Here is a 57,671-nt window from a genome sequence, read left to right as displayed (position 1 = left end):
ATGAACTTGAAGACGGATGCCTTGCCGACAGCCATAGCGATGCCGACGATGAACAGCAGCACGGTGAACCACAGCGGCGACAGGCCGATATGGAAGGCCAGCGGACCCGTGACGGTTTCCACCACCATCTGGGTTTGCGGATACGACAGCAGGAAGAAGCACACCCAGCACACCCACATCACGGCCCAGGTAACTTTCGCCGCACCGTATTTGTCGGATATCCATCCGCCCACGGCGCGCAGCACGCCGCCCGGCAGCGAGAAGCAGGCGGCCAGCAGCGCAGCGTGCTTCAAATCAAAACCGTATTCGGCCACGTAGTACTTTGTCATCCACAGCGCCAGCGCCACGTAGCCGCCGAACACCACCGAGTAATACTGGCAGTAGCGCCACACGCGCGGGTCCTTCAGCACCTTCATCTGCGCCGAAAAACTTTCGCCCGACGGCGCCAGATGCGATTTGTCCGTGTACGAAAACAGCCAGAAGATGATGGCAGTGGCCAGCATGGCTACCGCATACACCTTGGGCAGCATCTGCCAGCCGAAGGCGGCGACGATGCCGGGCGCGACGAACTTGGTCAGCGCGGAACCGGAGTTGCCGGCGCCGAAGATGCCCATCGCCAGGCCGCGGCGCTCCTTTTCATACCAGCGCGCCACGTAGGGCGTGCCGACGGAAAACGAACCGCCCGCCAGGCCCACGAACATGCCCAGCACGAGGAAGTGCCAATAGGCGGTGGCGTAAGAGATCAGGTAGATCGGCACCACGCTGGCCAGCATCAGCCAGAAGAAGACGCGGCGTCCGCCGTATTTGTCCGTCCAGATGCCCAGGGGCACGCGCACGAGGGAACCCGTCAGCACGGGCATGGCGGCCAGCAGGCCGAATTGTGTTTCAGTCAAGCCCAGGCTGGTCTTGATGGGGATGCCCAATACGGCAAACATCATCCAGACTGCAAAGCAGATGGTAAATGCGAAGGTGCTGCTGACCAACACGGAAAACTGCTTGCGCCGCATGCCGGGTTCGACTGCCTTGTTACTACTGTTGTTCTTAGTGCCATCTAGGGTAGCCACGATGTTTCTCCATGAATGCACTGGCCGTCTGGCCAGCCGTCCCGACCAGCTTACGTGGCAGAGCGGAAAGGCACTATCGGTCACAGGGTGATTCTGGAAAGGCAATCTGGATAGCCGTATCGGCAAAAGTGACTAGACAGGGGGGCGCCGCACTAGGCTGAATGGAAGGCCGGGCTGGCCGGCACGATGCGGCCAGGCTCGTGCGGACCGCCGCCCTGCCCAGCCTGAAAAGCAGGCCCGCGGGCAGTCCAATTCCCGCCATGCCTTGATCTGCATCAAGAACATGAAATTGCCTGGCGAAACCGCCTTGCCGCATCACCGCTCTATCCTATTCGCCTCCCGCCGCCTGCATTCCCCAGTAGCGGCAAGAGCTTCACCAAGAGGAGTTACCATGAAGATATTCTTTTTCACTATCCTGTTGCTACTTTTACAGGCACTCCCGGCATCGCCACGTGCCAGCGGAAGGCTGCCCGCGCTGGCCGCCAGCCAGTCGCAAACTTCCGTTTCCGGCCTTTCCGCAGGCGCATTCATGGCTGTGCAATACCAGGTCGCCTATTCGGGATCGGTGATCGGCGCGGGCATCGTCGCCGGGGGGCCGTATTACTGTGCCACCGGCATGGCCACACGTACGGCGCTGTGCATGGGCTGGATGAGTCCTCTTGAACCGAGGCCGCAGCGAATGCTCCTCGCGGCCGAATATTTCGCCACCATGGGCCTGATCGACCCGCTCGACAACTTGAGGCACGAGCGGATCTACATATTCAGCGGCCTGAATGACAAAATCGTGGTACCGCCCCTGGTCGACGCTACGGCCGTTTTTTTCAGGGATGCCGGCGTTCCCGCCGAAAATATGCTGTACATCAAGAATGTTCCTGCTGGACATGCGATGATATCGCCATCGTACGGCGGCGACTGCGCCACGAATGGGGACCAGTACATCAACCACTGCGAGGTCGACGGCGCGGCATATGACCAGCCTGGCGCGATACTCAAGCACATCTATGGCGACTTGAATCCGCCGGTGCGCAAGCGCACGGACAAGGCGAAAAGCTTCAATCAGCGCGAATTTTCCGTGGGCTGGACCAGCCTGGATGCCGATGCCCATGTGTATATCCCCGCCATCTGCCTGCGCGAGCCCGGCTGCCGTATCCATGTGGCATTTCATGGTTGCGAGCAGACCCAGGCGGATGTCGCCGATGCCTTTTATGAGAAAACCGGCTATAACGATTGGGCCGACAGTAATAAAATCATCATCCTGTATCCGCAGCTGCGGCGTGTCGGCATCCTCAATCCCCTCGGATGCTGGGACTGGATCGGCTATACGGGGCAGAACTACGCGTTGCGCTCAGGGGCGCAGATGTCCGCCGTGCATGCGATGCTGACGCGGCTGATGTCCGCCCCGGACTGACCGCGGATGATTGCCGCCCGCTTCTTCGTCCGGGCAGCAAGGCGCAAACCCGCTGGCGCCTCATGCGATTTTGCCGGCGTGTTTGCCGGCGTGGCAAGAAAGACGCATGATGATGGCAGCGGCCTGCATGGCCGTGCATGTCCGCTGGGCGATATCGACAAGGGAAAATCCGACTGGAAAGGAGCATTCATTGATGTATTACGCAGGAAACAGCGCCGCACAGGGCGACGAGAGCACCGTGCTGGTCCGCACTGCAAGCCCCGAAGAGATCGACGCCATGCTCGCCTGCGATGCCTATGCGCAGTCGCACCCGGAGCGTGGCGATGCCGTACGCGACGCCGTCGCGAAGCGGCAATGCCTGCTCGCCATACGCGCTGGGCAGGTCGCCGGCTATGTGCTGCTGCGCCACGACTTCTTCGACTACGGCTTCGTCTCGTTGGTGGTGGTCGCCCCCGGGCAGCAGCGGCGCGGCGTGGGGCGGCGCCTGCTGGCGGCGGCCGAAAGCGCCTGCCAGACAGCCAAGCTGTTCACATCGACGAACGAGAGCAACCTGACCGCGCAACGGCTGTTCGCCAGCGCCGGTTTCGTGCGCAGCGGCCAGATCGACCATCTCGATGAAGGTGACCCTGAACTCGTGTACGTGAAATTCCTGCGCTAGCAGCGTCTCATCCCGACGACGTATGGCGCGGCGTGCCAAAGGCGGCTATGCTGGCGCCATCGTCAATCAACGCCGACAACATCACGCATGGATTACCTGAGCCTCAAGCATTTCCACATGGGTTGCGCCGCCGCCAGCGGCTTTCTTTTCCTCTTGCGCGGCGCGTGGATGCTGCGCGCCTCGCCCGCCTTGCAGCAGCGCTGGGTGAAAATCCTGCCGCACCTGGTCGACACGGCCCTGCTGGCCAGCGCCATTGCCCTGGCCGTGTGGAGCGGACAGTCGCCGGGCAGCCAGCCGTGGCTGGCCGCCAAGCTGTGCGCGCTGGTGGCCTACATCGTGCTGGGCACCATCGCCCTGAAACGTGGCAAGACGCCGGCCGTGCGCGGCGCCGCTTTCGCGGCAGCCGTGCTGGTATTCGCCTACATCATCGCCGTGGCCGTGACCAAACAGGCCTGGCCGCTCTGATACATCAGAAGAGGTAGCGCAGCGTGATGCTGGCATTGCGCGGCGCGCCCCAGTAACCCTGGTTGTACATGCCAAGCTGGCTGTAGTAATGCTTGTCGAACACGTTGTTGATGTTCGCCTGCAGCGACAGCTGGCGCGACAGCGCGTATTTCGCCATCAGGCTGGCCACGGCGTAACCGCCCTGCTCCACGCGTTCCGTACCCGTCGGCCCGGTGGCGTCGCGGTAGGCGCCGCTCTGCCAGTTCACGCCGCCGCCCACCGATAACGCGCGCCAGCCGCCACGCAGCTGATACGTGGAAAACACGCGCGCCAGGGTCTGCGGCACATAGCTGTTCAGACGCGCGCCCGTGCTGTCCTCTGCCGCCGCGTGCGACACGCTGGCCGAGACGTTCCAGCCTTGCGCCAGCTCGCCCGAGACGTCCAGTTCCACGCCCTTGCTGGTGGTGCCCGCTGCCGCGTAATACGCCTGCGTCAGCGAATTGCCGACGAAATGCCCCGTGTCTTCCTGCGCCAGGCCGTCTTGCGCGATGCGGAACACGGCCAGCGCCGCATTGAGCCTGCCGCCAAAATACTCGCCCTTCACGCCCGCTTCCACATTCTTGCCCTGTACGGGATCGAGGTAGCGGCCGAACCGGTCCTGATAGCCCTGCGGCTTGAAGATCTTGCTGTAGCTGGTGTACAGCGCATGCTGTGCATCGATATCCCACACCAGGCCCGCGTACGGCGTGACGGCGTGCTTGGCATAGGCGTAGCTGCCGCCCCAGTCGTCGACGTGGTCCGCCTTGTAGCGGCTGTAACGCGCGCCGACGATCAGTTTCAAGGGATCGGCCAGCGAGAAGCGCGCCGTGCCGTAGATGCCGCGCTGCTGCACCGTGTCGAGCAGCTGCCAGCGCGAGAAACTCGGGTCATTCCAGTCCGGTTCCGGCGCCACGCCCTGCCACTGGTAGAAATTGCCGTAATCGACGCTGCTGCCGGCAATCCCCGGATAGCTGGAGAACTGGTTGCTGCCCGAGACGCCGAACGCCAGGTCGTGCGTGCGGCCCAGCAGCTGCACGGGGCCCTGCACATAGGCGTCGACGCTGTCCTGGCGCCGCGTGCCCGCGTAAAAACCGGCGTAGCCCGTCACGCCTTGCCCCGTGGCCTTGTCCGGCCAGGTATTGGCGAAAAGCTCGGCGGCCGAATAATTGCCCCAGCCGTGATTCAGCATGGCCGTCAGGTTCCAGCCGCTGCCCAGCGCCTGCTCCAGGCGCACAAAGGCCGTCTGGCTGGTGCTGAACCAGCGGCTCCAGGTGGTCGCCGTGGTGGCGGAGCGGGAAAGCGTGGCGCGTTCGCCATCCGCATACCACAGCGGCAAGCCGCCATACATGCCGCCGCGCGGGCGGTTGTCCTGGTACTCATAGCCGGCGATCAGCACGCTGCCCGGCGCCAGGTCCGCTTCCACGGTGGCATACGCCATGGCCTTCTTGGCGTGATACAGGTTCACATACGATTCGCTGTCCTGGTAGCTGGCCACGACTCGTCCGCGCACCTTGCCGTCGGCACTCAATGGCGTGGACAGGTCGGCGCTGGCGCGCGCATTCTTCCAGGAACCCAGGCTCAGGGCCGCATTCCCGGCCAGCTGACTCGATGATGCGCGCTTGCGCACCAGGTTGATGGTGGCCGACGGCTCGCCGGCGCCCGTCAGCAGGCCCGTGGCGCCGCGCACGATCTCGACCCGGTCGTAAGCCGTCATGTCCAGGGTGCTGTCACCCACGCTGAATGCATTGTCGACCGTGGTGGGAATGCCGTCGTACTGATAGCTGGCGATGGAAAAGCCGCGCGCGAAAAACGAGGTGCGGTCGCTGTCATAGCGGTTGATGGCCACGCCGGCCGCGTTTTGCAGCACCTCTTCCACCGTTTGCAGGTTCTGGTCATCCATCTGCTGGCGCGTGACCACGCCGACGGCTTGCGGCGTCTCGCGCACGGACAGGCCCAGGCGCGTGGCCGAGCGCATGGTCTGCGTCGTATACGAACCGCTGCCTTCCGTCGCGCCGTTCGCATCAAAGCTGGCGCTGACCTTCATCTCGGGCATGGTCTGACCGCCATCGGCCGCCGCCACGTCGAGCACATAACCGCCGTTCGCCTGCGGCACGGCGCGCAAGCCCGAGCCGGCGATGATGGCCCCCAGCGCTTGCGGCACGCTGTAGCTGCCCGCCAGGCCGGCGCTGCGCTTGCCCGCCACGGCGGCGGCCTGGTAGGAAATCATGGTGCCCGTCTCCTGGCCGAAGCGCACCAGCACCTGTTCCAGGGTACCGGCGGGTATCGCCAGCTCGATGCGCGCCGCATTGGCTGCCTGCGCAAGGGGTGCGGCGGCCGAGGCGCCGCTGGCGGCGAGCAGCCACAGGGCCTGGCTGACAGCCAGCGCCGCCACGCTGCGGCGGCATGTGCTGGAAATGGAAGAAGCGTAAATAGGTGTTGTGCTGGGCATGCGGACTGTTTTCCTGAAAGTGAATGAAGGGTTCACTCGCTATGTCACGCGAAAATCGAAAACCCCTCACTTTTTCGGAAAATAATCATGGATGCTTCCGATGCGGCACCACGCTCACCCAGAAGCGCGTGCTCTGGCGCACGTCGACGGGCAAGGTGCGCGTCAGCATGTCGAGCACTTGCGTCGTGTCGGCCAGCGGATAGATGCCCGACACGTGCAGGTGGGCGATGGCAGGATCGCAGGCCAGACGCCCATGGCGGTAACGGGCCAGCTCGCCGATAAAATCGGCCAGCGGCATATCGTGCGCTACCAGCATGCCGGCCGTCCACGCATCCGCACCGGCAGGCAAGGTTTGCACGCCACCGACCTGCGCCGCCGTGAAGCTGGCTTGCTGGCCGGCCTGCAGCCTGCGCGCGGCGGCGGGCGCCTGTTCCGGCAGAATATCGACGGCGCCCGCGAACACGCCCAGGTGCGTGCGTCCCCCTTCCGCGCGCACGGCAAAACGCGTGCCCACGGGCTGCAAGCGGCCTTGCGCCGTGCGCACGAAAAAGGGACGGCCAGCCGCATCGCGCGCCGTGCTGACCATGATCTCGCCTTTTAACAAGGTCACCAGGCGCTGGCCCGCATCGTAGCGCACGTCGATGCTGGACGCCGTATTGAGCGCGATGCGCGTGCCGTCTGCCAGCACGAGGTGGCGCAGCTCGCCCGTGCCGGTGCGGTAATCGGCCAGCCAGAAGGCCGCCTGTTCGTCGCCGCCCGCCAGCCAGGCGCCGCCGCCCATGGCCAGCAGCGCCAGCAACTTGAGCGACTGCCGGCGCGCCGCGTTGGCCTGCGCATGCGCGGGCTTGCGCGCCAGGGTGCCGTGCGCCAGCGGCGCCGGCAAGGCTCGCATGCGCGCCATGCAGCCTTCCACATGCTGCCAGGCTTGCTCGTTTTCCGGATCGCTGCCGCGCCAGGCGCGCCAGGCCTGCTCCACTTCGGGCGTGGCGTCTCCGGCCTGCAGGCGCACCAGCCATTCGACAGCCTGCAAGCTGGCCGCCTCCGGCGTCAGGACGCCCATCACGGCGCCGACGGGGAAAAGAAGCACTGGTGCATGGCTTTGACCAGGTGGCGCTGCACGGTGGCCAGCGAGATGTTCAGTTCCAGCGCGATGGCCGCCTGCGGCATGCCATCGAGCTGCGACAGCAGAAAAGCGCGGCGCACGGCGGGCGCCAGGCCGTCGAGGCGGCGGTCGATATCGAACAGGGCTTCGAGCAGGATCGCTTGCGCCTCGGGATCGGGCGCGCATTGCGCGGGCAGGCTGGCCAGGGTTTCCAGGTAAGCAGCTTCCAGGTCGCGGCGGCGATACAGATTGCCCAGCACGCCCTTGGCCACCGTCGTCAAAAAGGCGCGCGGCTCGCGGGCGGCGATGGCCTCGTCGCGGTTCAGCAGGCGCATGAAGGTGTCGTGCGCCACGTCGGCCGCGTCAAATGCGTTGCCCAGCTTGTGCCGCAGCCAGCCTTGCAGCCACCGGTGGTGTTCGTGATACAGGCTGCCCACTTCCTGGTGGACGCCGGATTGGGCAGCCGACACGTCGCATACTCCCTGATTCACAAATAATAATGATTCGCATTCTATATCTATGCGGTGCTGCGGCGCAAGCGGCCTGCAAATGCCAGTTTGACGCGATTCTTGCCAAAATTTCCAGGCTGGCCGCGTCCGCCGGCGCAATGCACGGTGCAAGTTCTACCGGGCGCGCCCCGGTACGCGGCAATGATAGTATTGATAACATCATCCAGCCGGCCATCCGGGCCTGGCGCCCCTCCATTGAAAGGCAAACATGCTGTTATCTGAACTGCTGACCAAGCTGACCTGCGGTGACCTGGAAGGCGAGGAGCTCGACGCGGCCGTCACCGCCATCACCAACGCGCCGTCCGCGCCACGCGACGAATGGATCGACAGCGATGCGCATGCCTACGCGGTGGCGATCCTCTGGCACCTGGCTGGTTATACGGCGTCGGGCGACAAGCTCGATGAGCTGCACGAACAGATACAGGACATGTTCGACGAATTCCCCGACTTCCCGTACGCAATGCTCGAGGGAGGCGACGGTAGCGCGCTGCCCTATTTCGAGTGGCTGGACGCGGAACTGGCGCAGCGCGCCGTGGACGAAGGCGGCTATGACCTGATCCAGATCGACGGCAACGGCACCGACCAGATGGATGCGCTGGTCGTGTACCGGCGCGATACAGACGACATCATCCAGGCGGCGGCATTGATGGGAGTGACGATAGGCCGCCCGCTCACTTACTATCGCGGCATCGAAGCGATGGTGGGCAAGCGGCCGGGGTAAGGATCAACACCTATTGCATCGGCAAGGCGCTCACATCGACGATGGGCTCCTTGCCCGTGGCCGGGCGCGTGAAGTTCTGGCCGGTTTTCACGTCATCGGCAAAAAAACCGCCGTTACGCAGGTAGAACTTGCCGTTTTCCAGCCCGCCCGCATAATCCATGCGCTGCCCATTGGTGGCCGTGGCGTCGCCCGTGAAGCGCCCTGCCGTCACTTCGGACCAGGCGCCTGAAACGTTCCTCGCCCACTGGTTGCCGAACTGGACGCGGCGCTCCGTGTAGCCCAGGGTATCGATGAAGTTCTCGAGGAAGGAATGCACGCGCGTCAGATACGTGGAAATCGCCGGCCGCTTCCAGGTGGCGATGTAGCGCCACTTGCCCGTATCCGGCGCAAAGAACCAGGCCGAGTAATCGCTGCCGCCCTTGCCGTCCGGCCGCGCGCGCGTGATGAAGCGGTACGTCGTGCCGGCCGTCCAATTATATGAAAGGTAGGTTTGTCCGCCCGTGCCCTCGCCGCCGAACGCATTGTCGACCACGCCGGCGCCTTTGCTGACCAGGGTGGTCCTGGCGCCATTGTCGGCGTCCCACACGGAAAACAATATCCAGCGCTCGCTCGGTGATTTCACCTGGATGCCCATGTAGCCCTGACCAAAACCGTTGGCCATGAAATAGGAGCCGATGGCGTCCTGGCCCTTGGGTATCGTCATTTCGTTATAAAAGTACTCGGTATTGGCCGGCACCGTGTAAGCCATGTGCACGGACGGTCCGCGCCGCGACCAGTAGTAATTGGCCGGGTCGTTGGCATACGTGAGCGCCGCGTTCGCAGTCACCTTCAGCGCAGCCACGTCGCCAAACGTGGCTTTTGCGCGCGTCAATCCCTGCAAGTCCACCTTCACGTAGCCGGCCGCCGGCACATCGACCGTGCCGACGGCGTAGGTTTTGCGGGCCTTGCCGGCCAGCCTGACGTCGAACGGCGCGCCGTTGATCTTCACGCGGATGGTGCTGTTGCCGCCATCGGCCAGGCTGGCATCGAGCGCCACCTGAACGGGGCCCGCCCCGGCCACGCGGAAATACGTGCTGGCGACGGCAGCCGGATCACTCCAGCCGGCCAGGCCATGTTCACCGATGACGGCGCCCTTGTCTCCGCTGGTGATGAAGGCATTGCCGGCCAGTTCCACGGTGGCGGGCGTCGCGGACGCCACGGGCATGGCCAGGCAGGCGGCCAGCAAAGGCATGGCGGGCAGGACTGCATGGAGTAATGCACTTCTGTGTTTCATCAACGTCTCCCGGAATGGAAAAAAACCCGCTACGGCGGCAGGCACGGTAGCGGGCGAATGGGGCTTAGTACTTGCCGTCGAGGGCGAAGATCGGCTTGCGCGATTTCCACTGCCCGCCCGTGAAGTCGGGGAAGTCCAGGGTCTGGAAGTTGGCGGCGATCGATTGCTCGGACAGGGGCGTGATGGCGCTCCACGTCACGGCATCATAGATATCGATCGGCATCGGCGCATTGGCCTTCAGGGCTTCGACAAAGGCGTGGATGACGAAGAAGTCCATGCCGCCGTGACCCGCGCCTTCCGCTTGCGCCGCGTATTTGCGCCAGACCGGGTGCTCATACTTGTCCTGGTAGGCCTTGAAGTCGTCCCACTGGTGCGGCTTGCTGACGCCCTCGATATGGATGGCATTGTTCAAGTCCATCCACAGGCCGTCCGTGCCTTGCACGCGGAAGCCCAGCGAATACGGGCGCGGCAGGCTCGTATCGTGCTGCAGGATGATGGTTTCGCCGTTTTCGCACGCCAGGGTGGTGGTGACCACGTCGCCCAGCTTGAATTTCACCTTGGCGTTCGCATGCTGCGCGCCGCCCGGCTGCTTGACGATATAGTCGTGCAAGCCGCGCGCCTTGGTGGCGAAGGCGTTGATGCGCGTGAAACGGTTGCCGCGGTTGATGTTGGTGTACATGGCGCACGGGCCGATGCCGTGGCTCGGATACAGTTCGCCATTGCGCTCGACCGAGTGCTGCGTGCGCCAATGGGCTTCCGACCAGCCCTTTTCGCCGAATTCCACGCCGCCGCCATACGGCTTGGCCGGATTGCCGCTGTTGAATTTGACGGCGCGCAAATCGTGCTGGTAGCCGCCCTGCAGGTGCAGCAGTTCGCCGAACAGGCCTGCGCGCACCATCTGCAGCGCAGCCATCACGTCGCGGCGGTAGCATACGTTTTCCAGCAACATGTATGGCGTACCCGTTTTCAGCTGGGTATTCAGGACGTCCCAGTGATCTTGCAGGGTGATGCCGGCCACCACTTCGCAACCGACGGGTATCTTCGCCTGCATGGCGGCGATCGCCATCGGTGCGTGGAATTCCCACGGCGTGGCGATGATCACGCCATCGAGGCCGCCCGCGTCCAGCATGCGCTTGTAGGCTTTCTGGTCGCGGTCTTCGCCATACGTGCGCGGACGCGGCTTGCCCGCCTTTTCCACCTGGCCCAGCGCGTGTTTCAGCATGATCGGCTCGATATCGCACAGGGCGACCACTTCCACGTCGTCGCGGCGCACCAGTTCAGCCAGCAGCACCTGGCCGCGCATGCCCGTGCCGATCACGCCCAGGCGGACCTTGTCGCGGCCGGCCACAGGGGCGGCGTTGGCGTCGCCGGGCAGCAGTGCGCTGCCGGCCATGGCGCCACCGGCCAGCGCGGCGCTGGCGGAGAGGAAATTGCGTCGATTGATTTGTGTTGTCATTGGTCTCTACTCGCTTCCGTTGGTAATGTTCGTCGCCGGCCCGCCAGACAGCGGGCCGGCTGCAGTTTAATAGGTGTATTCAGCCGTGAAGCGCACCGAACGCGGCGCCGTGCGTCCATCGACCTGCAGGTAATTGCGGGAGATGGCGCCATGGTCTTCGCGCGTTTCGGTGTAGCGGGTCACGGTCTGGCTGTTGAAGACGTTGAAGACGTCCACTTTCAGGCTCAGGCCCTTGATGGCGCTGGGAGTATAGGCCACATTCATGTCCAGCTGCGCTTGCCACGGCAGGCGGCCCTGGCTGCCGCGCGGCGCCGGCTTGCCATTGCAATAGAAGTAAGAATCGCCGTAGTTGTTCTCGAACTTCAGTTCATCCGGCAGCGCGCCGATGCAGTTGCGCGGTGCGCCCGAGGTCAGCGACAGGTTGGCGCCCACCATCACGTCCGGGATGACCTGCATAAAACCGTAGGCCTTGAAGGCGTGGCGGTGGTCGCCCGGCAGGTAGCCATATGCGTTGTACATCAATTCCTTGTGGTCGTCGCTGACCGTCAGGCCCACGTCGCCGCCGCCGATGCTGTCCGTCTGGCCTTCCATATTGCCCTTCAGGCCGGACAAGGTGTAGGTCAACTTGCCGTACCAGCCATTCGTGTACGGGTGCTCGATGAACATGTTCAAGGCACGGTAGGTGCGCGATGGCAGCGGGTTGCCCCACTCCGCCGCCGAAATATCCACGCGGCGCAGGCCCTTGCCATCGTCAAAGTCCACCATCAGGCTGTTGTCGCGGCCCGGGTTGATGATGGCGCACTGGAAGCCGCTCCATTTGCCCGTGTCGACGCCGTTGCGCGTGGCCCAGGCTTGCAGCGGACGCTCGTCGCAGGTGTCGTCGTTTGTGTCGTTCAGCTTGCGGTACAGGAAGCTGGCGCCCACCACCAGCTTCTTGCTCAGGGCGCGTTCGAAGCCGAGCGAGAATTCATCCTGCGACAGCGGCTTGAGGCCGACGGCCGTCACTTCGCGCGCATCGCGGCTCTGGCCATACGCGTTGTTGGCCGAATACGGCTTGCTGATGGCGTGCAGGCCCGTCGGCGCGCCCGTGACGGGATCGACGCCCGTGTAGGTGAACATCTCGCTGGTGGCCAGGAAGGGGCTGGCCATGTTGCTCGACAAATTCGATGGCACCGGCAAGTGGTAACGGCCGCCGTTGGCGAAGAATTTCAGGGTGCCGTCGCCCAGGTAATCCCAGGTGGCGCCCACGCGCGGGGCGATCATGTTGCGCTGCGAAATGAAGGCCACGCCATCGGTGCTGTAGTTGGTGAACTGTTCGCGGCGCAGGCCCAGGTCCAGCAGCACGCGTTCCGTGACCTGGTAGTGATCCTGGATGTACTGCGCCGATTGCACGCTGGTCGGACGCGCCAGGTTGGCGTTCAATTCCTTGCTGACGTAATAGCCATCCTTGCCGTAGCCATTGCCCTGGGCCGGCGTTTCAAAGGCGCCGTTGATCAGGAGCGTCGCATCCTTGACCTTCTGGTACTTCCAGCGGTAGCCGCCGGCCAGGCTCAGGCCCACTTTCGATTCCACGTCGATGCGGTCGATGCCGCCGCGCAGCGAATGCTTGCCCAGCTTGTATTCCAGGTCCAGGCGCTTGGCCTTCTGGCGGTCTTCCGACGACGGGTCGACCAGAGTGCCGGTCACCGTTTGCGGATTGGTGTACGTCAGGCCAGGCACCTGGGTCGATTCATTCGACGACGTTTGCGCCAGCAGCGGATTGTAGCCTTCCGGGGTACGGCGGTGCGAAGTGCGCGACTGCCCCATCATCGCCGTCACCGTCAGGTTGTCCGTCAGGTAGCCCGTGTACTTGAAGATGTCGACATTCGCGCCCGGCGCGGCCGACGAGCCGCAGCAGTTGATGGTGGTCTCGCTCCCGCCGCCAGGCACGTTGTTGCGTTTCAAGGTGGCATAGTCGAAACCATAGCTCTGGCTGTCCGTAGTCGTGCGGTCATACAGCTTGGTATATTCAAAGTGATGGTCGTCCGTCAGGTTGTAGTCCAGCTTGGCCATCATGCGGTCAACCTTGCTCTTGCTCTCGCGCCAGCCGTTCGGCAGCACCTTGTCCACCAGGTCGTCGCGCGCACCGGCGACGGCGCCGCCGTCCGTGCGCGTCTGTTCCAGCGCCACGAAGGCGAACAGCTTGTTCTTGATCAGCGGTCCGCTGCCGTACAAGCCGACGACCTTGCTGGTGCTGCCGTTATCGCGGTTCCAGTACTTCAAGGTGCCATCCGTCTCCGGATTGGCGCCCGTGTTCGGGTAATACCGGTTTTCCGTCGTGCCCTTCAGCGAGCGGGGGATGATGGAGACCTTGCCGCCGAATTCGACCTTGTTGCCGCCGCTCTTGGTGGTGATATTGATCACGCCGCCCGTGGAGCGGCCGAATTCCGAACCATAGCCGCCCGACAGCACCTGCAGGTTGGAGATCGCGCCGAACGGCAGCTCCGACGCGCCCACCTGGGTCAGGAGGTTAGTGATGGGGAAGCCGTTGACGTAGAACGCATTTTCGGACTGGCCCGAGCCGCCGATCGATGGTGCATTGCCATACACGCTGTTGGTGCCGCGCGCCACGCCCGGCGTCAGCTGCACGATGGAGGCGACATCGTTACCGACTGGAAGCGCCTTCAATTCCTTGGCGGTGAAGATCACGCCATTGTTGGTGTTCGACACGTCGATCGGATTGCGCGACGCCTTCACCACGACGGTCTGCTCCTGGCCCACGGGGCCAGCCGCGCTGGCCGGGCCGAAGTTCGCTTCCGCGCCGGCGCCGATCAGGGCCTCGACTTCCTGCGACGCTTCCACCGAACCGGCACGCAGCACGCGCACCGCATAGCGGCCTGGCGGCATGGAGTTGGCCACATAGCGGCCCGACGTATCCGGCGTCAGGCTGCGCTGCACGCCCGTCGCCAGGTTTTCCAGCACCACGGTGGCGCCGGCCGGCGCGCTCACTTCGCCGAAAATGGTACTCGTGGCGTTCGACTGTGCCCAGGCCTGGCCTGGCACGCCGGCCGCCAGTGCGATCACGATCGCGGCGGCGCGGCTGATGTCGCGCAATTTGAGTCGGGTGCTATGCATGATGTCTCTCCGTCTATATCGAGGGTTATGCGCGCCCTCCCCGCTCCAGGGCGGAGTCGGAGGGACGCAATTTTTATGGTGGTCGTCGGAAGGTAGAGCCAGGCAGTTGCACCTTCCGGGGAATCAGTCCGTATCGGCTGATTTTCGTTTTCTTGGGATTACTTTAAAAAGAAAAATAAATATCGTCAACAAAAAGAAAGTTAAAACGGTAATTTATCGGTAAATTGAGCAAATAAATGCAATTTATCTTTCGTTTTAATCAGCATTGCGTCAAATAACTTTCGTTATCGTGGTGTGGCAGATACACGCGTCTGCAAGAATGTGGCAAACAGAGGACGATCCGCGTGGGAATCAGGGCAAAGAAACACGAAAGACGATAGGGCAAACCTCTTTCGCTTACGTTTATCTTTCGCATTGTGCATTTCGGAACATTGTTTTTTTCTTTTCCATGACAAAAAACCCGGCCCGCCACATGCAGGCTGGCGGGCCGGGGCAGTGTCACGCCTTAAAAGAACTTGTAGCTGGCCGACAGGGCAAACTGGCGGCCGAACAGGTCCTGGCTATGGTTGTAGCCTTCCCAGCCGTTCGGGTCGTAGTACGGCTGCTTGTTGAACGCGTTTTTCACGTTCAGGCCCACGTCCAGGTGCTTGATCGGCTTCCAGCTGAACGCCAGGTTCACCGTGGTGTACGACGGCGCGCCCTTGCACTGGCCGGCCGGCAGCGCCACGGAGGCAGCGGTGCAGTTTTCCGGCGTGTTGTCCTTGTCCCAGGGGCCATATGCCCAGCGCGTCTTGCCTGAGTAGTTGACGAACACGCTGCTGACGAAGTTGCGGTAGCTCCAGTCGGCGTTGACGGTGGCGCGGTAGCGCGGCGAATCGTAGTAGCCGACGGTGTTGCCCTTGATGTCGCTGCCGTCTTCGCTGTCGTGGGTATCGCGCTTGCGGATGGTGGCCGCAATGCCCGTGCTCAGCTTGCCCATGTCTCCCAGCGAAAAGCGCGTGCGCGCATCGATGTCGACGCCGTCCATCAGGGTGCGGCCGCGGTTCGAATACGAGTTGATCAAGCCGCCCAGATTGCCCACCGAGTAGCCGGGCACGCCGCCCGCGCACACGCCCGCGTTGGCGGGATTGGCGCACATGGCCGCCACCGCCGCCACGTTGCCCCGGTCCGTATCCGTCAGGTCGTTGCGGATGGCGCTGGACGTGCCGGCCAGGGTCGGGCCGTACTTGTCCACCAGTTCCGTAAACAGCTCGTTGAAGTCCTGGCGCACGATTTCGTCGCGGCGGTTGATGAACCAGTAATCGACGGAGATGCTCACGTCCTTGGCCGGCTGCAGCACCAGGCCCACGGTCGATATCTTCGCCTTCTCCGGACGCAGGTTCTGGTTCGGCGGCGTCAGGCCGCCCACCGTCGTGGAGCAGTTCGAATTGAGCAGACTCTTGCCCAGGTCCGCGTCCGTTGCCACCGTGGACTTCATCAGCGCGCGCGCCATGGCGTTCGTTTCGTCGCAGCGCACCGTGTCGCGTATGCCGCCCACCTGCGCAAAGACGCCGCCCGAACCCGATTCGGCCAGATTGGGCGCGCGGAAGCCTTCCGAATACGTCCCGCGCAGCATCAGGTCGGGCCGCGCGCGCCAGATCACGCCCAGCTTGGGCGCCAGGTTGGCGGCGAAGTGCGGGTATTTGTCCAGGCGCGCGGCCGCATTGACTTCCAGGGTGTCGCTGAGCGGCACCACCACTTCGCCGAATACGGCGGCGATGGTGCGCTTGCCATCGAACCAGGAACCGCCCTGCTGCGTAATCAGGCCATTGGCCGCATCCGCGTTGCCGGGAGTGAGGAAGCTTTCGCGCATGACATTGGTGCCCACGGCGGCGCGCACTTCGCGCTCGCCCAGCTTGAACAAGGTGCCTTCCAGCTTCGCGTCCCAGGTCATCAGCCTGGTCCAGGATTCGATGGCGAAGGTCGGATAGGCGGCGCGCACCAGCGCCGCATTGGCCTCGCTGATTTCGCCGAACTTGTAGGCCGGATTGTCCGAGATATACGTGCGCCCGCTGACGGGGTCTTTCGTGAACGGGCCGAACGCCTGCTTGAAGCCATTGATGTTGATGTTCGCCGTCTGGAACAGTGTCGAATGGCTGCCCGCCACGCTGAGCGCCGTTTCAAAATCCCAGCCGCCGCCGATGCCGCCGCGCAGGCCGACCAGCGCGCGGTAGTTTTCATCGACATTCTTCTGGCCGAAATGGCCCGTCGCATCCTGCAGCAGGTAGTTCAAGCCGGCCGCGCCGCCCATCCTGGCCGCCATGTCGGCATCGAGCTTGCCTTTCAGGTAGACGTTGTTGGGGCTCAGGAAAGGCGTGGCGAAAGTGTTCAGGGTATTGCCCGTATTGCGCGCAAACCAGTTGTTCGTGCTGCCGCTGTTGAAGCTGGACGGGCCGTTTTCGCCGCGCATCTTGATGTGGGTGAAAGCGCCTTCCGCGAACGCTTCCAGGTCGCCGCCCAGTTTCAGCCTGCCGCTCAGGTAGGCAGTGGCGCGCTCCGATGTGGGGCCCGTATCGAGCTGGTTGGGCAACGCATTCCACACGCAGCGCGTGCCCGACGCTTCGGTGATGCTGGTGTTGCAGCCGGGCGCGGCGCGCTGGGTGCGCGCATTGTTGTTGGCCTTGTCGAAGACAAAGAAGGTGCCCGGGTTCATCGTGCCCGGCTCGCTGCCCACGCCCACGCGCATGTTCGGGATGAAGTTGGGATTATTCGCATAAAAATATGCGGGACGCTTCTGCCAGGTGTCGGCCAGCGCGATGCGGTCGCGCTGGTAGACGTTCACGGAACCGTAGATGTTGTAGCCGTCGCTGGCCAGGTCGCCCAGGCCATACAGCACGCTGGCCTGACGCTCGCCATAGGCTTTCACGCTGGGCGAAAACTCGCCGTTGGCGCGCGCCTCCAGCCCCTGATACGACTTCTTGGTGATGACGTTGATGACGCCGGCCACGGCATCGGAGCCGTACACGGCCGACGCGCCGTCCGTCAGGATTTCCATGCGCTCGATGGCGGCGGCGGGAATGGCGTCGATATTGACGAACATGGTCTGGAAACCGGCCGGCGCGCCATAGAACGACAGGCGGCGGCCATTGAGCAGCACCAGGGTGCCCTGCGCGCCGAGGCCGCGCAAGTTCGCCTGCGAACCGCCATCGGACCCCGTGAACATCGAGCGGAAGTCCTGCTGCGCCGGACGGGCGGCGGGCAGGTTGTCGAGCACCTGCAACAAGGTGAGCGCGCCCATGTTTTCGATCTGCTTGGCGTTGATCACCTGTACGGGCGACGCCGTTTCCGCGTTGATGCGCTTCAGGCTGGAACCCGTCACTTCGACGCGCGCCAGTTTTTCTTCCTCCGCTGCCAGCGCCGTCGACGCCAACGCGGTTGAGCCAAGTCCTACCGCCACCATGGCGGCCATCAGTTTTTTCAAGTGCATTCCCAACTCCCTTTTATAAGTGATTTGTTTTCGCAAGGCTGCAAGAGCCCCTCCCCGGTCCGAAGAGGGGCTCGTTTTTGGTGAAATGATGAAGTGAAGTGTGTCTAGCGCGGCTTGACTGTCGCGCCTTCCGTGCCGGTCAGCACGGCGTTGGCCCAGTTGCCGCAGACCTGGGCCGGGTGGGCGCCGCGCGCGCCCAGGGTGCGCAAACTGAGCTGGCTCAGGCCGCGCACGTCGATTTCGGGTTTGACCACCCCGGGAGCCGTGACCAGGCCGCTGTCATACAGCAGCCGCTCACCGCTCCAGACCTGGAATTGCAAGCCGCCCGCGCTGCGGCAGCTATCGTCCACGCCCAGGTCGGCGCGCAGCAGATTCCAGTTGCCCGCCAGTTGCAAGTCAATGCGGCTGGCAGGTCCCACGCCGAGGCCCTTGCGGAACCACAGTCCGTTCATGCGCATCTCGGCCGCCTTGCCGGCTGGCCTGTCTTTCGCGATATTCTTCGGCAGCGCCAGGTCCGACAGATAGCGCTGCACCTCCTCACCTTCGGCCACGCGGTGCTCGAGCACGCGGAATTCGGACAGGGTGACGGGCGCCACGTCGGTCGCCAGCGCCGCATCAAACGCGCGCGCCACCGGGCCCGTTTGCGCCGCCGTCACCATCGGGTCGGTGGACGCCGCGCCATCGCCTTCCGGATTTTGCGTGCTCATGACGCGGAAGCGCAGCAGGCGCCCGGCCGTGGCGGGGAAATTGATCGTCTGCACACCCTGCTCCAGTTTAAGGGTGCCGCGCGCAAGCGCCGCGCCCCATTCGCCGTTGTTGTCGCCGATGTAGATTTCATAATCGCGCACCTGGCCATGCTTCCAGTGCTGGTCGTTACGCGGCGCCAGTTCGATGCCGTCCACCAGGCGCCGCTCCGTAAAGCCGATCACCCATTCGTGTGGACCGCTTTTCACGAACGGGCTGCGCACGGTGCGGAACCACGTCTCGGGCTTGCCGTCGAAGGCGTTTTCCAGCGGATAGCCGCTTTCTTCCGCAGGACGCGCCACCACCTGCATGACGTCGGCCGGCAAGGCGCGGCCCGGCACGGGAGCGGCCGGAAAATCGGCGTCGACTCTCGCCACGGCCAGCGCGCCGGCCACCTGCAAAGTCAAGGCCTGGCGGATGTCCTGCGCCGCCACTTTCACGTGCAGGGTGCCTTGCCTGTCTGCCGCGTCGAAATACCAGCCTTCGACCGCCTTGTCGTAGGCGGCACGGTCGGCGGAGGCCGCGATCAGGCGTTCGCCCGCCTTGACGGCTGCCGGGCGCTGGCCTGCCAGCATGCGCAGCGCATAGCCGCGCCGCGCTTCCTGGCCCTGGTACCGGCCATCGACGGCGCCGATGTCGACCTGCACGTCGCCGCCCGTTTGCCGCATGCGGATGACTTGCTGGCTGAAGGCGCCGCCCTGGTACTGGCGCGTATTGCCGTCGTCTTCATACAGCGTGTATTCGGAGTCGCCGTGCGGGTAGATATCGAGCGTGAGCTGGTCCTTCGGCTTCTGGCCGTCGTACAGCATTTCCGGATACATGGGCAGGATGGCGCCGGCGCGGACAAAAACCGGCAGCTTGTCCAGCGCGACCTGCATATCCAGGTCGCGCCCTTGCGCGTCCGCCGTGGCCTGGCGGCCATCCCAGTAGTCGTACCACGTTCCCTGCGGCAGGTGGATGCCCTTGCGCCAGCCGCCGCTGACGGCCTGGCTGCGGTAGACGGGCGCCACCAGCACGTCGCGGCCCAGCAGGAATTGATATTTATAGGCTTCCGTGTAGGCGGCCGGGTCTTGCGGATAATCCCACATCAGGCCGCGCACCAGCGGCGCTCCCGATTGTTCCGCTTCGCGCACCAGGGTATACATATACGGCGTGAGGCGCATCTTCAGCTTCAGATAGCGGCGATTGATGTCGCGGTAAGGCGCGTCGAACCACCACGGATGCTTGCGCTCGGCCGCGGCCCAGCCGGACATGCCCATCAGGACGGGCGTAAAACTCTTCCACTGCAAGTCGCGCAGATAGGTTTCCGGACTGCCGCCGAAGATGGCGTCCACGTCGCCGGACGCATACGCCTGCCCGGACAGGCCCGAGCCGATCAGGGTCGGAATGTGCCAGCGGATGTAGTCCCAGCTGGCGCTCTGGTCGCCCGTCCACGCCACGGCATAGCGCTGGATGCCGGCCCAGCCCATCACCGTCCACAAAAACGGGCGGCTGTCGGAGTTGTTCAGGATGCCGTCATAGGCGGACTTGTTGGCATCCATAGCAAATTGATATCCCTTGCCCGTCCACGCCACGTCCAGCTTTTGCACGCGGCTGCCCGCCTGGCCCACTTCCCAGGCGATCTTGTCGACGCCGTTTTCCGTCCACAGGCCCGTGCGGAAGCCATAGCCGGCCAGGCCCTTCACCGTTTCCGGCAAGTTCGTGTAGCCGCAGCCGTAGCCATCGTTGGGCAAAATCCAGCCGCCCGGCATGTCGTGCTCGCGGTACTGGCGCGCCACGGTTTCCACCACGTCCGGCGTCTTGCCGGTGGGGCCGTCGGTCCAGCCTTTGGGCACTGAACCCGGCTTTTTCACGTTGTCGCCATCGTTGTAGCAATCGGCGTCGCCGTATTCCAGCGCCCAGCGGGGCAGCATGCGGGCGCGGCCCGTCAAGTCCGTGTAGCGGGCGACGACGTCGCGCAAGTCCTTGCCAACAAAGAAATACGCATCGAAGCGCCCTTCCGCGTGCTGCAGCGAGATCTGCTCCTTGTCGCGCAAGTCGTAGTTCCCGTCGGACCAGGTATTGCGCAGCATGCCCCAGCCCCGTGAACTCATGAGAAATGGCGCGGGATTCGGCCGGTCGCCCTCTTCCCAGCCGCCCGAATACGACACGGGCACCTGCTTGCCCTTGAATTCGAAGCGGCCATTCTGCTGGCCGCCGCCAAAGTATCGTTCTCCCGGCAAGCTGGAAAGCACCTGCACGCCCTGCTTGTCGTCGAGCGACAGCGGCTGCACTTCGCGCCACAGGGGCACCGCGTCGCCCTTGCGGTACAAGGTAAAGCGCAGGGGCTTGCGGTCGATGCGCAGGCTCAGGGCTTCGGTGCCGATCAGGATATGGTCGGCCTGCTCGCTGATCTCATATGCCACCTGCGCGGCGGGCTGGCCCACGACGATGGGCGCGGCCTTGTCGCCGGGCCCCGTCAAACCGGCCTTGCCGCCCGCCTGGATGCGCAGCACGTCCGCCTGCGGCAGGCTGATACGCAGCTGCATGCCCGTGTCGCTGCGCACATCCCAGCCCAGCGCCTCGCCCTTGGCCACGTCGGCCGCCTGCACCGCACTCAGGCTTGTCAGATTGCCGATAGGCGCGGCCTGCAGGCCAGGGGCAGCCAGGGAGGCAAGAGCGGCGAGGACGCAGGCGGCTAGAGCGCGAAGGGGAAGCGGGAGAGGTTTCATCAGCGGGCTTTCAGAAGTGATTCAATGAAATTACTTTAAGAAGAAAAATAAATATCGTCAACAAAAAGAAAGTTAAAGCGTCACTTTATTAATAAAATGCCCAGAATTGGCGCACTTATCTTACGTTTAGCCAAAATTACACAAAACATACTTTCGTTACCGTCGCATTTCAGCGACAGGCCGCGCCGCCACATGCTTTTACGCTGCACCGCAGCATGTTTCACGGCCTTTAAAACGACATTATTTCGCAAGACACACAACTATTTACTTTCGTTTTACTTTCGTATTTGACTTTTCGAAATTTAGTATTTATGCTTTCTCCAACAAACACTTTACTGACCTCTCATGACTACCCTTCTTCAGCGTGACATTCAAACCTGGCGCGACATCGGCGGCCTGCACACGGCCGAGGAAATCGCCCACCAGCCAGCCATCTGGCGCGCGCTGGCCGGCATTTTGCGCAACGAACAAGCGGCCCTGGCCGCCTTCCTCGGCGACGCGCTGTCCAATCCGCAGCAACGCGTCATCCTGACGGGCGCCGGCAGCTCGGCCTATGTGGGCGAAATCGTCGTCGATACCCTGAATGCAGCCTGGCCTGCGCAGATCCGCGCCATCGCCACCACGACCCTGCTGACGCACCATGAGCTGTATCTGGAAGCGGACGCCCCCACCCTGCTCGTCTCGTTTGCCCGCAGCGGCGACAGCCCGGAAAGCCTGGCGGCCGTGGAACTGCTGCGCCAGGTCGTGCCCGGCGCGCGCTTCCTGAACATCACCTGCAACGCGGACGGCAAGCTGGCGCGCCAGGGCGCCAACGACAGCAACACCTATAACCTGCTGATGCCGGAAGGCAGCTGCGACCGCGGCTTCGCCATGACCAGCAGCTTTAGCAGCATGCTGCTGGCGGCCCTGTCGGTGCTGGGCAAGGACACGGATTTGCATCGCCTGGAAACCCTGGCGCAGCTGGGCGACCTAGCCTTGCGCGACTGGTCGGCGCGCGTGGCGCAGCTGGGTTCAACACCCGTGCAGCGCGTCGTCTACCTGGGCAGCGGCCCGCTGGAAGCGCTGGCCAAGGAAGCGGCCCTGAAAATCCTGGAATTGACGGGCGGCCGCGTGATGGCGATGGCGAATACCGCGCTGGGCTTCCGCCACGGCCCGAAATCGGCCGTCACCACGGAGTCGCTGGTGATCCTGCTGCGCAGCAGCAAGCCCTTGGCGCGCCAGTACGAAGACGATTTATTGAAAGAACTGCAGCGCGACAGCGTGGCGCAGGCGTGCCTGACGGTAGGCATCGGCGGCGACCTGTCAGCCGACGCTCCGGCCTGGCCCGACGCCTGGCTGGCCCCGCTGTGGCTGCTGATGGCGCAGCAATATGCGCTGCACCAGTCCGCGCTGCTGCAACTGCGCCCCGACAATCCATTCGCCGGCGGCATCGTCAACCGTGTCGTGCAGGGCGTCACCATCTATGGCCATGACCAATTCTAATCACGCCGCCGGCTACCACGGCATCGACATCGGCGGCAGCAAGATGGAGCTGGTCGCCTTTGCCGACCGCGACGGCGCGCTGGCCGAGGTGTTCCGCGAGCGCGTGGCCACGCCGGGCGACGATTTTGCCGCCTTCGTGCAAGCGATCGTCGACCTGGTGGCGCGCGGCGACGCCGCCCTGGGCACGACGGCGCCCGTCGGCATCGGCTTGCCCGGCGTGATCGACAGCGCCAGCGGACGCCAGCTCAGCTCCAACGTGCCGGCCCTGAACGGCCGCCTGGTGGCGCAAACCCTGCAGCAAGCCTTGCAGCGCCCTGTCGCCATCGGCAACGATTGCCAGTGCTTCGCCCTGTCGGAAGCGCAGGGCGGCGCGGCCGACAATGCCGCCAGCATGTTCGGCGCCATCCTCGGCACGGGCGCCGGCGGCGGCTATTGCGTGGGCGGCCAGCTGCTGCGCGGCTTTAACGGCGTGGCCGGCGAATGGGGCCACTGGAGCCTGCCCGCCACCCTGCTGGCGCAGCACGGCCTGGCCGAGTATCCCTGCCCATGCGGCAAGGCGGGCTGCCTGGAGCGCTATGTCTCCGGCCCCGCCATGCGCAAAATCCACGCGCATTTCGGCGGCGACGGCGCAGAGCCTTTGGCCATCGTGGCGCGCGCCAACATGGGCGACGCCGTGGCCCAGCGCACGGTCGCCGTGCACCTCGACGTGCTGGGCCACGCGCTGGCCGGCCTGGTGCTGGCCTACGACCCGCACGTCATCGTGCTCGGCGGCGGTTTGTCCAAGCTGCCGCACCTGTACGACAAGCTGCCGGCCGCCGTCAAGCGCCACCTGTTCCCCGGCGTGCACGTGCCGCCTATCCTGCCGCCGCGCTTTGGCGACGCCGGCGGCGCGCGCGGCGCGGCCCTTTTGATACGACAACATACAAAGGCGTCAACATGATGAAGCAAGCGGAAAACCCGACTTTTACCCTGTCCCCGATCCAGCAAGTGATCAAGGCGCACCGCCGCGGCGAGCGCGTGGGACTGTACGCCGTCTGCTGCAGCCACCCGAGCGTGCTGCGCGCCGCCATGCGCGTGGCCAGCGAATACGACACCGTGCTGCTGGTCGAGGCGACGTCGAACCAGGTCGACCAGTTCGGCGGCTACACGGGCATGACACCAACCGTTTTCCGCGACACCATGCTGGCACTGGCCCGCGAACAGGGTTTTCCGGCCAGCCGCCTGGTGCTGGGCGGCGACCACCTGGGTCCGAACGCCTGGCAGCACCTCGATGCGGCCACCGCGATGGGCCACGCCGAAACGCTGATCGCCGCGTATGCGTCGGCCGGCTTCCATAAAATCCACCTCGATTGCAGCATGCGCTGTGCCGACGACCCCTTGCAGCTCGACGATGAAACCGTGGCCGCCCGTTCGGCGCGCCTGTGCATCGTCGCCGAGGAAGCGGCGGCCGCCGCCGGCTTCGCGCCGCCCGTCTACGTGATCGGCACGGAAGTGCCGATTCCCGGCGGCGAAGCGTCGCTGGCGCAGGCCGGCGCCGTCACCAGCCCGCAGGCGGCGCGCCGCACCCTGGACGTGCATTGCCGCGCCTTCCTCGACAACGGCCTGCACGACGCCTGGCGCCGGGTCATCGCCATGGTCGTGCAGCCGGGCGTCGACTTCGACCAGAGCAGCATCCAGCACTACGATGCGGATGCCGCCGCCGAGCTGTCGGCCTTTGTCGCCGAGCAGCCTGGCCTCGTGTTCGAAGCCCATTCCACCGACTACCAGCGCGAGTCCGCCCTGCACGCCATGGTGCGCGACCATTTCGCCATCCTGAAAGTGGGCCCGGCCGCCACCTTCGCCCTGCGCGAGGCGCTGTTCGCCCTGTGCCAGATCGAGGAAGAACTGCTGCCGGCGCACGCCACCTCGCAGCTGATGCAGGTGCTCGACGACGTGATGGTGGCCAAGCCGAAGAACTGGATCAAGCATTACCTGGGCACGCCGGAAGAACAGCGCCTGATGCGCCGCTACGGCTTGAGCGACCGTTGCCGCTATTACTGGGGCGAGCCGGAAGTGGCGGCCGCCGTCGGCAAACTGCTGGCCAACCTGGACGCCGTGGCGATTCCGCTGCCGCTCCTGAGCCAGCATTTGCCGGAACAGTACCTGGCCGTGGTGCAGGGCAGCCTGCAGGCGCAGGCACCGGCCTTGATCGAGCACAAGATCGGCAGCCTGCTGGCGCAATATGCGCGCGCCTGCAACCGCAATGCGGCAGTGGCCGCCATTGCCGAAGCGGCAATCTGTTAAGCTCGGTATTTTCATTTTTTACTGAGCCCGCCACCATGCGAAATACCAGCCAACGCCGTGAATCCATCCTCCAAATGCTTGCCCAGCAGGGCTCGGTGCAAGTGACCGATCTGGTGGAAAAGCTCGGCGTGTCCGCGGTCACCATCCGCAGCGACTTGAATGCGCTGGAAGCGCAAGGCATGGCCACGCGCAGCCACGGCGGCGCGACCCTGACGCGCACGCCGCCGCCCGAGCACACGATACGCCAGAAGGATGCCATCAACCACGAGCAGAAGGAGCGCATCGGCGCCTATGCGGCGCGGCTGGTGGAACCGGGCGACAACATCATCATCGACTCGGGCACCACCACCATCTCGCTGGCGCGCCATCTGCGCGATGCCACCGGCGTGACGGTGGCGACGAATGGCCTCAACATCGCATGGGAGCTGGCCGACGCCCCCGGCGTGGACCTGATCCTCACGGGCGGCCTGCTGCGCAAGCAGTCGCTGTCGATCCAGGGCAGCCAGGCCGAAACCTGCCTGCAGGCGTACAGCTTCGACAAGCTGTTCCTGGGCGTGGACGGCTTCGACCTGCAGTTCGGCGTCACCACCCACCACGAAGCGGAAGCAAGCCTGAACCACAAGATGGTGGAACGGGCGAAGAAAATCATCGTCCTCACGGACGCCTCCAAGTTCGGCCGCGTCAGCCTGCACCGCATCGTGCAGCTGGACCGCGTCGATACCGTCATCACCGATGCCAGCATCAGCCAGGAGTACCGCGAAGGGCTGCAAAAGCTGGGCATCGAACTTTTTATAGCGGAATAACACATGCTGAGCGGCAGAATCCTTACCCCATCTGGCTGGATCACGGGCACCATCACCTTTGACCAGCGCATCGTCCAGATACAAGAAGACCCTGCCGCCGACAGCGCGCTGACCATCCTGCCCGGCTTTATCGACCTGCACGTGCACGGCGCTGCCGGCGTCGACATCATGGAAGGCGCAAACGCGGGCGCCACCGTGGCGCAAGTGCATGCGCGCCACGGCACCACGGCCCTGCTGGGCACTACGCTGACGGCGAAAGAACCGTCGATCCTGCGCGCCCTGCAAGGCCTGGCCGGCGTCATCGCCGAGCGCCCTGCCAACGGCGCGCGCATGCTGGGCGTGCACCTGGAAGGCCCGTTCCTGAACCTGCACCGCCTGGGCGCGCAGCCTCCCGACGTGGTGCAGGCCAGCCTGGCGCTGGTGCAGCGCTTTCACGCCATCGCCCCCATCAAGGTATTGACCATGGCGCCGGAAATCCCCGGACACCTGGAACTGATCCCGCAACTGGCGGCGATGGGCATCCGCGTGCAGATCGGCCACAGCGCCGGCACGTATGACGAAGGCGTGGCGGCGCTCAAGGCCGGCGTCTCCGGTTTTACCCACCTGTACAACGGCATGACGGGCATGACGCACTACGACCCGGGCATGGTGGGCGCGGCTCTCGCGCATGCCGAATACGCGGAAATCATCCCCGACCTGCAGCACGTGGCCAAGGGCGCCCTGCGCGCGGCCCTGCGCGCCATCCCGCGCCTGTACGGCGTGACGGACGCCACCTCGGCCACCGGCATGCCCGATGGCGAATACGGACTGGGCACGCAGCGCGTCTATAAATGCATGGGCTGCGTGCGCCTGGCCACGGGCTCGCTGGCCGGCAGCGTGCTGACCATGGACCAGGCCCTGCGCAATTTCGTCGACCTGGGCCTGGATCTGGCCGACGCCTCGAACCGCTTGTCGCTGTACCCGGCCGACTACCTGGGCGAATCCGAACGGGGCCGCCTGGCGCCCGGCGCCTGGGCCGACATCGTCGTCCTCGACTCCACACTACAGCCAGTGTCCGTCTTCGTCGAAGGCGCGGCCATCGATCTTTCCACCCGCTAGATTCAGTCTCTAGACCCAGCCCCCAACCTCAACCCCGTCCCGGAGTTTTCATGCACGACACGTCACACAAGGCCCCCGTGTGGGCCATGCGCTACCTGCTATTTATTGCCGGCATGGGGGGATTGCTGTACGGCATAGACATCGGCATCATCGCCGGCGCCCTCCCCTACCTGGAATCGACAGCCTCCGTGGCGTGGAAACTGACGGCCCAGCAGCTGAGTTTTATCGTCGCCGCCGTGCTCCTGGGCTCCGTCCTGTCTTCGCTGTTCGCCGGCGCCCTGGCCGATATCCTGGGCCGGCGCTGGGTGATGTTCCTGGCCGGCGCCCTGTTCAGCGCCAGCATCCCGTTGATCGCGCTGGCCGACGGCTACACGCCGCTGCTGCTGGGCCGCCTGCTGCAAGGCATCAGCGGCGGCTTGATCGGCGTCGTCGTGCCCCTGTACCTGGCCGAATGCCTGCCCGCGCAGCAGCGCGGACGCGGTGCCGCCCTGTTCCAGCTGCTGCTGACCATCGGCCTGGTGGCCGCCGCCCTGATCGGCCTGCTGCAGGCGCAGACGGTGGAAACGGCCACGCAGGCGGCGCAAGCGTTGCCGGAAGCGGGCCGCATCGCCGCCATTTTTACCGCCAAGGACCACGCCTGGCGCAGCATCTTCTGGGTTTGCCTGACGCCGGGCCTCGTGTTTACCATCGGCGCCCTGCTGCTGGCCGAATCGCCGCGCTGGCTGGCGCAACGGGGCCGCATCGAGCAGGCGCGCCAGTCGCTGCTGCGCACGCGTTTGCCCGCCGATGCCGACATCGAACTGCGCGAGATGCAGGATACGCCGGAAAATACAGCCAAGGCCGGCGGCAAGGCCAGGGATCCGCTGCTGAGCCGCCGCTACGTGCTGCCCTTCCTGCTCGCTTGCCTGATCCTCGCCTGCACGCAGGCGACGGGCATCAATTCCATCCTCGCCTACGTCGTCAATATCCTGAACCAGGCGGGCCTGTCGGGCGCCTCGGCCAACATGGCGGACGTGTTATTGAAGGTGCTGAACGCCGTGATGACAGTGGTGGCCGTGCTGCTGGTGGACCGCAAAGGCCGCAAATTCCTGCTGATGCTGGGCACGGGCGGCATCGTCGTCTCGCTGCTGGCGGCCGGCCTGCTGTTCCGCGGCGCAGAAGCGCACCTTGCCGACGTGCGCCCCGCCATCGCGGCGCAGGTGCAGGGCGACGCCCTGGTCTTGCGCCTCGATGCGGCCACCTTGGCGGCCCTGGGCGCGGCTGCCGACGGCACGCCGCAGCAGCTGACCATCGCCTACGCCTACGGCCCCTTCACCAACGTGAAAAGCCTGCGCAGCGACGATCCCGTGCTGCGCCAGGTGTCCATCGCCCGCGCGGACGCCGTGCAGGCCGACAGCGTGATCGGCGTGTTCTTCCGCAAACTGCACCTGACCCCCTTCGCCGACCCGGCCGCCGGGCGCGAGGCGCCGCTGCGCATCGAGAAGGCCAGCCTGGGCCCCGTGCCCTCGTCCACGCACGGCTGGCTGGTGGCGATTGCCATCTGCGTGTTCGTTTCCAGCTTTGCCGTGGGACCGGGCGTGTGCGTGTGGCTGGCCCTGTCCGAGCTGATGCCGACGCGTATCCGCTCGAACGGCATGAGCATCGCCCTGCTGGTGAACCAGTTCGTCTCGACGGTGATCGCCGCCATCTTCCTGCCGACCGTCGGCTTGCATGGCTATTCGACACTGTTCTTCTTCGGCGCCGGCTGCACGGTGCTGTACTTCCTGGCGGCGGCCTTCCTGCTGCCGGAAACCAAAGGCAAGACACTGGAAGAGATCGAGGCGCACTTTTCAAAGTAAGCCAAAGTAACCATTTGTAGCAGTCTCCTTTCCAGCCCCGGCCACTTCCGGGGCTGTTTTTTTGCCCGCAAGACAAGCTTCCGGGCTGGCGCGCACGCCAAAGTACGGTTTTCCTTCTGGAATCTTGGCCGCCTGGGCTAGAATCTGGCTGCGTCGTGCTACTCACGAGGCGGCAATGGCGCCATGACAAAAACCACCAGGAGACACAGTGAGCTTATTTAGAACCAAGAATTTGGATGACATGATTGCCCACAGCAAGAAGCCAGGAGGCCTGGCCAAGGTGCTGGGGCCCTTCGACCTTGTCCTCATGGGCATCGGCGCCATCGTCGGCACGGGTATTTTCGTGCTCACCGGCACGGGCGCGCTGACGGCCGGCCCCGCCCTGTCGCTGTCGTTTGTCGTGGCGGCCGTCGCCTGCTGCTTCGCCGCCCTGTGCTATGCGGAATTCGCCTCTACCGTGCCCGTGGCCGGCTCCATCTACACCTACAGCTACGCCACCCTGGGCGAACTGGCCGCCTGGATGATAGGCTGGGACTTGCTGCTCGAATACGGCCTGGCCGCGGCCGCCGTCTCCGTCGGCTGGTCCGGCTACTTCCAGTCGCTGCTGTCGGGCTTCGGCATCGCCCTGCCCGTCGCGCTCACCGCCGCACCGGGCGCGCTGCCCGGCGTGACGACCTTCATCAACCTGCCGGCCCTCGTCATCATGCTGGCCCTGACGGCCATGCTGGGCTGGGGCGTGCGCGAATCGGCGCGCCTGAACAACATCATGGTGGCCATCAAGGTGGGCGTGGTGCTGCTGTTTATCATCTTCGGCGCGCGCCACGTGCAGCCGGCCAACTGGCAGCCCTACATGCCGTTCGGCTACCACGGCATGCTGAGCGCCGCCGCCCTCGTCTTCTTCGCCTTCATCGGCTTTGACGCCGTCACCTCGGCCGCCGAGGAGGTCAAGAAGCCGTCGCGCGACCTGCCGATCGGGATCATCGGCTCGCTGGCCGTGTGCGCCGTGCTGTACGTGGTCGTCTCGGCCATCATGACGGGCATCGTGCCGTACCAGAAATTCCTCGGCGTCGACCATCCCGTCTCGCTGGCCCTGCAGTATGCGGGCGAAAACTGGATCGCCGGCTTCGTCGACCTGGGCGCCATCCTCGGCATGACCACCGTGATCCTCGTGATGGCCTTCGGCCAGACGCGCATCATCTTCGCCATGTCGCGCGACGGCTTGCTGCCCAAGCGCCTGTCCACCGTGCACCCGCGCTTCCACACGCCGTTCTTCGCCACCTGGCTGGTCGGCATCGTGTTCGGCCTGATCGCCGCCGTGATCCCGCTCAACATCCTCGCCGAGCTGATCAACATTGGCACCTTGGCCGCCTTCACCATGGTGTCGATTGCCGTGGTGGTGCTGCGCAAGAAGCGTCCCGACTTGCCGCGCGCCTTCCGCTGCCCCGGCGTGCCGTATGTGCCGGCGCTGGCCGTGATCCTGTGCGTGGGCCTGATGAGCTTCCTCAGCTGGGTCACCTGGGTGGCCTTCACCATCTGGCTGGTGATCGGCCTGGTCATCTACTTCGGCTACGCGCGCCGCCGTTCGCTGCTGCACCCGCCCCAGTAAAAAGTCCCCTGCAGCGACATATCCTGTCGCTGCCCCAGTTAAGATGGCGGTCTCGCAACCACCGCAGGCCGCCATCCATGCAACGTTCCCCCGACCTCATCGCCCAGCTGGACCAAAGCACGGACCAGCTCAAACGCGCGCGCCTGCGCAACATGCAGTGGCTGGCCGTCGGCTTGCTGCTGCTGGCCGCGCTGGTCTTCGCCGTGGCCCGCTCGCAGCGGGACGGCCATCCCGCCTGGGGCTACGTGGAGGCGTTCGCCGAAGCGGCCATGGTGGGCGCGATCGCCGACTGGTTCGCCGTCGTCGCCCTGTTCCGCCACCCGCTGGGCATCCCCTTGTGGCATACGGCCATCATCCCGAACAGCAAGGCGGACATCGGCCGCAGCCTGGGCGCCTTCGTGGAAAACCATTTCATTACCGAGCAAGGCATCGCCGAGCGCATCGTGCAAGCCGACCCCGCCGCGCGCCTCGGGGCCTGGCTCGGTGACGAGACCCACGCGCGGCAGCTGGGTATGGCCGGCGCCGGTGTCGCCAGACAGCTGCTGGCGATGGCCGACCACGACAAACTGGGCCGCCTGCTGCGCGAGCAGGCCAGCAGCTACCTGGCTCAATTAAATTTGTCGGACGTGGCGGCCGACTGCATCGATGCCCTGATCGCCGACGGCAAGCCGCAGGAATTGCTGGACTTCCTGCTCGACCGCAGCGCCGCCTACCTGGACGACGAGCACCACCACGCCGCCATCGGCGACTTCGTGCTGGGCGCCTTCCAGATCGAGAACGGGCTGGTGAAAAAAGCCGTGAAGGCGTACGAGCCGCGCATGATCGCCTCGCTGCAGAAATTCGCCCTCGCCGTGCGCGTCGACCCGGCCCACCCGCTGCGCCAGCGCATCGCCGGCTGGATCGCCGACAGCGCGCTGCACCTGAAGGCCGACCCGCAGTGGCAAGCCACGGTGCGCCGCTACCAGCTGCAGCTGATCGCCAGCGATACGGTGCAAGCCATGCTGGGCGACGTCTGGCACCACCTCAGCACGCGCCTGCTGGCCGACCTGCACGCGGACCAGCCCGTGCTGGCGCAAACCATCGCCAGCCTGGCGCAGAACACGGGCAAGGTGCTGGAGGCGGACAACGCTGCGCGGGCATGGCTGAACGACGCCATCGTCGCCGGCAGCGGCGCGCTGGTACGGCGCTACCGGGGCGAGGTGGGCGCCTTTATCGCCGCCCGCCTGGATCTGTGGAGCAAGGATGAAATGAGCGAGCGCATCGAACTGGCCATCGGGCGCGACCTGCAATTCATCCGCATCAACGGCACCATCGTGGGCGGCCTGGCCGGTTTGCTGATTTATACGGCTACCCAGCTGTTTTAGGCCGCCTTCACCAGCGCGGCACGGCGCTGGCCGCCGCCGCGTGCGAGGGAAAATGCGGCAGCACTTCCTGCGCCAGTTCCTGCAGCACCTCCGCGGCCGGGCGCTGGCCATGCTGGATGCCCAGCGCCGCATGGTTGACGCCAGCGTCCCGCCATTCACCGAGCAAGTCGATCAAACCCTTGCGTCCCGTGCGCAGCACATAGCCGCTGCGCACGGGCGTGCGCGGGTAATCGGGGTCGTCCACCAGGTCCAGCCACTCGTTGCACATATGCGGGCGAAAGCCGCCATCCGGTATGCAGGCGCGCCAGGCGCGGATCTTTTCCGCCAGCCGGCGCGGCCCGTCCGGCGTATCCGTCGCTTCCGGATACGTCAGCCAGCCATCCGCGTGGCGCCCTATCCACTCCAGCGGCTGGCCCGAGGAACTGGTGACGACGAGGGGAATGGCGCCCGCCACGGGTTTGGGCAGCAGTTCGAGGCCAGCCAGGCTGCCCAGCGGGCCGTCGATGCTGGCGGGGCCTGCCTGCAGCAGCTGGCGGAACATGTGCACGGCCTGCGCATAGCGCGCGCCGCGCGTGGCATGCGGCACGCCATACGCGGGAAATTCGCTGGCGCGGTCGCCCGAGGCCGTGCCCAGCACCAGGCGTCCGCCCGACAGCTGGTCGATGCTGGCGGCCGCCTTGGCCAGGTCGATGGGATGGCGCAGGGTGAAAATGGCGCTGCCCGTGGCCAGGGCCAGCGACACCGTGCGCGCCGCCAGATACGCCAGATAGGTCCACGGGTCGAACAATTGGCCCGCATCGCCGAAGCGCGGGTCGAACAGGGGAATGTCGCGCACCCAGGCGGCGGCAAAGCCTTGCCGGTCCATGGCGGCGACCAGGTCCGCCTGGCCGGCCAGCGCCCGCATGTCGCCCTGGTAAAAACGCAGCGGCAGATAAATGCCGAGGGTGAGCGCGCCGGGCGCGAACATGCGGCGGTAGCTGGCATGGCGGGCAAACGCGTGCGAGGACGCGCCGCTGGTATTGATCGTCATATTGTTCCTTGATGTAGGTCAAGCGCCCGTGGCGGGCGCGGGAAGCGTGATGCCCAGCCGGACGGCCGGGCGGGCCGCCACGCGGACGTACCAGGCGTCCACGTGGCGCCAGGCGGAAAAATCGAAGCCGACGATGCGGGCGATGTGCAGCCAGCCGAAGGTGGCGATGTCGGCGATGGAATAGTCGTCGCCGGCCAGGTAGGCATTGCCGGCCAGGCGGCCGTCCATGGTGGCCAGCGCGGCGTCGCACAAGTGGCGGAAGTGCGCCGTGGCGGCGACATCCGCGCCGCCGTCGGCCAGTTCAAAATGCACGCGCTGGCCCAGCATCGGCCCCATGCTGGCCGCGTGAAATTGCAGCCAGGTGATGGCGGCCCAGCGCTGCTGCGGCTGCGCCGGCAGCAGGCGCCCCGTCTTTTCGGCCAGGTACAGCAGGATGGCGGCCGACTCGAACACGGTGATGCCCGTGTCATGGTCGACCAGCACGGGAATGCGCCCGTGCGGATTGAGGGCCAGGAAGGCGGGCAGCCGGTGTTCGCCCTGTTCGATGCGCACATGGTGCAATCGATACGGCAAGCCCAGTTCGGCCAGCGCGATGGTGGCCTTGAAACCGTTGGGCGAGCTGTCGGTGTAGAGCTCCATCATGACGCCGCCTCCTGGCGCGCGGCCTTGCCGGGCAGGATAACGATGGCGCAGGCCAGGCCCGCCGCCACCAGACAGGCGGAAACGAGGATGGCGCCACTGTAGCCTTGCGCGGCCGTGCCGCCGCCGGCCAGCACGGCGATGCTGACCGCCACGCCCACGGCCAGGCCGACGGCCGAGCCGACTTCCTGCGTGGTCGTCAGCATGCCGCCCGCCAGGCCATGGTCCGCTTCCGGCACGCCATCGATGCCGGCCACGGTCCAGGCGGGAAACGCCAGGCCATAGCCGATGCCGGCCAGTACGGTGCCTGGCAGGATGGATGCGGCCCACGACGCCAGCGTGGCCAGCGATGCGCCCAGCATGGCCAGGCCGCCGATGAACAGCAGCATGCCGCCGACGATGACGGGTTTGGTGCCGCAGCGGGCGATCAGTGCCGGTCCGGCCCACGCGCTGGCCAGCGTAAAGGCGACGGCCATCGGCAGCAAGCCCAGTCCCGTGCGCGTGGCGGAAAACCCCAGCACTTCCTGCATGGCCAGCGCCACGACGACAAAGGTGGGGCCGAGGGCCGTGTTGGCCAGCAGGGAGACGATATTCGCGCCGCCCGTCGAGCGGCGCCGGAAGACGGCCAGCGGCATCAGCGGCGCGGCCACGCGCCCCTCCACCCAGACGAACAGCGCCAGCAAGGCCAGCGCCAGCGCGACCAGGGCAAACGTGAGCGGATGCGCCAGTCCCACATGCTCGCTATTGGCAAAGGCAAACACCAGCGTCGCCGCGCCCGATGCCACCAGCAGCGCGCCCCACACGTCGAGCGAGCCGCCAGCCGCGGCGCTATCCGCATCGGACCGGCCCAGGGGCAAGGCCGGCGACAGGGCCAGCACCAGCAGGCCGACGGGCACATTGATCCACAACACCCAGCGCCAGCCCAGCAGGTCCGTGATGAAGCCGCCCAGGATCAGGCCCGCGACAAAGCCGCTGGCCGCCACGGCCGTCCAGGCGCCGAGCGCCCGGTTGCGCCGGGCCGGCTCGGGAAACACGGCCAGCAGCAGGGAGAACGCGGCCGGCGAAAACATGGCGGCGCCGAAGCCCTGCAGCGCGCGCGTGGCCACCAGCATGGCCGGGCTGTGCGAAAAACCACCGAGCAGCGAGGCAGTCGTGAACAGCAGCAGCCCCGCGATGAAGACGCGGCGGCGGCCGAACAGGTCGGCCGCGCGCCCGCCCAGCAGCAGGAAGCCGGCGATGGCCACGCCATACGCATTGATCACCCACTGCAGCCCGCCGGGCGTAAAGCCCAGGCTGTGCTGGATTTGCGGCAAGGGGATCATGGTGATGGAAAAATCGAGCAAGGCAACGAATTGCGTGGTGCACAGCAAAAGCAGGCAAAGCTGCCGATGTGAAAGTAACATGGAGATCCTATCGATATAGTTTTACTCGACATCAAAAGAACGCCGAACTCCCCTATAATGCGTTTTCCCAGAGCGAAACAGAAACGATGTTTTTTCGCGCTTAACTATAGAAAAACTATATCGATGACGCATCCTTTACCGCTCCAGGCGTTGCGCGCCTTTGTCGAAGTGGGCCAGCGCGGCAGCATCAAGGCGGCCGCCGAAGCGCTGCACGTGACGTCGGGCGCCGTCAGCCAGCAAATCCGCCTGCTGGAAGAACGGGTCGGCATGCCCCTGTTTACGCGTGAACGCCAGGGCTTGCGCCTGACCGAGGCGGGCGCCAGGGTCCACCCCGCCCTGCTGGGCGCCTTCGCGCAGATCGCCGGCGCCAGCCAGGCGCTGGAAGACATGGGCGCGCGCCAGACGCTCACCGTCAGCACGGTCGCCACCTTTGCCGCCGCGTGGCTGGTGCCTCGCCTGGGCCGCTTCAACCAGCGCCATCCCCATATCGAGGTGCGCGTGGAAGCGACATCCGCGCTGGTCGACCTGCGCCGCGACCGGGTCGACGTGGCCTTGCGCCACGGCCTGGGCGACTATCCGGGCTTGCAGGTGACGCGCCTGATGGCGCCCGTGCTGGTGCCCGTCGCCAGTCCATCCCTGATGGCGGGGCAGGCCCCCATCGCCACGCCGGCCGATTGCCTGCGTTACCCGCTGCTGCACGACACGGACCGCGCCGACTGGCCCTTGTGGCTGGCCGCGCATGGTGCGCCGGACAGCAGCGAGGAGGCGGCACGGGCGCTGCGCGGCTCGGCCTTCGAAGATGATTTTCTGTTGATACGCGCGGCCGAGGCGGGCCAGGGCCTGGCCCTGGTGCCGCAGCTGTACGCGCAGGAAGAAATCGCCGCCAGGCGCCTGGTGCAAGTGCTGGACTTGCCGTGGCCCGCGCGCTTTGCCTACTACCTGGTGACGCGGCCCGACGCAGCCACGCGCCCTGCCGTGCAGGCATTCATGGCATGGATTTGCGAGGAAGCGCAAACCGCCGCTAAGTAATCCTCAGGAAATCATTGTCGATTTGTGACGAACAAGATCGGATGCCAGGCAAGGCGCCAGCTGCGACGCAGAGCGCCGCTTATGGACGCCAGAAATCGCAATCATTTACTGGGGCTTGCTTACAGCGCATGCCCCCCGGCCGCGCACGACACCACGCCGCACGCGGTGCTGAACAGCGCCGGTACGCCGGCGCGTCCCATGGCGATGCAGCTTGCGGCGGGCAGCACGGCCAACAGCAGCGCCAGGTAGGCGAGCGCCTGCAGGCGGCCCAGGGCCGGTCGCGCAGCGCCCGCGGTATCGCGCGCCATGCCGCGCCTGAACGCCGCGTTGCCCCTGCAGGCATCAGCCCTGCCGCTTGTCATCCTGTTCGTAAGCATGTCCCTCTCCTCGATTCCGGTTACCGGCCTGTCCCGCCGGCTTGAACGGCCTGCACGCTTGCTGATCAGGCCGCAATTGCATTTTGCTGCATAAATTTACCAAATACAATAAATAAATCCATATAGAAACAAATTTTTTCTGTGCGCCGGCATGCGTCGCGGTGGAAAAACGCGCGCTGGCAGAGCGAGAATGGCGGCATGAGACGCTGACAGCGTCATCGAATCCCGATGCCGACTGTAGTAAAAATCCAAATAAAATCATTAAAATCAAGATATTTGTTGAAATCGATTTTATTTGATGTATGATGATTTCCAAGGAGAAATCAAAGTGGTGCAACAGCTATCGCAGCCTCGACCGCTCGGCATCTCCGCATTCCTTGCATGGGAGAAGTACATGAACCAAATCCTGGCATTGCGTCTGCTCGACGCCGCCGACGCCGCCGTCATCATCGATGCCGCTTCACGCATCCGCTATGCCAACGATGCCATGTATGCGCTGAGCGGCTATGACGCGGGCAGCCTGCCCGGCCAGCAGATCGAGACGCTGCTGCCCGATGCCGTGCGCGAACAGCATGGCGCGCAAATCGGCGCCTATCTGGCCGGCGGCTGCAAGGACGCCAAGGTGCTGGGCCACAAGCGCCATTTCGCCATTCGCCATCGCGATGGCTCGATGCTGCCCATCGTGCTCAAGGCCATGGACCTGGGCAAGCTGGACAATGAAAACTACATGGGCGCTTTTTTCATCGACCAGCGCCACGAACGGGCTATCGAGCAGCAGAACGCGGCCCGCTGGCAGCAGTTGCAGCGCATCGCCCTGAGCGATCCCCTGACCCTCCTGCCGAACCGCCGCGCCTTCGAGATCGACGCCGTGCGCGTGGCGGCGCGGGCCAGGCGCGCGGGCAGTGCGATGACCATCGGCATCGCCGACATCGATTTCTTCAAGAAGGTCAACGACCGGCATGGCCACGCGGCCGGCGACGCCGTGCTGCGCGCCATCGCGGCCGTGCTGCAGTCCCAGGCGCGGGCCTCGGACGTCGTCGCCCGCGTGGGCGGCGAGGAATTCGGCCTGCTGTTCCCGCATACGGACATGAGCACGGCGCACCAGGTGGCGGAACGCATCCGCCTTGCCGTGGCCGCCACGTGTGTCGACTTCGAGCTCGCGGCCATCACGGCGACGATCAGCATCGGCCTGGCGCCGCTGCCCCACAGCGGCGACTGGAAAGCCGGTTTCATGCAAGCCGACGCCGCGCTGTACCAGGCCAAGAACAAGGGCCGCAACCGCATCGAGCAGGCTTGAGCAGCAACCGGGTACTTTCGCAGTTTCATGCATCACGCATCACCTGACAGGAGCAAGCACATGGAAACCATCACGACGCATGCCGCAGTGCATGCAGCAGCAACAAGCCAGCCGGCGCAGGCGGGCGCCCGCGAATTGCTGGTCTTTGGCCTGGGCAAGGAGGAATACGCGCTCGACATCGGCCTGGTGCAGGAAATCCGCGGCTACGGCGCCGTCACCCGCATCGCCAATGCGCCCGCCTTCCTGAAGGGTTTCATCCACCTGCGCGGCAGCATCGTGCCGCTGCTGGACCTGCGCATCGCGCTGGGCCAGGCCGAACCCGCCTATGACGCCTCGACGGTGGTGATCATCCTCATCTTCGCGCACGGCGCCACCGGCATCGTGGTCGACCGCGTGGCCGATGTGGTGCAACTGGCGCCGGCGCAGCTCAAGCCGCCGCCGCAGCTGCACGGCTCGGCCATGGCAGGTCACGTGACGGATATCGGCACCCTGGACGAGCGCATGCTGATCGTGCTCGACATGGGCGGGCTGCTGGCGGGCCTGGGCATGCATGCCACGGGCAAGCTGGCGGCCTGAACAAGTCATCGCCATCGCGCCCGCCACCTGTCCGCCATCCGCCGGAGACACCATGAGCATCCTGATCGTCGATGACAACGACACCAACCTGAGCCTGCTGGCGACGCTGGCCCGCAAAGCCTGCAGCATCGAACCGGTCTGCATGAACGATCCCATCGATGCCCTGTACTGGTGCGAAACAAACGTGCCGGATCTGGTCTTGCTCGACTACCGGATGCCCAGCCTGTCGGGCAATGAATTCCTCAGCATTTTCCGCAAGATGCCGGGCATGGCCGACATCCCCATCATCATGGTGACCACCGAGAACGACCGCGCCGTGCGCAAGCAGGCTTTTTCGCTGGGCGTGACGGAGTTCCTCACCAAGCCTGTCGACACCATCGAGTTCAGCTTGCGCGTGCGCAACCTGCTGGCCCTGCGCATGGCGCAAAACCTGCTGACCGACCGCGCCAGGCTGCTCGAACACGAAGTGGCCCAGGCCATCGCCAACGTCACGGCCAGGGAAATGGAACTGGTCACGCGCCTGGCGCGGGCGGCCGAATTCCGCGACCCGGAAACGGGCGGCCACATCATGCGCATGGCGCGCTACTCGGCGCTGATCGCCAGGGAGCTGGGCCTCGACGCGCCCTGGCAGGAGCTGCTGCTCAAGGCGGCCCCCATGCACGACGTGGGCAAGCTGGCCACGCCCGACCATATCCTGCTCAAGCCGGGGCGGCTGGACCCCGAGGAAATGGCCATCATGCGCCAGCATGCGGAAATCGGCGGCCAGATCCTCGCCGGCAGCGATTCGCCGCTGATCCGCCTGGCCGAGGAAATCGCCTGCGGCCACCACGAGAAATACGACGGCAGCGGCTATCCGCGCGGCCTGGCGGGCGAACAGATACCGCTGTCGGCGCGCATCGTGGCCGTCGCCGATGTCTTCGACGCGCTCACTTCGGAACGCCCGTACAAGCCCGCCTGGCCCGTGGAACAGGCGCGTCTGTTCCTGCAACAAAACAAAGGCAGCCATTTCTGTCCGCGCTGCATCGACGCCTTCCTGGGCGCCTGGGACGAGGTGATCGCCATCCGCGACAGCCTGCCCGACCCCGTCCCTCACCACGCCCACCCACTGTAAGCGAGGAGCCCGCCATGCGCGTGCAACAACTGATCCTGAAAAACCGTGCCGGCATCGATGCCACCCTGGCCCCCCTGGCCGCGATGGCGCCCGACCTGGTGCTGGTGTTTGGCGCCTGCGCCTACTTCGCCACCGCCGAACTGACGGCGGCCTTGCGCCGCCAGATGCCGGGCGCCGTCATCGCCGGCTGTTCCACGGCCGGCGAAATCGCCGGCAAGCGCGTCTACGACGACAGCTGCGTCATCACCGCCATCCGCTTTGCCCATACGACAGTGGCGATTGCCGACGCCATCATCTGCGACATGGCGGACTCGCGCGACACGGGCGAACGCCTGGCGCAGGCGCTGCCGCAGGATGGCCTGACGGCCGTCTTCATGCTGGGCACGGGCGTGGCCATCAATGGCAGCGCCCTCATCGCCGGACTGCAGGCGAACCTGCCGCCGGGCGTGACGGTCTCCGGCGGCCTGGCGGCGGACGGCGGCGCTTTTCGCCAGACCTGGACCCTGGGTCCGCGCGGCGCGGCCGACAATACCGTCGTCGCCGTCGGCCTGTACGGCGAACATGTCCGGCTCGGCTACGGCAGCCATGCGGGCTGGGAAGCGTTCGGCCCGGCGCGCAAGGTGACGCGCTGCGTCGGCAACGTGCTGTATGGCCTGGACGGCGCGCGCGCACTGGATATCTACAAGCTGTACCTGGGCGACCATGCGCGCGATCTGCCCGGCTCGGGACTGCTGTTCCCGTTCGAAATGCTCACGGCCGCGCACGAAAAAAGCAATGTCTTCCGCACCATCCTCGCCGTCGATGAAGAGCAAGGGTCGCTGACCCTGGCCGGCGACATCCTCGCCGACGGCTACCTGAAACTGATGCATTCGAGTACCAACCGGCTCATCGACGGGGCCGAAACGGCCGCGCGCGGCGTCCAGCCCAACGCCGATGCGGCGGGCGACCAGCTGGCTCTGCTGGTCAGCTGCGTGGGCCGCAAGCTGGTCATGGGCGACCGGGTCGAGGAAGAGGTCGAAGCCGTGGCCGACCTGCTGGGCGGCGTGGCCTGCATCGCCGGTTTTTATTCCAACGGCGAAATCGGCATCGCCCAGCCGCACGGCGCATGCCAGCTGCACAATCAGACGATGACCGTGACTGTGTTGAGCGAAGCATGAACCGCACCCTGGCACGCCAATTGCACCGCGTCTGCAACATCGACTCGGACAGCGCCTGCGCCGCCCTGCTGCAACAGGCGCAGGCACTGAGCGTGCACGCGGACACGCCGCCCGAACTGGCCGGCTTCCTGGCCGGCCTGCCGGCCCTGCTGCAGCGCATCGACAGCGCCTACGAGCAGTCCGAACGCGACCTGGACTTGCGCTCGCGCAGCCTGGAACTGAGTTCGAATGAGCTGAGCGTCACGAATGACCTGCTGCGCACGCAACTGGCCAGCCGCAACCGCGTGATCCAGTCGCTGCGCGTGGCGGCCGTGCGCCTGCTCGACAACGACGATTCGGGCCTGCACCTGCCCGGGGAAGGCGATATCGAGGGCCTGTCCGTGCTGCTGGCCGAGCTGGTGAACCAGCAGGAGCTGCGCCGCATCGAGCTGCTGAACCAGCGCTTTGCGATGGACCAGCACGCCATTGTCAGCATCACCGACACGGCCGGCGCCATCATTTACGTCAACGACAAGTTCTGCGCCATCAGCGGCTATGCGCGCGAAGAGCTGATCGGCCAGACGCACCGCCTGATCAACTCGCACACGCACCCGGACGCCTTCTTCGCGCAGATGTGGCAAACCATCACCACGGGACAGGTGTGGCACGGGGAAATCTGCAACCACGCCAAGGATGGCCAGCAGTACTGGGTCGACGCCACCATCGTGCCCTTCCTCGATGCGGCAGGCAAGCCCTATCAGTACATCGCCATCCGCACGGAAATCAGCGAGAGCAAGCGCATGGCCGAAACCATCGCGAAAAGCGAGCGCGAATACCGCAACGTTGTCAACAGTCTCAACGAAGTGGTGTTCCGCACCGACGTGCACGGCGCCTGGACCTTCCTGAACCCCGCCTGGCACACCATCACCGGCTTTCACGCCGCCGACAGCCTGGGCAAGAGCGTGCTGCAATTCATCGACGCGCGCGACCGCGAGCGCGCCGCCGCCGGCCTGTCCCAGCTGCTGGACGGCCAGGTGGACAGCATGCGCCATGAAGCGCGCTACGTCACCAGCGACGGCAACGTGCGCTGGATCGACGTGTGCGCGCGCGCCGAACGCGACGGCCTGGGGCGCCTGGCCGGCATCACGGGCAGCCTGACGGACATCACGGAGCGGCGCCTGGCGGCGCGCGAGCTGCGGCACAACCTCAATTTCGTCGACGCACTGATCGAAACCATCCCGATCCCCCTGTACCTGAAGGACGTGCAGGGCCGCTACCTGCGCGCCAACCGCGCCTTCTGCGCCTTCTTCAATGTCGACCAGGCGCGCATCCTGGGCCTGACGGCCGCCGAACTGCTGCCGCCGCAGGAAGTGCATCTGGTGACGCAGCACGATGCGCGCCTGCTGCAGGACCGCGGCAACCAGACCTATGAAGAGCGGCTGACCGTCGGCGCGCGGCAGGTCGACGTGTTGTTCAGCAAGGCGGCCCTGCTGGCGTCAGACGGCAGCCTGAACGGGCTGGTGGGCACCCTGGTCGACATTTCCAGCCAAAAGGCGGCCGAACGGGCCCTGTTGCTGGCCAAGGAAGCGGCCGAATCGGCCAGCCGCTCGAAGAGCGAATTCCTGGCCAACATGAGCCACGAAATCCGCACGCCGATGAACGGCATCCTGGGCATGACGGACCTGGTGCTCGATTCGGAACTCGACACCCATCAGCGCAAGTACCTGGAAATCGTCAAGGCCTCGGCCGACGCCCTGCTGTGCATCATCAACGACATCCTCGATTTCTCCAAGATCGAGGCGGGCATGCTGACCCTGGAAAGCATCCCCTTCGACCTGCGCCAGCTGATGCAGGAAACCATGCGCGCGCACCTCATGCGGGCGCAGGCCAGCGGACTGGAACTGGTGCTCGACCTCGATCCCGCGCTGCCGCAGACCTTGCTGGGCGATCCCGGCCGCCTGCGCCAGGTGCTGACCAACCTGGCGGGCAACGCCATCAAGTTCACGCCGCGCGGCGAGGTGGCCGTCAGCGCCCGGCTGCGCGCCAGCGACGGCAACGTGGCTCAGCTGCAGCTGGACGTGCGCGACACCGGCATCGGCATCGCCGCCGACATGCGGCAGGCCGTCTTCGACGCCTTCCAGCAGGAAGACGGCTCGACCACGCGGCGCTTCGGCGGCACGGGACTGGGCCTGTCGATCACGCGCCGCCTGGTGACGATGATGGACGGCAGCATCAGCCTGTCGAGCGAGCTGGGCAAGGGAAGCTGCTTCACCGTGGAGCTGACCTTGCCCATCGGCGAGCAGGCGCCCATCCTGCCGCCGCCCGGCGCCTCGCTCGTGGGACGCGCCATCCTGCTGGTCGACGACAACCCCAGCAGCCTGACCATCCTGCGCAAGATCTTCGGGCACAGCGGCGCAAGCGTGGCCGCCTGCGAGTCGGGCGAGGCGGCGCTGGAGCACTGCCGCACCAGCTTGCCCGCGGACTGCATCATCATGGACTGCGCCATGCCCGGCATGAATGGTTTCGATGCGGCCTTGGCCCTGGCCGCCCTGCCCCACTGGAGCCAGGTACCCATCGTCATGCTGTCCTCGAGCGGCAGCCTGGGCGACGCGGCGCGCTGCCGCGAACTGGGCATCGATGGCTACCTGCTCAAACCGGCCAGCCCCGAGGAATTGCTGGCCATCACCATGAGCGTGCTGGGCACGTGCCGCGGCATGCCCGGCGCCGCCCCCGTGATCACGCGCCATACCGTGCGGGAAAGCATGCCCGGCCTGGACATCCTGCTGGTCGAGGACAACGCCATGAACCGCGAACTGGCCACCGTGCTGCTATCGAATGCGGGGCACCGGGTCACGCATGCGGCAAACGGCCGCATCGCCCTCGATTGCCAGGCAGCCGCCCATTTCGACATGATCCTGATGGACTTGCAGATGCCGGAAATGGGCGGTTTCGAAGCCACCGCGCAGATCCGGCAGCGCGAAGCGCAGGGCATGCCGAGGAGCGTCATCATCGCCATGACGGCCAGCGCCTTCGAAGGCGACCGCGAACGCTGCATCGCCGGCGGCATGGACGACTACCTGTCCAAACCGTTCCGCACCGCCGCCTTCCAGAGCCTGATCGAGCAGCATGTATTGCGAATAAGCAAGCAGCAACCCACCCTGGCGCCTGACGCGGCACTGCCGGCAACGCACAACGCGCCGCGCTTCGACTACGCCGGCGCGCTGGCCGACGCCGACGCCGACGTGATCGGCATCATCGGCGCATCCTTCCTGGCCGGCATGCCGTCGCAGCTGACCGCCCTGCGCGCGGCCCTGCAGGCGGACGACCGCTCCACCGCGAGCCGCCAGGCACATACCCTGGCCGGCTTGCTGGCCAACTTCCATGCGGCCCCCGCCGTCGCCATCGCCGCCGCCATCGAGCGCGAAGCGCCCATGGCTCCGCGGGGCGCGCTGCTGGCACGGCTAGATGCGCTGGAAGTGCAACTGCGTCTGTTTGCGCAGGAAACGGACGCTGCCATCCCGGCGGCAGGCTGCCTGCTGCACGCATCCGGCCAAACTTGATGTAGATCATAATTTTTTGAACAAGCTCTTGCTATCCTGTAAAAAAATGACGGGAGCCCTGGATGAGCGATGCGACGCAACAAGTGGAACACGAACGCCTGGGCAGCGCCTGGCAAGGCGTGCCGGTTCCCGGCTATCCGGAAAGCGCGCCGGAAGGCGCCACCCTCGACCTGCTGCTGAACGCCTGGCTGGGCAAGTTCACGGGCGGCATTTCGCCGGCAGCGCTGGGCAACGCGTATGCCGACTGGCTCAGCCACCTGGCGCTGGCGCCATCGAAGCAGAAAACGCTGCTGCAGGAAGCGTGGAAGAAGATCGGCCGCTGGCAGCAATATGCCTGGCAATCGGCCCTGACCGGCGGCGCCGCCGAGCCGCCGTGCATCGCGCCGCTGCCGCAGGACCGGCGCTTCGACGACCCGGCCTGGCAACGCTGGCCCTACAATCTCGTCTACCAGGGCTTCCTGCTGCAGCAGCAGTGGTGGCACCGCGCCACCACGGGCGTGCGCGGCGTCTCGCCGCACCACGAAGACGTCGTCACGTTCACCGTGCGCCAGTGGCTCGACATGCTGGCGCCGTCGAACTTCCTGCTGACCAATCCCGTGGTACAGCAAGCCACCCTCGAGAGCGGCGGCGCCAGCCTGGCGCGCGGCATGGTCCACGCGGCCGACGACTGGCAGCGCGCCGCCATGGGCGCCGGCGCGGCCGGCGAAGCCACGTTCAAGGTGGGCGGGAACGTGGCCGTCACGCCGGGCAAGGTGGTCTACCGCAATGACTTGATCGAATTGATACAGTACGCGCCCGCGACAGAGAGCGTGCATGCCACGCCGCTGCTGTTCGTGCCCGCCTGGATCATGAAGTTCTATATTCTCGACCTGTCGCCGCACAATTCGCTGGTGCGCTACCTGGTGGGGCAAGGCCACACGGTGTTCATGATTTCCTGGAAAAACCCGCAGGAAGAAGACCGCGAGCTGTCGCTGGAAGACTACCGCCAGCTGGGCGTGATGGATGCGCTCGACGCCGTCGCCCGCATCACGGGCGCGCCGCAGGTGCACGCGGCCGGCTACTGCCTGGGCGGCACCCTGCTGGCGATCGCCGCCGCGACGATGGCGCGCGACGGCGATGCGCGCCTGGCCAGCCTCACCATGCTGGCCTCGCAGGTGGACTTCAAGGAGCCGGGCGAACTGTCGCTGTTCATCGACGACAGCCAGGTCAGCTTCCTGGAGGCGGCCATGTGGAAGCAGGGTTACCTCGATACGAAGCAGATGGCGGGCGCCTTCCAGCTGCTGCGCTCGAACGATCTGATCTGGTCGCGCCGCTTGAACCACTACCTGCTGGGACAAGATGAACAGGACAGCGACCTGATGGCCTGGAACGGGGACGCCACGCGCATGCCCTGCCGCATGCATTCGGAATACCTGCGCCGCCTGTTCCTGCACAACGACCTGGCCGAAGGCCGCTACCGCACGGCAGGCCGCCACATCGCCCTGCCCGACATCGATGCACCGATCTTTGCCGTCGGCACCCTGACGGATCACGTGGCGCCGTGGCGCTCCGTCTACAAACTGCAGCTGCTGACCGACACGGACGTCACCTTCCTGCTCACCTCGGGCGGCCACAATGCGGGCGTCGTCTCGCCGCCGGGCCAGCCGCGCCGCAGCTACCAGCTGGCCACGCACCGCCACGACGCGCCCTATGTCGACGCGGACAGCTGGCAGCGCGACGTGCCGCACCATGACGGTTCCTGGTGGCCCGCCTGGCAAGCCTGGCTGGCGCAGCAAGCGGGCGCGCAAGTGGCGCCGCCGGCCATGGGCCCCGACCTGGGCGACGCGCCGGGCAGCTACGTGCTGCAGACCTGACAACTGACAACCGAGGAAACGCCATGCCCTACACCACCCTGCTGGTCCACGTCGACAATTCCCGCCACTGCGCCCGGCGCATCCGCCTGGCCGCGCGCCTGGCCGTCGCCGAAGGGGCGCACCTGATCGGCTCGGCCATGAGCGGCATTTCGCGCTACGCGTATGGCGGCGGCGTCAACGCGCTGCAGTTTGCGCCGGCGCAAATGCAGGCGCTGCGCACCCAGGCCAGCGAAGCCTTGCACGACTTCAAGCGCATCGCGCGCGAGGAAGGCCTGGGCGCCTACGAAACGCGCTTCGTCGACGACGACGCGCAAGGCGCGCTGCTGCTGCAGGCGCGCTATTGCGATTTGCTGATCCTGGGCCAGACGGATGCGCAGGATACGCCGTCGCGCGTCATCGCCGGCACGGCCGAATACCTGATGCTCCATTGCGGCCGGCCCGTGCTGATGGTGCCGCACGCGCCCTCCGCCGCGCCGGCCGGCACCGCGCAGCATCCGCTGCTGGCCTGGAACGGCAGCGCCGAAGCGCTGCGCGCCATCACCGATGCGCTGCCGCTGCTGCAAGGGGCGCGGCAAGTCACCCTGGCCGTCGTCAATTCGCACGCCCAGCCGGCCGCGCACGGCGAACAGCCGGGCGCCGACCTGGCCCTGTACCTGGCGCGCCACGGCGTCAACGTCGAGGTGCTGCAGCACGACACGCCGCCGGGCCAGGACGTGGGCACGGCCCTGCTGGCCATGGCCGCGCAGCGGCGCTGCGACCTGGTCGTGATGGGCTGCTACGGCCACATGCGCCTGCGCGAAGCGCTGCTGGGCGGCGTCACGCGCACGGTGCTGCAGGACATGACGTTGCCGGTGCTGGTGTCGCACTAGCGCGGCCGGCGGGCCTTCAGCCTTCCTTCACCGGCTCCTCATCCGCGCTTCATGCGCGGCGGCGACACTGCTCATGCCCTTACCCACACCAGGAGTACAGCATGAGCAAGACACACGGCGCCCCCGCGCATTTCCACGCCCGCAGGCACTTTCTGTCGGGAATGACGGCGCTGGCCGGCCTCGCCGCATGCGGCGGCAGTCCGCTGCCGCGCGCATCCGGCGTGACGGACCGGCAGATCGGCGTCGCTCCCGGCGTCAGCCTGCACGTGCGCGACTGGCCATCGGCAAGAGGCGGCAGCGACGACGTGATCGTGCTGCTGGCCGGCCTGGGCGCCAATGCGCATGCGTTCGACAGCCTGGCGCCCGCGCTGGCGCGCCGCCACCGCGTGCTGGCCGTCACGCGGCGCGGCTACGGTTCATCGAGCAAGCCATCGCCCGCCAGCGACGCCAGCTACTCTCCCGCCACCCTCGTGGCCGACCTGCTGGCCGTGCTCGACGCCCTGCGCATCGGGCGCATCATCCTGGCCGGGCATTCCATCGCCGGCAACGAGCTGACCCTGTTCGCCGGCAGCCACCCGCAGCGCGTGCGGGGACTCGCCTACCTGGACACGACCTTCGACTACCTGGCCAGCGGCGGCTATGAAGAACCCGCACCGACGCCCTACGACGAACCGCCGCCCGGCCCGGCCGACCTGGCGTCGCTGGACGCCTCGATCGCCTATGCCAGGCGCATCAACAAGCAATGGTGGCCCGCGCTGGAAGCGAACTGGCGCAATGCGCTGGAAGTGCTGCCCGGCGGCGCCGTGCGGCCGAATACCCCGCCCGCCATCGCCAGGGCCATGGACGTGGCGGCGCACAATTTTTCGCCCGACTACCGCCGCGTGCGCGCGCCGGCGCTGGTCGTCACCGTCGATCCCGGCACCTTGCGCAACCTGTTTCCATGGCTGCTGCAAGCCGATCCCGCCACCCGGGCCGCCGCGCAGGAAGTACTCGACTTTATCCGGCCCCTGCGCCTGGCCGACGGCGAGCGCCTGGCCGCCGCCCTGCCCGGCAGCAGCCACCTGGTGATGCGCAACGGCTTCCACAGCGATTTCTTCATCGAATACGAGAGCACGGTGGTCGACGCCATCGAGGCGATGCGCTGGGAAGGTCTACAATAGGCGTGCAGCCAGCCGCCGCGCAGTGCCTCCTCGCATACGGCGCGGTCTTCTCCGTTTCCCTTGTCCCAAGGAGTTCCGCATGAGCAAGCAAGCCACCATCGTCCTCGTCCACGGTTTCTGGGGCGGCGCCGCCCACTGGAGCCGCGTCATCGTCGAATTGCGGCGCCACGGCCACACGGCCATCCGCGCCGTCGAACTGCCCTTGACGTCGCTGGCCGACGACGCCGAGCGCACGCGCAAGATGGTGGCGCAGGTCGATGGTCCGGTGTTGCTGGTGGGACACTCCTACGGCGGCGCCGTCATCAGCGTGGCCGGCAATGCGCCGAATGTGGCGGGCCTCGTGTACATCGCCGCCTTTGCCCCCGACGCGGGCGAAAGCCCGGGCAGCATCACGCAGGAACACCCGCCCCTGGGCGCGGCCAGCCTGGAAGGCGACAGCGACGGCTACCTGTGGGTCAAGCCCGAGCAATACCATGACAGCTTTTGCCAGGACCTCGACGCGGAAGAAGGCGCCGTGCTGGGCGTGGTGCAGAAAGCGCCGCTGGCCAGCACCTTCGGCGACACCGTCAGCGACCCGGCCTGGAAACATAAGCCCAGCTGGTACCAGATGTCCAGCGCCGACCGCATGATTTCCCCCGTCAACCAGGAGCGTATGGCGGCGCGCCTGCAGGCGCGCAAAGTCATCACCCTGAACGCCAGCCACGCGTCGCTGGCCTCGCGCCCCGTGGAAGTGGCGGCGCTGATACTGGAGGCGGCGGGCGCGCTGGCCAGCGAGTAAGCCTGCCGGCTACAGCCAGCCTTCGCGCTTCAGGCGGCGGTGCAGCCAGTAGCAGCCGGCGATGATGACGACGATCACGGCCGGATAGCTGCCGCGCCACTTCAGTTCCGGCATGAACTCGAAGTTCATGCCGTACAGGCTGAAGACCATGGTGGGCACGGCCAGGATGGCGGCCCAGGCGGCCAGGCGCTTGACGACCTCGTTCTGGCGGATCGAAATTTGCCCCAGCGCCACCTGCATGGCCGAATTGACCAGCTCGCGCATCTGCCCCGCCGTATGCGTGACCCGTTTCACGTGGTCGAGAATATCGCGGTAATAGATGCGGTTTTCCTTGGGCACGATATCGCCATGGAAACGGATCAGCTGGGTGCAGATGTCATGCAGGGGGTTGACGGCCGCGTCGAGCTTCAGCAGCTCCGTCTTGAGCTGGTAGAAATCCTGCAGCTTGTCCTCGCTCAAACTGGGCTTGAACAGCTGCAGTTCATGGTGCTGGAAGCGGGCCTGCAGATGGTCGATGCAGGGCTGGTACTGGTCGACGATGAAATCGATGATGGAATACAGCACGTAGCCAGGGCCGCTGGCCAGCTTTTCGGGCACGCTTTCCTTGCGCTCACGCAACTTCGCATAGCCGGCCGAGGCGCCGTGGCGCACCGTGATGATGAAGCGGGGGCCGAGAAAGACGTGGGTTTCGCCGTAGACGATGGCCTCGCCGTCCAGGGTGGCCGTGTGCATCACCATGAACAGGGTGTCGCCGTATTCTTCCAGCTTGGGGCGCTCGTGCGCGCCCTGCGCATCCTCGACGGCCAGTTCGTGCAGACCAAACGCCGACTGCAGCGCCTGCATGGCCGTGACATCGGGGCTGGCCAGGCCGATCCAGACGAAACAATCGGGGTCGCCGAGGAAATCGCCCACCTTGTCGATGTCGAAATGGGCGATCTTCCTGCCGTCGCGATATGCTTCGCAATTGACGACGGCGGCGTGGGTACTCAGGTCCATGGTGATTTTCGGCCAAGGGCGGCAATATTGGGGGGCCAGTATAGCGGAAAGCGCATGATTGCCATGCCAATCCGGCTGCCGCATTGACATTCGGGCACGTCAATGTAAAATGAGAACCATTCGCATTTAAGAAGAGCCTGCATGCGCCAGCGGCACGGGACTTCCGCGCCAACCTGGAGTGTGCTGTGACGTATGCCGTATCGCCTGCCGCCGGTTCTCAAAGCCCCGCGTCATTGAGTCAGCTGTATGGCCAGCACCATCCGTGGCTGTTGCGCTGGCTGCGCGGCAAATTATCCTGCACGGACCACGCGGCCGACCTGGCGCAGGATACCTTCGTCAAGCTGCTGGCCACGCCCGGCGAGCGCGCCGTCACCCTGCGCGAGCCGCGCGCCTACCTGACCACCGTGGCGCGCCGCCTGCTGATCGACCATTACCGCCGCCAGTCGCTGGAGCAGGCATGGCTGGCCACCCTGGCGCAGCTGCCCGCCCCCGTCACGCCGTCGGCGGAAGACCGCTTGCTGATCCTGGAAACCCTGCACCAGATCGACGCCATGCTCGACGGCCTGGGGGCGAAAGTGCGCACGGCCTTCCTGCTGTCGCAGCTGGAAGGCATGGCGTATGCGGACATCGCCGCGCGCCTGAAGGTGAGCGAGCGCACCGTCAAGCGCTACATGGTGCAGGCGTTCGAACAATGCATCCTGCTGCTGGCCTGACATGAGCGTAACCCTCGATGCGCGCGCCGCGCGCGAAGCGGCGCACTGGATGATGCGCCTGCAAGGCGGCGAACTCGACGCTGCCGCGCAACAAGGGCTGGCCCGCTGGCGCGCCGCCCACCCCGACCATGAAACGGCGTGGCAGCGGGCCGAGCAAGTGTGCCGCACCTTCGGCATGCTGCCCCCGCCGCTGGCCATGCCCTTGTCCAGGCAAGTGCTGGACCGCCCGGCCGGCACACAGCGCCGCGCCATCCTGAAGACCCTGGCCGTGCTGATCGTCGCCGGGCCGGCTGGCTGGGCCATGCTGCGCGTGGCGCCATGGCAGGCATGGACGGCCGACCTGCGCACGGCCACGGGAGACATCCGCCATTTCCCCCTGGCCGACGGCAGCGGCCTGAGCCTGAACACGGCCAGCGCCGCCGACGTCGCCTTCGGCGCGTCCCTGCGCCTGATACACCTGCGCGGCGGAGAGATACACGTGGCGACCAGCCCCGATGCCCTCGGGCGTCCCTTCATCGTGCGCACCAGCAACGGCAGCATCCGCGCCCTCGGCACGCGCTTCACGGTGCGCCAGGAAGACAGCCTGTTCGGCGCGCGCACCCGCGTGGCCGTCACGCAGGGCGCCGTCGAAGTACGGCCCGCGGAAGGCAATCCCGTCATCGTTCCAGCGGGCTGGCAAGCCAGTTTCGACGAGGCGGCGGCCAGCGCGCCGCGGCCGCTGGCGCCGCATGCGTCCGCGTGGACCAAGGGATTGCTGTACGCGGACGACACGCCGCTGGCCGACGTGCTGGCGCAACTGGGCCGCTACCGCCACGGCGTGGTGCGCTGCGACCCTGCCGTGGCGCGGCTGCGCGTGTCGGGCGTGTACCAATTGCATGATACGGATCAACTATTGTCACTATTGCAAGCATCGCTGCCCATCCGCGTGCTGCGCCACAGCCGTTGGTGGATTTCCGTCGGGCCCGCATAAAAATTTTTGAGAACAATGTCCCTTTCCGTCATGTGCCCCGTCAATCCACACAGGACCAACACATGAACGAAGGGAAACAAGCAATGAAGCACTACCGCCACACCAGCATCACCCTGGCCCTGCTGGGCAGCCTGGCCTTGACCGCGCCCGCATCCGCCCAGCAGCAAGCGCTGCAGGCGCCCGCGCGCCACTACCAGGTGGCCGCCGGCCCCCTCGGTGCCGTCCTGTCCGCCTTTGCGGCCGACGCCGGCGTCAGCATTTCCGGCGCCGCCGGCCTGTATGCGGGCTTGAACAGCCGCGGCTTGAACGGCGACTACCAGGTGGCCGACGGTTTCGCCCGCCTGCTCGACGGCAGCGGCTTATACGCTGTCGACCAGGGCGGCGGCCACTACGCCGTGCGCAGGCTGCCCTCGGCGGCCGAGGCAAGCACCCTGCCCGGCATCGCCGTGCGCGCCACGGCCGAACGCAGCACGAGTACGGAAGGCACGGGCTCGTACACGACGCCGGCCACGGCCAGCGCCACGGGCCTGGTGCTGTCCTTGCGCGAGACGCCGCAATCGGTCAGCGTCATCACGCGCCAGCGCATGGACGACCAGGACTTGCTGACGGTGCGCGACGTGCTGCGCAACACGCCCGGCATCGCCGTCAACCAGTTCGACACGGAACGCAGCACCTTTTCCGCGCGCGGCTTCGACGTCGACAATTTCCAGTACGACGGCGTGCCCACCACCTATAAGGTGCAGTATTCGGGCGGCGAATCGGAAATGGATTCGCTGATCTACGACCGCGTGGAAGTGACGCGGGGCGCCACGGGCTTGCTGACGGGCGCCGGCTACCCGTCCGCCTCGATCAATCTGGTGCGCAAGCGGGCCAGCGCCAGGCAATTCGAGGGGCAATGGTCGCTGGCGGCCGGCTCCTGGAGCGATTACCGTGGCACCGTCGACCTGGCCGCGCCGCTGAACGCGGACGGCTCCGTGCGCGGCCGCGTGGCCGGCGCCTGGCAGGACCGCAAGTCGTTTACCAATGGCTATTCGAACCAGCGCCAGCTCGTCTACGCCACCGCCGAGGCGGACCTGGCGCCCGGCACCGTCGTCATGATGGGCGCCAGCTACCAGAAGAACGACCCGAAAGGCAGCAACTGGGGCGGCTTCCCCCTGTGGTACAGCGACGGCACGCGCACCAATTTCGACCGTTCCGTCACCACGGCGCCCCGCTGGGCCGCCTGGGCCACGGAACAGACCAACGTGCATGCCACCGTGGAACACGCGCTGGGCCAGGGCTGGAAGGCGCAGGCGCAAGCCATGTACAGCAAGCACACGGAAGACACGCCGCTGCTGTTCCTGGCGGAACGGCCCGATAGAATCACGGGCCTGGGCATGCTCGGCTATCCGAACCGCTACATCGGCGCGCGCGACCAGAGCAGCGCCGACGTGAAGCTGTCGGGGCCATTTTCCCTGGGCGGACGCCAGCATGAAGTCATCGTCGGGGCCAACTACACGCTGCAGCACGCCGAGTTCAGCGTCAAGGAAGCGCTCGACCCCGAGCCGATCGGCAATTTCCTCGCCTGGGATGGCAGCTACCCGCAGCCGGCCTGGGGCGAACCCGTGCTGTCGGAAAAATACACGACCAGGCAATATGGCGCGTATGGCGCGGCGCGCCTGAACCTTGCCGACAACACCAAATTGATACTCGGCGGGCGCTTGAGCCGCTGGGACAAGGACCGCATCGGCTTTGACGGCAGCGCCCGCTTTGCCTTCGCCAAGAGCAAATTCGTGCCCTACGCGGGCGTGGTGGTGGACCTGAACGACACCTATTCGATGTATGCCAGCTACACGGACATCTTCCGCCCGCAGGAAAACCAGGACCGCGCGGGCGCCTGGCTGGACCCGCTGACGGGGCAAAGCATGGAAGTGGGCTTGAAGGGAGAACTGGCCGAGGGCCGGGCCAACGGTTCCATCGGCATCTTTGAAATCAAGCAGGACAAGCTGGCCCAGCCGGACGGCGCGCACCGCGTGCCCGGCACCACCACGCAGGCGTATTACGCGGCGCGCGGCGCCACCAGCCGCGGCATCGAGGCGGAATTGTCGGGCCGCCTGGCACCGGGCTGGAACGTGACGGCCAGCGCCAGCCACTTCCGCGCCAGGGACCGCGAGCAGCAGGATATCAATACCCTCTCGCCCCGCTCGACGGCGCGCCTGTTCACCACCTGGAAGGTCAAGCCCGACCTCACCGTGGGCGGCGGCGTCAACTGGCAAAGCAAGTTCTACTTTGACGACGAAGGCCCGAACGGCAAGGAAAGAGTGACGCAGGAAGCCTACAGCACGGTCAGTCTGATGGCCACCTACCAGCTGTCGCGCCAGCTGACGGCACAGCTGAACGTGGAGAATGCGCTGGACAAGAAGTACATCAACATCAACACCTACGCACAAGGCACGTACGGCATGCCGCGCAGCGTGCGGGGAACGTTGACGTACCGGTTCTGATACAAGCTGTACCGGCACAAAACGCCAGGCGAGCGGTGGCAACGGCTGAAAAATGCCGTTGCCGCAACTCGCCTTACTGCGTTCTTTCGTACATCACGCGCACCTCCACCCTGCGGTTCAAGGCATTGCACTGTTCCGTTTCATAGGAGGTAGTACTTGCCTCGACAGGGCATTTCACGCGCGGTTCCCGCGCACCCGCCCCTTCCGAGGTAAATGTCAGGTTCTTTCCCTCCAGCGTAGTTCTGAGCACATTGACAATCGCCTCTGCACGCAACTCCGAAAGACGCTGGTTATCCACGCCTTTTCCAGCAATGCTTCCCGTGAAAGGACGGGCGTCACTGTGACCCCGCACCAGAATGTCACTCGGCGTACCCGATGCCAGAATGGCTGAGGCAAGGGCTTGCAGCCGCGGTTGTGCCGTTGGCAACAATTGCTCGCTGCCAGTCTTGAACAGCAAGTCGTTGGAAAGGTCGAAACAGGGATTGAGCGCAGGCCGGCTCTTGATGATGCGCATCGTGGCCGCGTCCAGACGCAAGGTGGCAACCCTGAGGATGGCCGGTTCAGGGTTGAAAATGCCGGCCTCCGGCTTCGTGCGTACACTGAAACTGACAAGCGACACGCCGCCAACGCCGGTCCACAAGACATCGGCATGATGTACCAGTAATCTCCCCCCGGCGCTCCTGCGGCAGTCAAGGATGGGGCGGCCGACGACTTCCGAGACGCGCTCGATTTCACCGAGCTCGCTCTCGGGCACTTCGATGCTCACGTCGGGAATACGCACACCCAATAGCTGGAAAGCCATATGCACCATCTTCATGAACGGCCCGAAGAACAGCACGAGTATCAGCGGTGCGACGAACACTGCAGCAAGCTGCGCCAATTTGCGCGGCGGCCTCGGCTGCGTACCTGCGACGGTGATACCCGCTTCCGTACCAGCCGTGCCTATAAAAAGGGTAAGAAAACCGGCACAAAAAAAGATCGTGAGCAATAAAAACAAAGAAGGTTGTGCACCGGCGAATGCATACAGCAAGGACAGCAAAAAAAAGAACATCGATATCAGAAAATAGCCAACGCCACGCAGCCCGGCCGGAACGACAAATAGGGCCGGTCGCCCATGGAAGGCGTGACACCTGGAAACCCGCCTTTCCAGCCAGGAAAGCAGCTGGAGCAGCCACACTGCAGACATGGCCCCGAACAACAGGAAGATACAGTACAGAAAACCGAACATCAGTGCCACAAAGATAAAGAACACCACTTCGCCTGGCGTCAGGCTACTGGGGAAGAACCGAATATCAAACAGATAGGTCAGCGTGACGATGGCGCCCACTGCAACGGCCAGTTTATATGTCAAGGTCGTCACGAGATCGAGGATCGCTATTTTCTTGCTCAGCGAATCACTGCTGTACGCTGGGACAGTTGCTGGGCCTGGCGGGGGTCTCGGTATGATCACAGTATCCCCCTCTTGTGGACAACGCGTTTGACTCGCTTGAACAGGCATGCCCATCACGCCTTTGGCAAAGGCGCCAGCGACGGTTCCATCCATACAAGTCTAGTGCGTCGTCACGCCGCTATGCGGCCATTGCAGCGAAGCTTGATGCGGATTAAACAAGGATAATCGGGATTGAACGACCTCGGCGGCCTATACCGTCGAAATCACCGCATTCAGCGCGCGCCGCAATTCCTTCAGCCGGGGCGGCTTGCCCAGCACGCAGTTGACGTGTTCGGGGTAGTCGCTGTCGGCCGCCAGGCGCTGGCCCCAGCCCGTGAGCATGATGATGGGCGTGGCCGGCGAGCACTGGCGCACGGCGCTGGCCACCTTGCGCCCGTCCACGTGGGGCATGCCGAGGTCCGTGATGACCACCGCGAAATGCTCGCCCCTGTCGCAGGCGGCCAGGAAGCAGTCGATGCCGGCCTGGCCGCCGTCGGCGGACACCACGTCGTGGCCGTCGATTTCCAGGATGTCGCGCAGGGACTTGAGCACCATCGGGTCGTCGTCCACCACGAGGATGCGCAGGCGCGGCGGCACGGCGTGGGCCGTGTCGGGCACTTCCTCCCCCTCGCCTTCCGCGCAGGCGGGAAAAGCCAGGCGCACCGCCGTGCCCTGCCCCGGCGCCGTGACGATGTCGATGCCGGCTCCATGGCGCTCCATCATGCCGTACACCATGGCCAGGCCCAGGCCCGTGCCCCGCTCGCCCTTGGTGGTAAAAAACGGTTCCAGGCAGCGGCGGCGCGTATTTTCGTCCATGCCGATGCCCGTGTCTCCCACTTCTACCTGCACCTGCCGTACCCCTGCCTGGCCTGGCGCGCCGATGCAGGCCGTGCGCACAGTCAGGGTGCCGCCTTCCGGCATGGCGTCGACGGCGTTGAAGACCAGGTTCGTCAGCGCTTCGCGGATTTCGCCCACGCTGCCGGGCAGCATGGGCAGGCCGTCCGCCAGCTCCGTGCGCAGCGCAATGACGATGCCGCGCTGCTGCGGCATGTCGCTCCAGCGCGCGCGCGTCAGGTCCAGCACCTGCTGCACCACCAGGTTGGCGTCGATGGGAGACAGCGCCAGCTGCGGTTCGCGCTGGCGGTAGAATTCGCGCATGCGCGCCACCGTGGCGGCCACGTCGTCGATGGCCCGTTCGATGACTTCCAGGCAATGCCGGCCCTGCGGACTGAGATTGGTTTCCGTCTCCAGCAGCGATTCCGTGTACAGGGCCACGGGGGAAATGGCATTGTTGATATCGTGCGCGATGCCGCTGGCCATCTGCCCCAGCGCGCGCAGGCGCTCCTGCTGCATCACAGACTGCTGCGTCTGGCGCAAGTCGTCATACGCGCGCTGCAGCGCGCCGTAGAGCTGCGCCTGGTTGGCGGCCAGCGCCACATGCTCGCTCAGCTGGCTGAGGAATTCGCATTCGCCGCTGGTGAAGCTGTGCGCCGCGCGGCGCGCCACGATCAGGATGCCGAAAACCGTGTTTTCGGCCAGCAGCGGCGCCATGACGAGGGCGCGCAGCCCCCCTTGCGCCAGCCGCTGCGGAAACGGAAACGCCACCTCGGCGATGTCGGCTTCATACACGAGCTTGCCACGCACGCAGCTCGACAAGCCATTTTCATCGATGGGAATGTGCGCGTGTTCGCTCATCATGAACGATAGCGCCAGCGCCTCGCTGCGCACGCCCACGCACGTCACCTGCAGCGCGTGTTCGGGCGGCCGGTACAGGCAGATGCAGCTGAAATCGATGGGCAGCTGCTCTTCCAGGCTGCGCACCACCACCTGGAAGATGCTGCGCAAGTCCTGCCGTTCGCCGATCGAGCGCGTGATCTGCTGCAGCAGGTTCAGGCGCGCGAGCTGCTCATGCACCTTGCGCTCGGCCAGCTGGCGTTCGGCGATCTGCGTTTCCAGGGCGGCATTCGTGTGCGCCAGCTCGTCGCGCGAGACGGTGGTGCGCCGCAGCTTGTCCGTCATGCCGTCGAAGGCGCGCGCCAGGTCGCCGATTTCATTTTTGGTGTGCACGCCGAGCGCAAAATCGAGCTTGCCGGCGCCGACGATCAGGGTGCCCTGGCGCAGCTTTTCCAGCGGTCCCGTGACGCTGGTCATGGTGAAGTAGATCAAACCGGCCACCAGCGCGATGATCATGCCGCCAAACAGCATCACGGCCACGTTGGCCTGCTGCTGCGCCTCCAGCACCCCTTGCCGGCTCAATTCGGACAGCCGCATCGCGTCGGCGATCATGCCCTGCACCTTGCCCATGATCTGGCCGGACAGGCGCGCTTCCAGCTCGCCCAGCACCTCGCGCCGCTGCGGGTCCTGTCCCAGCTCGCGGTGATTCGCGACAAACAGCTCGAACAGCCCGCCCACGCCGGCCAGGTCGCCCTGCAATTCGCGCAGCAGCTTGCGTTCTTCGTCGCCGTTGAAGGCGGGCGTGGCCAGCAGCCCCGTGGACAGCGACTCGCTGCGCAGCTGCCACTGGGCTCGCGTGCGCGCGCCATGGTGCAGCGCATACTCGATCGACAGATAGCGCAGCGAGGTGACGGCTTGCAGGATATCGGCCGCCGCCTTGTTCTTCGCCAGTTCGC

The 57,671-nt window shown here is 65.7% G+C and carries 42 protein-coding genes (2 of these 42 cut by a window edge); 25 read left to right on the top strand and 17 right to left on the bottom strand.

Translation table 11 applies throughout. The features are described from left to right. Positions 1 to 1,007, bottom strand: the 5' portion of a protein-coding gene (locus BZG29_RS13920; RefSeq protein ID WP_077403719.1) for a nitrate/nitrite transporter. It extends 238 nt beyond the left edge of the window; 1,007 of the gene's 1,245 nt are visible here — the first part of the coding sequence; the start codon lies at positions 1,005 to 1,007; its stop codon lies off the left edge, out of view. Positions 1,008 to 1,455: 448 nt separating this feature from the next. Between BZG29_RS13920 and BZG29_RS13915 the strand changes: the two genes are divergently transcribed. From BZG29_RS13915 to BZG29_RS13905, 3 genes are all read left to right on the top strand, one after another. Beyond that, positions 1,456 to 2,472 carry a depolymerase gene (locus BZG29_RS13915; protein WP_077403715.1) on the top strand — a complete coding sequence of 339 codons (1,017 nt, stop codon included), beginning with the start codon at positions 1,456 to 1,458 and terminating at the stop codon, positions 2,470 to 2,472. A gap of 106 nt (positions 2,473 to 2,578) precedes the next feature. Further along, the gene (locus BZG29_RS13910; protein ID WP_216350304.1) at positions 2,579 to 3,130 is read left to right on the top strand and encodes a GNAT family N-acetyltransferase; all 552 of its coding nucleotides are present in this window, start codon (positions 2,579 to 2,581) and stop codon (positions 3,128 to 3,130) included. A gap of 87 nt (positions 3,131 to 3,217) precedes the next feature. Next, a complete protein-coding gene (locus BZG29_RS13905; protein WP_077403709.1) occupies positions 3,218 to 3,595 on the top strand; it encodes a SirB2 family protein in 378 nt (125 codons plus the stop codon). A 4-nt stretch (positions 3,596 to 3,599) separates the two neighbouring features. Here BZG29_RS13905 and BZG29_RS13900 read toward each other — a convergent pair whose 3' ends face one another. The 3 genes from BZG29_RS13900 to BZG29_RS13890 all read right to left on the bottom strand — a co-directional run bounded on the left by BZG29_RS13900 (position 3,600) and on the right by BZG29_RS13890 (position 7,634). Continuing rightward, a complete protein-coding gene (locus BZG29_RS13900; RefSeq protein WP_077403706.1) occupies positions 3,600 to 6,062 on the bottom strand; it encodes a TonB-dependent receptor in 2,463 nt (820 codons plus the stop codon). 85 nt (positions 6,063 to 6,147) lie between these two features. Continuing rightward, positions 6,148 to 7,149, bottom strand: coding sequence for a FecR domain-containing protein (locus BZG29_RS13895; protein WP_253192875.1), 1,002 nt, complete (start codon positions 7,147 to 7,149; stop codon positions 6,148 to 6,150). Continuing rightward, complete coding sequence (locus BZG29_RS13890) at positions 7,122 to 7,634, bottom strand: sigma-70 family RNA polymerase sigma factor (protein WP_077403700.1); 513 nt, start codon at positions 7,632 to 7,634, stop codon at positions 7,122 to 7,124. Before BZG29_RS13890 ends, BZG29_RS13895 begins: the two co-directional genes overlap by 28 nt. A gap of 247 nt (positions 7,635 to 7,881) precedes the next feature. Here BZG29_RS13890 and BZG29_RS13885 point away from each other — a divergent pair, with 247 nt between their 5' ends. After that, positions 7,882 to 8,394 carry a hypothetical protein gene (locus BZG29_RS13885; RefSeq protein ID WP_077403696.1) on the top strand — a complete coding sequence of 171 codons (513 nt, stop codon included), beginning with the start codon at positions 7,882 to 7,884 and terminating at the stop codon, positions 8,392 to 8,394. Between the two features lie 10 nt (positions 8,395 to 8,404). Here the strand turns inward: BZG29_RS13885 and BZG29_RS13880 are convergent, their stop codons facing one another. The 5 genes from BZG29_RS13880 to BZG29_RS13860 form a co-directional block, all read right to left on the bottom strand. Continuing rightward, the gene (locus BZG29_RS13880) at positions 8,405 to 9,667 is read right to left on the bottom strand and encodes a DUF3472 domain-containing protein (protein WP_077403693.1); all 1,263 of its coding nucleotides are present in this window, start codon (positions 9,665 to 9,667) and stop codon (positions 8,405 to 8,407) included. A gap of 64 nt (positions 9,668 to 9,731) precedes the next feature. After that, positions 9,732 to 11,123: a Gfo/Idh/MocA family oxidoreductase gene (locus tag BZG29_RS13875; protein ID WP_216350369.1), complete on the bottom strand. Its 1,392-nt coding sequence runs from the start codon at positions 11,121 to 11,123 to the stop codon at positions 9,732 to 9,734. Between the two features lie 66 nt (positions 11,124 to 11,189). Next, positions 11,190 to 14,237, bottom strand: a complete 3,048-nt coding sequence (locus tag BZG29_RS13870; protein ID WP_077403690.1) for a TonB-dependent receptor — start codon at positions 14,235 to 14,237, stop codon at positions 11,190 to 11,192. Between the two features lie 505 nt (positions 14,238 to 14,742). Next, positions 14,743 to 17,703, bottom strand: coding sequence for a TonB-dependent siderophore receptor (locus BZG29_RS13865; RefSeq protein ID WP_077403687.1), 2,961 nt, complete (start codon positions 17,701 to 17,703; stop codon positions 14,743 to 14,745). 104 nt (positions 17,704 to 17,807) lie between these two features. Then, positions 17,808 to 21,158: a TIM-barrel domain-containing protein gene (locus tag BZG29_RS13860; RefSeq protein WP_077403683.1), complete on the bottom strand. Its 3,351-nt coding sequence runs from the start codon at positions 21,156 to 21,158 to the stop codon at positions 17,808 to 17,810. A 345-nt stretch (positions 21,159 to 21,503) separates the two neighbouring features. Here BZG29_RS13860 and BZG29_RS13855 point away from each other — a divergent pair, with 345 nt between their 5' ends. The 8 genes from BZG29_RS13855 to BZG29_RS13820 all read left to right on the top strand — a co-directional run bounded on the left by BZG29_RS13855 (position 21,504) and on the right by BZG29_RS13820 (position 31,632). Further along, complete coding sequence (locus BZG29_RS13855) at positions 21,504 to 22,640, top strand: SIS domain-containing protein (protein WP_077403680.1); 1,137 nt, start codon at positions 21,504 to 21,506, stop codon at positions 22,638 to 22,640. Next, complete coding sequence (locus tag BZG29_RS13850) at positions 22,627 to 23,580, top strand: ROK family protein (RefSeq protein WP_216350368.1); 954 nt, start codon at positions 22,627 to 22,629, stop codon at positions 23,578 to 23,580. Before BZG29_RS13855 ends, BZG29_RS13850 begins: the two co-directional genes overlap by 14 nt. Then, positions 23,580 to 24,923: a D-tagatose-bisphosphate aldolase, class II, non-catalytic subunit gene (locus BZG29_RS13845; protein WP_216350393.1), complete on the top strand. Its 1,344-nt coding sequence runs from the start codon at positions 23,580 to 23,582 to the stop codon at positions 24,921 to 24,923. The genes BZG29_RS13850 and BZG29_RS13845 overlap by 1 nt, the downstream gene beginning before the upstream one ends. Positions 24,924 to 24,958: 35 nt before the next feature. Further along, the gene (locus tag BZG29_RS13840) at positions 24,959 to 25,726 is read left to right on the top strand and encodes a DeoR family transcriptional regulator (RefSeq protein ID WP_034781637.1); all 768 of its coding nucleotides are present in this window, start codon (positions 24,959 to 24,961) and stop codon (positions 25,724 to 25,726) included. Between the two features lie 3 nt (positions 25,727 to 25,729). Then, positions 25,730 to 26,824 (top strand): N-acetylglucosamine-6-phosphate deacetylase, encoded by a 1,095-nt coding sequence (locus tag BZG29_RS13835; RefSeq protein WP_077403674.1) that lies wholly within the window; start codon positions 25,730 to 25,732, stop codon positions 26,822 to 26,824. 50 nt (positions 26,825 to 26,874) lie between these two features. Then, positions 26,875 to 28,662 (top strand): MFS transporter, encoded by a 1,788-nt coding sequence (locus BZG29_RS13830; protein WP_077403671.1) that lies wholly within the window; start codon positions 26,875 to 26,877, stop codon positions 28,660 to 28,662. Positions 28,663 to 28,870: 208 nt separating this feature from the next. Continuing rightward, positions 28,871 to 30,268 (top strand): amino acid permease, encoded by a 1,398-nt coding sequence (locus tag BZG29_RS13825; RefSeq protein ID WP_077403669.1) that lies wholly within the window; start codon positions 28,871 to 28,873, stop codon positions 30,266 to 30,268. 77 nt (positions 30,269 to 30,345) lie between these two features. Then, the gene (locus BZG29_RS13820; protein ID WP_077403666.1) at positions 30,346 to 31,632 is read left to right on the top strand and encodes a DUF445 domain-containing protein; all 1,287 of its coding nucleotides are present in this window, start codon (positions 30,346 to 30,348) and stop codon (positions 31,630 to 31,632) included. Between the two features lie 7 nt (positions 31,633 to 31,639). Here the strand turns inward: BZG29_RS13820 and BZG29_RS13815 are convergent, their stop codons facing one another. From BZG29_RS13815 to BZG29_RS13805, 3 genes are read right to left on the bottom strand one after another with little or no spacing between them, the layout of a single operon-like run. Further along, the gene (locus BZG29_RS13815) at positions 31,640 to 32,662 is read right to left on the bottom strand and encodes an LLM class oxidoreductase (protein ID WP_077403663.1); all 1,023 of its coding nucleotides are present in this window, start codon (positions 32,660 to 32,662) and stop codon (positions 31,640 to 31,642) included. An 18-nt stretch (positions 32,663 to 32,680) separates the two neighbouring features. After that, the gene (locus BZG29_RS13810; protein WP_077403660.1) at positions 32,681 to 33,304 is read right to left on the bottom strand and encodes a glutathione S-transferase family protein; all 624 of its coding nucleotides are present in this window, start codon (positions 33,302 to 33,304) and stop codon (positions 32,681 to 32,683) included. Beyond that, on the bottom strand, positions 33,301 to 34,704 hold the full coding sequence (locus BZG29_RS13805; RefSeq protein WP_077403657.1) for an MFS transporter: 1,404 nt from the start codon (positions 34,702 to 34,704) through the stop codon (positions 33,301 to 33,303). Before BZG29_RS13805 ends, BZG29_RS13810 begins: the two co-directional genes overlap by 4 nt. Positions 34,705 to 34,827: 123 nt before the next feature. Here BZG29_RS13805 and BZG29_RS13800 point away from each other — a divergent pair, with 123 nt between their 5' ends. Continuing rightward, complete coding sequence (locus BZG29_RS13800) at positions 34,828 to 35,733, top strand: LysR substrate-binding domain-containing protein (RefSeq protein WP_077403654.1); 906 nt, start codon at positions 34,828 to 34,830, stop codon at positions 35,731 to 35,733. 119 nt (positions 35,734 to 35,852) lie between these two features. Here BZG29_RS13800 and BZG29_RS13795 read toward each other — a convergent pair whose 3' ends face one another. Together BZG29_RS13795 and BZG29_RS27775 are read right to left on the bottom strand one after the other, a co-directional pair. Next, positions 35,853 to 36,041, bottom strand: coding sequence for a hypothetical protein (locus BZG29_RS13795; RefSeq protein ID WP_077403651.1), 189 nt, complete (start codon positions 36,039 to 36,041; stop codon positions 35,853 to 35,855). A gap of 34 nt (positions 36,042 to 36,075) precedes the next feature. Continuing rightward, positions 36,076 to 36,426, bottom strand: a complete 351-nt coding sequence (locus tag BZG29_RS27775) for a hypothetical protein (protein WP_150130904.1) — start codon at positions 36,424 to 36,426, stop codon at positions 36,076 to 36,078. Positions 36,427 to 36,504: 78 nt separating this feature from the next. Between BZG29_RS27775 and BZG29_RS13790 the strand changes: the two genes are divergently transcribed. From BZG29_RS13790 to BZG29_RS13750, 9 genes are all read left to right on the top strand, one after another. Continuing rightward, a complete protein-coding gene (locus BZG29_RS13790; protein WP_171985011.1) occupies positions 36,505 to 37,407 on the top strand; it encodes a sensor domain-containing diguanylate cyclase in 903 nt (300 codons plus the stop codon). 60 nt (positions 37,408 to 37,467) lie between these two features. After that, the gene (locus tag BZG29_RS13785) at positions 37,468 to 37,983 is read left to right on the top strand and encodes a chemotaxis protein CheW (protein ID WP_077403645.1); all 516 of its coding nucleotides are present in this window, start codon (positions 37,468 to 37,470) and stop codon (positions 37,981 to 37,983) included. Positions 37,984 to 38,035: 52 nt separating this feature from the next. Next, positions 38,036 to 39,094, top strand: a complete 1,059-nt coding sequence (locus tag BZG29_RS13780) for an HD domain-containing phosphohydrolase (RefSeq protein ID WP_077403642.1) — start codon at positions 38,036 to 38,038, stop codon at positions 39,092 to 39,094. Positions 39,095 to 39,108: 14 nt separating this feature from the next. Then, positions 39,109 to 40,251, top strand: coding sequence for an FIST N-terminal domain-containing protein (locus BZG29_RS13775; RefSeq protein WP_077403639.1), 1,143 nt, complete (start codon positions 39,109 to 39,111; stop codon positions 40,249 to 40,251). Continuing rightward, a complete protein-coding gene (locus BZG29_RS13770) occupies positions 40,248 to 43,790 on the top strand; it encodes a response regulator (protein ID WP_171985010.1) in 3,543 nt (1,180 codons plus the stop codon). Before BZG29_RS13775 ends, BZG29_RS13770 begins: the two co-directional genes overlap by 4 nt. Before the next feature lie 62 nt (positions 43,791 to 43,852). Beyond that, entirely contained in the window at positions 43,853 to 45,643 is a 1,791-nt protein-coding gene (locus tag BZG29_RS13765) for an alpha/beta fold hydrolase (RefSeq protein ID WP_077403632.1), read from the top strand. Between the two features lie 23 nt (positions 45,644 to 45,666). Continuing rightward, positions 45,667 to 46,512: a universal stress protein gene (locus BZG29_RS13760; RefSeq protein ID WP_077403629.1), complete on the top strand. Its 846-nt coding sequence runs from the start codon at positions 45,667 to 45,669 to the stop codon at positions 46,510 to 46,512. A gap of 101 nt (positions 46,513 to 46,613) precedes the next feature. Then, positions 46,614 to 47,672 (top strand): alpha/beta hydrolase, encoded by a 1,059-nt coding sequence (locus BZG29_RS13755; RefSeq protein ID WP_077403626.1) that lies wholly within the window; start codon positions 46,614 to 46,616, stop codon positions 47,670 to 47,672. A 79-nt stretch (positions 47,673 to 47,751) separates the two neighbouring features. Further along, positions 47,752 to 48,450, top strand: coding sequence for an alpha/beta hydrolase (locus BZG29_RS13750; protein ID WP_077403623.1), 699 nt, complete (start codon positions 47,752 to 47,754; stop codon positions 48,448 to 48,450). A 9-nt stretch (positions 48,451 to 48,459) separates the two neighbouring features. On the opposite strand, the gene BZG29_RS13745 is transcribed toward BZG29_RS13750, so the two are convergent. Further along, positions 48,460 to 49,446 (bottom strand): magnesium and cobalt transport protein CorA, encoded by a 987-nt coding sequence (locus BZG29_RS13745; protein WP_077403620.1) that lies wholly within the window; start codon positions 49,444 to 49,446, stop codon positions 48,460 to 48,462. 185 nt (positions 49,447 to 49,631) lie between these two features. Here BZG29_RS13745 and BZG29_RS13740 point away from each other — a divergent pair, with 185 nt between their 5' ends. The 3 genes from BZG29_RS13740 (at position 49,632) to BZG29_RS13730 (ending at position 53,612) form a co-directional block, all read left to right on the top strand. Next, a complete protein-coding gene (locus tag BZG29_RS13740) occupies positions 49,632 to 50,159 on the top strand; it encodes a sigma-70 family RNA polymerase sigma factor (RefSeq protein ID WP_077403617.1) in 528 nt (175 codons plus the stop codon). Position 50,160: 1 nt separating this feature from the next. Continuing rightward, on the top strand, positions 50,161 to 51,129 hold the full coding sequence (locus BZG29_RS13735) for a FecR domain-containing protein (RefSeq protein WP_077403614.1): 969 nt from the start codon (positions 50,161 to 50,163) through the stop codon (positions 51,127 to 51,129). Between the two features lie 62 nt (positions 51,130 to 51,191). Next, positions 51,192 to 53,612: a TonB-dependent receptor gene (locus BZG29_RS13730; protein WP_253192874.1), complete on the top strand. Its 2,421-nt coding sequence runs from the start codon at positions 51,192 to 51,194 to the stop codon at positions 53,610 to 53,612. 73 nt (positions 53,613 to 53,685) lie between these two features. Here BZG29_RS13730 and BZG29_RS13725 read toward each other — a convergent pair whose 3' ends face one another. Both BZG29_RS13725 and BZG29_RS13720 read right to left on the bottom strand, forming a co-directional pair. Further along, entirely contained in the window at positions 53,686 to 54,963 is a 1,278-nt protein-coding gene (locus BZG29_RS13725) for an OmpA family protein (RefSeq protein WP_171985009.1), read from the bottom strand. Positions 54,964 to 55,251: 288 nt separating this feature from the next. Next, on the bottom strand, positions 55,252 to 57,671 hold the 3' portion of the coding sequence (locus tag BZG29_RS13720) for an ATP-binding protein (RefSeq protein WP_077403604.1). 100 nt of this gene lie beyond the right edge of the window; the window shows 2,420 of its 2,520 coding nt (coding positions 101-2,520); the start codon falls outside the window, past its right edge — the gene reads right to left on this strand; the stop codon is at positions 55,252 to 55,254.

It is taken from the genome of Janthinobacterium sp. LM6 (genome assembly GCF_002002885.1).
GTDB lineage: Bacteria > Pseudomonadota > Gammaproteobacteria > Burkholderiales > Burkholderiaceae_D > Janthinobacterium > Janthinobacterium kumbetense.
This window is presented reverse-complemented; position numbering and strand designations above follow the sequence as displayed.

Excerpts from the sequence above, each read along its gene's own strand:
- BZG29_RS13880 (WP_077403693.1), bottom strand. The coding sequence starts at position 9,667 with ATGAAACACAGAAGTGCATTACTCCATGCAGTCCTGCCCGCCATGCCT.
- BZG29_RS13815 (WP_077403663.1), bottom strand. The coding sequence starts at position 32,662 with ATGACGATCAATACCAGCGGCGCGTCCTCGCACGCGTTTGCCCGCCAT.
- BZG29_RS13795 (WP_077403651.1), bottom strand. The coding sequence starts at position 36,041 with ATGGCGCGCGATACCGCGGGCGCTGCGCGACCGGCCCTGGGCCGCCTG.
- BZG29_RS13855 (WP_077403680.1), top strand. The coding sequence starts at position 21,504 with ATGACTACCCTTCTTCAGCGTGACATTCAAACCTGGCGCGACATCGGC.
- BZG29_RS13745 (WP_077403620.1), bottom strand. The coding sequence starts at position 49,446 with ATGGACCTGAGTACCCACGCCGCCGTCGTCAATTGCGAAGCATATCGC.
- BZG29_RS13780 (WP_077403642.1), top strand. The coding sequence starts at position 38,036 with ATGAGCATCCTGATCGTCGATGACAACGACACCAACCTGAGCCTGCTG.
- BZG29_RS13850 (WP_216350368.1), top strand. The coding sequence starts at position 22,627 with ATGACCAATTCTAATCACGCCGCCGGCTACCACGGCATCGACATCGGC.
- BZG29_RS13910 (WP_216350304.1), top strand. The coding sequence starts at position 2,579 with ATGATGATGGCAGCGGCCTGCATGGCCGTGCATGTCCGCTGGGCGATA.
- BZG29_RS13870 (WP_077403690.1), bottom strand. The coding sequence starts at position 14,237 with ATGCATAGCACCCGACTCAAATTGCGCGACATCAGCCGCGCCGCCGCG.
- BZG29_RS13820 (WP_077403666.1), top strand. The coding sequence starts at position 30,346 with ATGCAACGTTCCCCCGACCTCATCGCCCAGCTGGACCAAAGCACGGAC.
- BZG29_RS13775 (WP_077403639.1), top strand. The coding sequence starts at position 39,109 with ATGCGCGTGCAACAACTGATCCTGAAAAACCGTGCCGGCATCGATGCC.
- BZG29_RS13770 (WP_171985010.1), top strand. The coding sequence starts at position 40,248 with ATGAACCGCACCCTGGCACGCCAATTGCACCGCGTCTGCAACATCGAC.
- BZG29_RS13805 (WP_077403657.1), bottom strand. The coding sequence starts at position 34,704 with ATGTTACTTTCACATCGGCAGCTTTGCCTGCTTTTGCTGTGCACCACG.
- BZG29_RS13840 (WP_034781637.1), top strand. The coding sequence starts at position 24,959 with ATGCGAAATACCAGCCAACGCCGTGAATCCATCCTCCAAATGCTTGCC.
- BZG29_RS13865 (WP_077403687.1), bottom strand. The coding sequence starts at position 17,703 with ATGCACTTGAAAAAACTGATGGCCGCCATGGTGGCGGTAGGACTTGGC.
- BZG29_RS13800 (WP_077403654.1), top strand. The coding sequence starts at position 34,828 with ATGACGCATCCTTTACCGCTCCAGGCGTTGCGCGCCTTTGTCGAAGTG.
- BZG29_RS13765 (WP_077403632.1), top strand. The coding sequence starts at position 43,853 with ATGAGCGATGCGACGCAACAAGTGGAACACGAACGCCTGGGCAGCGCC.
- BZG29_RS13845 (WP_216350393.1), top strand. The coding sequence starts at position 23,580 with ATGAAGCAAGCGGAAAACCCGACTTTTACCCTGTCCCCGATCCAGCAA.
- BZG29_RS13900 (WP_077403706.1), bottom strand. The coding sequence starts at position 6,062 with ATGCCCAGCACAACACCTATTTACGCTTCTTCCATTTCCAGCACATGC.
- BZG29_RS13885 (WP_077403696.1), top strand. The coding sequence starts at position 7,882 with ATGCTGTTATCTGAACTGCTGACCAAGCTGACCTGCGGTGACCTGGAA.
- BZG29_RS13730 (WP_253192874.1), top strand. The coding sequence starts at position 51,192 with ATGAACGAAGGGAAACAAGCAATGAAGCACTACCGCCACACCAGCATC.
- BZG29_RS13760 (WP_077403629.1), top strand. The coding sequence starts at position 45,667 with ATGCCCTACACCACCCTGCTGGTCCACGTCGACAATTCCCGCCACTGC.
- BZG29_RS13810 (WP_077403660.1), bottom strand. The coding sequence starts at position 33,304 with ATGATGGAGCTCTACACCGACAGCTCGCCCAACGGTTTCAAGGCCACC.
- BZG29_RS13860 (WP_077403683.1), bottom strand. The coding sequence starts at position 21,158 with ATGAAACCTCTCCCGCTTCCCCTTCGCGCTCTAGCCGCCTGCGTCCTC.
- BZG29_RS13785 (WP_077403645.1), top strand. The coding sequence starts at position 37,468 with ATGGAAACCATCACGACGCATGCCGCAGTGCATGCAGCAGCAACAAGC.
- BZG29_RS13915 (WP_077403715.1), top strand. The coding sequence starts at position 1,456 with ATGAAGATATTCTTTTTCACTATCCTGTTGCTACTTTTACAGGCACTC.
- BZG29_RS13830 (WP_077403671.1), top strand. The coding sequence starts at position 26,875 with ATGCACGACACGTCACACAAGGCCCCCGTGTGGGCCATGCGCTACCTG.
- BZG29_RS13750 (WP_077403623.1), top strand. The coding sequence starts at position 47,752 with ATGAGCAAGCAAGCCACCATCGTCCTCGTCCACGGTTTCTGGGGCGGC.
- BZG29_RS13905 (WP_077403709.1), top strand. The coding sequence starts at position 3,218 with ATGGATTACCTGAGCCTCAAGCATTTCCACATGGGTTGCGCCGCCGCC.
- BZG29_RS13875 (WP_216350369.1), bottom strand. The coding sequence starts at position 11,123 with ATGACAACACAAATCAATCGACGCAATTTCCTCTCCGCCAGCGCCGCG.
- BZG29_RS13755 (WP_077403626.1), top strand. The coding sequence starts at position 46,614 with ATGAGCAAGACACACGGCGCCCCCGCGCATTTCCACGCCCGCAGGCAC.
- BZG29_RS13835 (WP_077403674.1), top strand. The coding sequence starts at position 25,730 with ATGCTGAGCGGCAGAATCCTTACCCCATCTGGCTGGATCACGGGCACC.
- BZG29_RS13790 (WP_171985011.1), top strand. The coding sequence starts at position 36,505 with ATGAACCAAATCCTGGCATTGCGTCTGCTCGACGCCGCCGACGCCGCC.
- BZG29_RS13735 (WP_077403614.1), top strand. The coding sequence starts at position 50,161 with ATGAGCGTAACCCTCGATGCGCGCGCCGCGCGCGAAGCGGCGCACTGG.